61 protein-coding genes (2 of these 61 running past the window's edge) are annotated in these 53,354 nt (G+C 64.6%); 36 read left to right on the top strand and 25 right to left on the bottom strand.

Features of this window, described 5'->3' with window-relative positions; all coding sequences use genetic code 11:
* Nucleotides 1-146: the 3' portion of a cyclic pyranopterin monophosphate synthase MoaC gene (gene moaC / locus CK620_RS10935; protein WP_095550312.1), read on the top strand. Its footprint begins 394 nt before the window's first position; only the last 146 of its 540 coding nucleotides appear in the window; its start codon lies beyond the left edge, outside the window; the stop codon is at nt 144-146.
* 11 nt (nt 147-157) lie between these two features.
* Here the strand turns inward: moaC and CK620_RS10930 are convergent, their stop codons facing one another.
* The gene (locus CK620_RS10930) at nt 158-928 is read right to left on the bottom strand and encodes a HesA/MoeB/ThiF family protein (protein WP_095550311.1); all 771 of its coding nucleotides are present in this window, start codon (nt 926-928) and stop codon (nt 158-160) included.
* Between the two features lie 111 nt (nt 929-1,039).
* Between CK620_RS10930 and CK620_RS10925 the strand changes: the two genes are divergently transcribed.
* Complete coding sequence (locus tag CK620_RS10925) at nt 1,040-1,735, top strand: helix-turn-helix transcriptional regulator (RefSeq protein ID WP_095550310.1); 696 nt, start codon at nt 1,040-1,042, stop codon at nt 1,733-1,735.
* A gap of 36 nt (nt 1,736-1,771) precedes the next feature.
* Entirely contained in the window at nt 1,772-2,266 is a 495-nt protein-coding gene (locus CK620_RS10920; protein WP_095550309.1) for a methylated-DNA--[protein]-cysteine S-methyltransferase, read from the top strand.
* 81 nt (nt 2,267-2,347) lie between these two features.
* Here CK620_RS10920 and CK620_RS10915 read toward each other — a convergent pair whose 3' ends face one another.
* The 3 genes from CK620_RS10915 to CK620_RS14110 all read right to left on the bottom strand — a co-directional run bounded on the left by CK620_RS10915 (nt 2,348) and on the right by CK620_RS14110 (nt 4,224).
* On the bottom strand, nt 2,348-2,878 hold the full coding sequence (locus tag CK620_RS10915) for a hypothetical protein (protein WP_143326072.1): 531 nt from the start codon (nt 2,876-2,878) through the stop codon (nt 2,348-2,350).
* 138 nt (nt 2,879-3,016) lie between these two features.
* The gene (locus CK620_RS10910; RefSeq protein ID WP_095550307.1) at nt 3,017-3,676 is read right to left on the bottom strand and encodes a hypothetical protein; all 660 of its coding nucleotides are present in this window, start codon (nt 3,674-3,676) and stop codon (nt 3,017-3,019) included.
* Nucleotides 3,677-3,834: 158 nt separating this feature from the next.
* Nucleotides 3,835-4,224, bottom strand: a complete 390-nt coding sequence (locus CK620_RS14110) for a hypothetical protein (protein ID WP_179290638.1) — start codon at nt 4,222-4,224, stop codon at nt 3,835-3,837.
* A gap of 664 nt (nt 4,225-4,888) precedes the next feature.
* Between CK620_RS14110 and CK620_RS10900 the strand changes: the two genes are divergently transcribed.
* From CK620_RS10900 to CK620_RS10870, 6 genes are all read left to right on the top strand, one after another.
* Complete coding sequence (locus tag CK620_RS10900) at nt 4,889-5,503, top strand: glutathione S-transferase family protein (protein WP_095550306.1); 615 nt, start codon at nt 4,889-4,891, stop codon at nt 5,501-5,503.
* A 122-nt stretch (nt 5,504-5,625) separates the two neighbouring features.
* The gene (locus tag CK620_RS10895; protein WP_095550305.1) at nt 5,626-6,048 is read left to right on the top strand and encodes a GFA family protein; all 423 of its coding nucleotides are present in this window, start codon (nt 5,626-5,628) and stop codon (nt 6,046-6,048) included.
* Between the two features lie 6 nt (nt 6,049-6,054).
* Nucleotides 6,055-6,432: a TfoX/Sxy family protein gene (locus tag CK620_RS10890; protein ID WP_095550304.1), complete on the top strand. Its 378-nt coding sequence runs from the start codon at nt 6,055-6,057 to the stop codon at nt 6,430-6,432.
* Nucleotides 6,433-6,482: 50 nt separating this feature from the next.
* Complete coding sequence (locus tag CK620_RS10885) at nt 6,483-7,214, top strand: HXXEE domain-containing protein (protein ID WP_179290637.1); 732 nt, start codon at nt 6,483-6,485, stop codon at nt 7,212-7,214.
* Nucleotides 7,211-8,470, top strand: a complete 1,260-nt coding sequence (locus CK620_RS14340) for an alpha/beta fold hydrolase (protein ID WP_238946101.1) — start codon at nt 7,211-7,213, stop codon at nt 8,468-8,470. The genes CK620_RS10885 and CK620_RS14340 overlap by 4 nt, the downstream gene beginning before the upstream one ends.
* Nucleotides 8,467-8,688, top strand: coding sequence for a YdeI/OmpD-associated family protein (locus CK620_RS10870; RefSeq protein WP_095550302.1), 222 nt, complete (start codon nt 8,467-8,469; stop codon nt 8,686-8,688). The genes CK620_RS14340 and CK620_RS10870 overlap by 4 nt, the downstream gene beginning before the upstream one ends.
* 48 nt (nt 8,689-8,736) lie before the next feature.
* Here CK620_RS10870 and CK620_RS10865 read toward each other — a convergent pair whose 3' ends face one another.
* The 5 genes from CK620_RS10865 to CK620_RS10845 form a co-directional block, all read right to left on the bottom strand.
* Nucleotides 8,737-9,276, bottom strand: a complete 540-nt coding sequence (locus CK620_RS10865) for a DUF924 family protein (RefSeq protein ID WP_095550301.1) — start codon at nt 9,274-9,276, stop codon at nt 8,737-8,739.
* A 47-nt stretch (nt 9,277-9,323) separates the two neighbouring features.
* A complete protein-coding gene (locus tag CK620_RS10860; protein WP_095550300.1) occupies nt 9,324-9,935 on the bottom strand; it encodes an RICIN domain-containing protein in 612 nt (203 codons plus the stop codon).
* Between the two features lie 66 nt (nt 9,936-10,001).
* The gene (locus CK620_RS10855) at nt 10,002-10,892 is read right to left on the bottom strand and encodes a LysR family transcriptional regulator (RefSeq protein WP_179290636.1); all 891 of its coding nucleotides are present in this window, start codon (nt 10,890-10,892) and stop codon (nt 10,002-10,004) included.
* A gap of 120 nt (nt 10,893-11,012) precedes the next feature.
* A complete protein-coding gene (locus CK620_RS10850; RefSeq protein ID WP_095550299.1) occupies nt 11,013-11,621 on the bottom strand; it encodes a nitroreductase family protein in 609 nt (202 codons plus the stop codon).
* A gap of 73 nt (nt 11,622-11,694) precedes the next feature.
* Nucleotides 11,695-12,432, bottom strand: a complete 738-nt coding sequence (locus CK620_RS10845) for a pirin family protein (protein ID WP_095542339.1) — start codon at nt 12,430-12,432, stop codon at nt 11,695-11,697.
* On the opposite strand from CK620_RS10845, the gene CK620_RS13900 reads away from it, so the two are divergent.
* The 18 genes from CK620_RS13900 (at nt 12,422) to CK620_RS10770 (ending at nt 27,008) form a co-directional block, all read left to right on the top strand.
* On the top strand, nt 12,422-12,856 hold the full coding sequence (locus tag CK620_RS13900; protein WP_143326070.1) for a hypothetical protein: 435 nt from the start codon (nt 12,422-12,424) through the stop codon (nt 12,854-12,856). The genes CK620_RS10845 and CK620_RS13900 overlap by 11 nt on opposite strands.
* Before the next feature lie 86 nt (nt 12,857-12,942).
* Nucleotides 12,943-13,725, top strand: a complete 783-nt coding sequence (locus CK620_RS10840) for a GntR family transcriptional regulator (protein WP_095550298.1) — start codon at nt 12,943-12,945, stop codon at nt 13,723-13,725.
* A 206-nt stretch (nt 13,726-13,931) separates the two neighbouring features.
* Complete coding sequence (gene sdhC, locus CK620_RS10835; RefSeq protein WP_095538468.1) at nt 13,932-14,366, top strand: succinate dehydrogenase, cytochrome b556 subunit; 435 nt, start codon at nt 13,932-13,934, stop codon at nt 14,364-14,366.
* Nucleotides 14,367-14,425: 59 nt separating this feature from the next.
* Nucleotides 14,426-14,791 carry a succinate dehydrogenase, hydrophobic membrane anchor protein gene (sdhD, locus tag CK620_RS10830; RefSeq protein ID WP_095538467.1) on the top strand — a complete coding sequence of 122 codons (366 nt, stop codon included), beginning with the start codon at nt 14,426-14,428 and terminating at the stop codon, nt 14,789-14,791.
* A gap of 131 nt (nt 14,792-14,922) precedes the next feature.
* Complete coding sequence (gene sdhA / locus CK620_RS10825) at nt 14,923-16,731, top strand: succinate dehydrogenase flavoprotein subunit (RefSeq protein WP_095538466.1); 1,809 nt, start codon at nt 14,923-14,925, stop codon at nt 16,729-16,731.
* Between the two features lie 43 nt (nt 16,732-16,774).
* Nucleotides 16,775-17,482 carry a succinate dehydrogenase iron-sulfur subunit gene (locus CK620_RS10820; protein WP_095538465.1) on the top strand — a complete coding sequence of 236 codons (708 nt, stop codon included), beginning with the start codon at nt 16,775-16,777 and terminating at the stop codon, nt 17,480-17,482.
* 22 nt (nt 17,483-17,504) lie between these two features.
* Nucleotides 17,505-17,840 carry an FAD assembly factor SdhE gene (locus CK620_RS10815; protein WP_095550297.1) on the top strand — a complete coding sequence of 112 codons (336 nt, stop codon included), beginning with the start codon at nt 17,505-17,507 and terminating at the stop codon, nt 17,838-17,840.
* Nucleotides 17,841-17,997: 157 nt separating this feature from the next.
* Nucleotides 17,998-19,311 (top strand): citrate synthase, encoded by a 1,314-nt coding sequence (locus CK620_RS10810; protein ID WP_095550296.1) that lies wholly within the window; start codon nt 17,998-18,000, stop codon nt 19,309-19,311.
* Nucleotides 19,312-19,779: 468 nt separating this feature from the next.
* Nucleotides 19,780-21,300, top strand: coding sequence for a CoA-acylating methylmalonate-semialdehyde dehydrogenase (locus tag CK620_RS10805; RefSeq protein WP_095542346.1), 1,521 nt, complete (start codon nt 19,780-19,782; stop codon nt 21,298-21,300).
* A 133-nt stretch (nt 21,301-21,433) separates the two neighbouring features.
* On the top strand, nt 21,434-21,745 hold the full coding sequence (locus CK620_RS10800; protein WP_095550295.1) for a hypothetical protein: 312 nt from the start codon (nt 21,434-21,436) through the stop codon (nt 21,743-21,745).
* A gap of 13 nt (nt 21,746-21,758) precedes the next feature.
* Nucleotides 21,759-22,169, top strand: coding sequence for a lysozyme inhibitor LprI family protein (locus CK620_RS10795; RefSeq protein WP_095550294.1), 411 nt, complete (start codon nt 21,759-21,761; stop codon nt 22,167-22,169).
* 40 nt (nt 22,170-22,209) lie between these two features.
* Entirely contained in the window at nt 22,210-22,662 is a 453-nt protein-coding gene (locus CK620_RS10790) for a DUF441 domain-containing protein (RefSeq protein WP_095538459.1), read from the top strand.
* Between the two features lie 86 nt (nt 22,663-22,748).
* Nucleotides 22,749-23,909 (top strand): acyl-CoA dehydrogenase family protein, encoded by a 1,161-nt coding sequence (locus CK620_RS10785; RefSeq protein ID WP_095550293.1) that lies wholly within the window; start codon nt 22,749-22,751, stop codon nt 23,907-23,909.
* Between the two features lie 14 nt (nt 23,910-23,923).
* Nucleotides 23,924-24,100, top strand: a complete 177-nt coding sequence (locus CK620_RS14105) for a hypothetical protein (protein WP_179290635.1) — start codon at nt 23,924-23,926, stop codon at nt 24,098-24,100.
* A gap of 13 nt (nt 24,101-24,113) precedes the next feature.
* Complete coding sequence (gene crcB, locus CK620_RS10780; protein WP_095550292.1) at nt 24,114-24,515, top strand: fluoride efflux transporter CrcB; 402 nt, start codon at nt 24,114-24,116, stop codon at nt 24,513-24,515.
* 56 nt (nt 24,516-24,571) lie between these two features.
* A complete protein-coding gene (gene mmsB, locus CK620_RS10775) occupies nt 24,572-25,468 on the top strand; it encodes a 3-hydroxyisobutyrate dehydrogenase (protein ID WP_095538455.1) in 897 nt (298 codons plus the stop codon).
* 191 nt (nt 25,469-25,659) lie between these two features.
* Nucleotides 25,660-26,364, top strand: coding sequence for a hypothetical protein (locus CK620_RS13895; RefSeq protein ID WP_143326068.1), 705 nt, complete (start codon nt 25,660-25,662; stop codon nt 26,362-26,364).
* Between the two features lie 302 nt (nt 26,365-26,666).
* On the top strand, nt 26,667-27,008 hold the full coding sequence (locus CK620_RS10770) for a hypothetical protein (RefSeq protein ID WP_095550291.1): 342 nt from the start codon (nt 26,667-26,669) through the stop codon (nt 27,006-27,008).
* 45 nt (nt 27,009-27,053) lie between these two features.
* Here CK620_RS10770 and CK620_RS10765 read toward each other — a convergent pair whose 3' ends face one another.
* The gene (locus tag CK620_RS10765) at nt 27,054-27,662 is read right to left on the bottom strand and encodes an isochorismatase family protein (RefSeq protein ID WP_095550290.1); all 609 of its coding nucleotides are present in this window, start codon (nt 27,660-27,662) and stop codon (nt 27,054-27,056) included.
* Nucleotides 27,663-28,029: 367 nt separating this feature from the next.
* On the opposite strand from CK620_RS10765, the gene CK620_RS14335 reads away from it, so the two are divergent.
* Nucleotides 28,030-28,728, top strand: a complete 699-nt coding sequence (locus tag CK620_RS14335; RefSeq protein WP_238946100.1) for a C40 family peptidase — start codon at nt 28,030-28,032, stop codon at nt 28,726-28,728.
* Between the two features lie 72 nt (nt 28,729-28,800).
* On the opposite strand, the gene phaR is transcribed toward CK620_RS14335, so the two are convergent.
* The 3 genes from phaR to coaBC all read right to left on the bottom strand — a co-directional run bounded on the left by phaR (nt 28,801) and on the right by coaBC (nt 32,161).
* A complete protein-coding gene (gene phaR, locus CK620_RS10755) occupies nt 28,801-29,367 on the bottom strand; it encodes a polyhydroxyalkanoate synthesis repressor PhaR (RefSeq protein ID WP_095550289.1) in 567 nt (188 codons plus the stop codon).
* Nucleotides 29,368-29,424: 57 nt separating this feature from the next.
* Nucleotides 29,425-30,726 (bottom strand): MFS transporter, encoded by a 1,302-nt coding sequence (locus tag CK620_RS10750; protein WP_179290634.1) that lies wholly within the window; start codon nt 30,724-30,726, stop codon nt 29,425-29,427.
* Nucleotides 30,727-30,886: 160 nt separating this feature from the next.
* Nucleotides 30,887-32,161 carry a bifunctional phosphopantothenoylcysteine decarboxylase/phosphopantothenate--cysteine ligase CoaBC gene (gene coaBC / locus CK620_RS10745; RefSeq protein ID WP_095550287.1) on the bottom strand — a complete coding sequence of 425 codons (1,275 nt, stop codon included), beginning with the start codon at nt 32,159-32,161 and terminating at the stop codon, nt 30,887-30,889.
* Between the two features lie 97 nt (nt 32,162-32,258).
* Between coaBC and dnaQ the strand changes: the two genes are divergently transcribed.
* Nucleotides 32,259-32,981 carry a DNA polymerase III subunit epsilon gene (dnaQ, locus tag CK620_RS10740; RefSeq protein WP_095550350.1) on the top strand — a complete coding sequence of 241 codons (723 nt, stop codon included), beginning with the start codon at nt 32,259-32,261 and terminating at the stop codon, nt 32,979-32,981.
* Nucleotides 32,982-33,017: 36 nt separating this feature from the next.
* Here the strand turns inward: dnaQ and ppsR are convergent, their stop codons facing one another.
* Nucleotides 33,018-33,842 carry a posphoenolpyruvate synthetase regulatory kinase/phosphorylase PpsR gene (ppsR, locus tag CK620_RS10735; RefSeq protein ID WP_095538448.1) on the bottom strand — a complete coding sequence of 275 codons (825 nt, stop codon included), beginning with the start codon at nt 33,840-33,842 and terminating at the stop codon, nt 33,018-33,020.
* A gap of 373 nt (nt 33,843-34,215) precedes the next feature.
* Nucleotides 34,216-35,892, bottom strand: coding sequence for a long-chain-fatty-acid--CoA ligase (locus CK620_RS10730; RefSeq protein ID WP_095550286.1), 1,677 nt, complete (start codon nt 35,890-35,892; stop codon nt 34,216-34,218).
* A 174-nt stretch (nt 35,893-36,066) separates the two neighbouring features.
* Here CK620_RS10730 and CK620_RS10725 point away from each other — a divergent pair, with 174 nt between their 5' ends.
* Together CK620_RS10725 and CK620_RS10720 are read left to right on the top strand one after the other, a co-directional pair.
* The gene (locus tag CK620_RS10725; RefSeq protein WP_179290633.1) at nt 36,067-36,588 is read left to right on the top strand and encodes a phosphatidylglycerophosphatase A family protein; all 522 of its coding nucleotides are present in this window, start codon (nt 36,067-36,069) and stop codon (nt 36,586-36,588) included.
* A 49-nt stretch (nt 36,589-36,637) separates the two neighbouring features.
* Nucleotides 36,638-37,123, top strand: a complete 486-nt coding sequence (locus CK620_RS10720) for a CinA family protein (protein WP_095550284.1) — start codon at nt 36,638-36,640, stop codon at nt 37,121-37,123.
* Between the two features lie 116 nt (nt 37,124-37,239).
* Here the strand turns inward: CK620_RS10720 and CK620_RS10715 are convergent, their stop codons facing one another.
* The 10 genes from CK620_RS10715 to hisB all read right to left on the bottom strand — a co-directional run bounded on the left by CK620_RS10715 (nt 37,240) and on the right by hisB (nt 45,103).
* Nucleotides 37,240-38,337, bottom strand: a complete 1,098-nt coding sequence (locus tag CK620_RS10715) for an NAD(P)-dependent alcohol dehydrogenase (protein WP_095542361.1) — start codon at nt 38,335-38,337, stop codon at nt 37,240-37,242.
* Between the two features lie 162 nt (nt 38,338-38,499).
* Nucleotides 38,500-39,042 (bottom strand): NAD(P)H-dependent oxidoreductase, encoded by a 543-nt coding sequence (locus CK620_RS10710; protein ID WP_095550283.1) that lies wholly within the window; start codon nt 39,040-39,042, stop codon nt 38,500-38,502.
* A 47-nt stretch (nt 39,043-39,089) separates the two neighbouring features.
* Nucleotides 39,090-39,470: a phosphoribosyl-ATP diphosphatase gene (locus CK620_RS10705; protein ID WP_420894226.1), complete on the bottom strand. Its 381-nt coding sequence runs from the start codon at nt 39,468-39,470 to the stop codon at nt 39,090-39,092.
* The gene (gene hisI / locus CK620_RS10700; protein ID WP_095550281.1) at nt 39,467-39,922 is read right to left on the bottom strand and encodes a phosphoribosyl-AMP cyclohydrolase; all 456 of its coding nucleotides are present in this window, start codon (nt 39,920-39,922) and stop codon (nt 39,467-39,469) included. Before hisI ends, CK620_RS10705 begins: the two co-directional genes overlap by 4 nt.
* Entirely contained in the window at nt 39,919-40,269 is a 351-nt protein-coding gene (locus tag CK620_RS10695; RefSeq protein WP_095550280.1) for an avidin-fold protein, read from the bottom strand. The genes hisI and CK620_RS10695 overlap by 4 nt, the downstream gene beginning before the upstream one ends.
* 100 nt (nt 40,270-40,369) lie before the next feature.
* The gene (gene hisF / locus CK620_RS10690) at nt 40,370-41,170 is read right to left on the bottom strand and encodes an imidazole glycerol phosphate synthase subunit HisF (RefSeq protein WP_095550279.1); all 801 of its coding nucleotides are present in this window, start codon (nt 41,168-41,170) and stop codon (nt 40,370-40,372) included.
* A 43-nt stretch (nt 41,171-41,213) separates the two neighbouring features.
* Nucleotides 41,214-41,975: a 1-(5-phosphoribosyl)-5-[(5-phosphoribosylamino)methylideneamino]imidazole-4-carboxamide isomerase gene (hisA, locus tag CK620_RS10685; protein WP_095550278.1), complete on the bottom strand. Its 762-nt coding sequence runs from the start codon at nt 41,973-41,975 to the stop codon at nt 41,214-41,216.
* A gap of 77 nt (nt 41,976-42,052) precedes the next feature.
* Nucleotides 42,053-42,718 carry an imidazole glycerol phosphate synthase subunit HisH gene (gene hisH, locus CK620_RS10680; RefSeq protein ID WP_095550277.1) on the bottom strand — a complete coding sequence of 222 codons (666 nt, stop codon included), beginning with the start codon at nt 42,716-42,718 and terminating at the stop codon, nt 42,053-42,055.
* Between the two features lie 72 nt (nt 42,719-42,790).
* On the bottom strand, nt 42,791-44,407 hold the full coding sequence (locus CK620_RS10675; RefSeq protein ID WP_095550276.1) for a hypothetical protein: 1,617 nt from the start codon (nt 44,405-44,407) through the stop codon (nt 42,791-42,793).
* 63 nt (nt 44,408-44,470) lie between these two features.
* Nucleotides 44,471-45,103 (bottom strand): imidazoleglycerol-phosphate dehydratase HisB, encoded by a 633-nt coding sequence (hisB, locus tag CK620_RS10670; protein WP_095550275.1) that lies wholly within the window; start codon nt 45,101-45,103, stop codon nt 44,471-44,473.
* A 486-nt stretch (nt 45,104-45,589) separates the two neighbouring features.
* Between hisB and CK620_RS10665 the strand changes: the two genes are divergently transcribed.
* The 5 genes from CK620_RS10665 to CK620_RS10645 all read left to right on the top strand — a co-directional run.
* Nucleotides 45,590-47,368: a hypothetical protein gene (locus CK620_RS10665; protein WP_095550274.1), complete on the top strand. Its 1,779-nt coding sequence runs from the start codon at nt 45,590-45,592 to the stop codon at nt 47,366-47,368.
* A gap of 70 nt (nt 47,369-47,438) precedes the next feature.
* A complete protein-coding gene (locus tag CK620_RS10660; RefSeq protein ID WP_095550273.1) occupies nt 47,439-49,238 on the top strand; it encodes a hypothetical protein in 1,800 nt (599 codons plus the stop codon).
* A 76-nt stretch (nt 49,239-49,314) separates the two neighbouring features.
* Nucleotides 49,315-50,598: a phospholipase A gene (locus CK620_RS10655; RefSeq protein ID WP_095550272.1), complete on the top strand. Its 1,284-nt coding sequence runs from the start codon at nt 49,315-49,317 to the stop codon at nt 50,596-50,598.
* Between the two features lie 219 nt (nt 50,599-50,817).
* Entirely contained in the window at nt 50,818-52,689 is a 1,872-nt protein-coding gene (locus tag CK620_RS10650; protein ID WP_095550271.1) for a hypothetical protein, read from the top strand.
* A gap of 223 nt (nt 52,690-52,912) precedes the next feature.
* Nucleotides 52,913-53,354, top strand: partial view of a hypothetical protein gene (locus CK620_RS10645; protein WP_095550270.1) — the 5' portion only. The gene runs 62 nt beyond the window's last position; only the first 442 of its 504 coding nucleotides appear in the window; the start codon lies at nt 52,913-52,915; its stop codon lies off the right edge, out of view.

Genomic DNA, 53,354 nt, shown 5'->3' with positions numbered 1-53,354 from the left:
AAGCCCTGACGGGCGCGGCCATCGGCCTGCTGACCATCTACGACATGCTCAAGGCCCTGGACAAGGGCATGGAAATCGAGCACATCGGCCTGCTCAGCAAGGAAGGCGGCAAAAGCGGGCCCTGGCAGCGCCCGAAGAAAGACTGACAGCTTGCCATTCAGGGCCTGTCATTGCCCTGTGCCTGTGCCGCGCCACACACGGCGCAATGCGGGTCGCGCGCCAAGGCCCAGGCCTGCGGCGCAGGTGACAGCGCATTGAACAGCAGCAGCTGCCCGCACGGCGCTTCGCCCAGACCCAGCAACAGCTTCAGCGCCTCGCTGGCCTGCGCCGTGCCCACCATGCCCACCAGCGGCGCGAACACGCCAAACACCGCACAGGCCCCGTCGCCCGCCTGCCCTGGCGGGAACAGGCAGGCATAACACGGCGAATCTGCGCGGCGCGGGTCGAACACACTGAGCTGCCCTTCAAAACGCGTGGCCGCCCCCAGCACCAGCGGCGTGCGCGTGGCCACGCTGGCCTGGTTGATGGCATGGCGCGTGGCAAAGTTGTCGCTGCAATCGAGCACCACATCGCAATCGCCCAGCAACTGCTGCAACTGCGGCCCATCGAGCCGCCGCACCAGCGCGCGCACGGCAATGTCCGGGTTCTGCATCGCCAGGCGCTGCGCCAGCACCTGCGCCTTGGGCTGGCCCAGATCGCCCGGCGTGAAAAACACCTGGCGCTGCAAGTTCGAGGCCTCCACCACATCGTCATCGGCCAACCACAGCCGCCCAACCCCCGCCGCCGCCAGATACGCCGCCGCCGCATGGCCCAAGCCGCCGCAGCCCACCACCAGTACCGTGGCCTGCAGCAGGCGCTGCTGGCCCGCGATGTCGATCTCATCGAGCAGAATGTGCCGCGCATAGCGCAGCAACTGGTCGTCATTCATTCAAAGCCACCCGCATCCAGACCGCGCCAGCAACACATACCGCGCCAACGCCAAAATCGGCCATTGTGCCGCAGCAGCGCAGGCCCACCATCCTGAGACGAGATACGGACCATGACCACCCGCGCCCACCGCCTGCTGCAATTGCTGGAACTGCTGCGCGCCCGCCGCAGGCCAATGCCCGGCCAGCAGCTGGCCGAGGCACTCGGCATCAGCCTGCGCACGCTGTACCGCGACATCGCCAGCCTGCGCGGCGAAGGCGCGGCGATCGAGGGCGAGCCCGGCATCGGCTACCTGCTTCGCCCCGGCTTCACCCTGCCGCCGCTGATGTTCAGCGCCGACGAGCTGGAAGCCCTGGTGCTGGGCGTGCGCTGGGTGGCCAGCCAGTCCGCCGACCCGGCATTGGCCGCGGCCGCCGACCAGGCGCTGCGGCGCATCACCGGCGTGCTGCCCAGCGATTTGCGGCTGCAAGTGGAAACCAGCGGCCTGTTCGTCCCCGGACGCTGCGACGCACCATTGACTGAACCGTGGCTGCCGACGCTGCGCCAGGCGATTCGCCACGAGCACATCCTGCAACTGGATTACCGCGATGCTGAAGACAGCCCCAGCCAGCGCCGCATCTGGCCGTTCGCCATGGCCTTTTTCAATGAAACCCGGCTGATTGCCGCCTGGTGCGAGCTGCGACAGGACTTTCGCCACTTCCGCGCCGACCGCGTGCAGCATCTTGCCGATACCGGCCAGCGCTACCCCGAACGCCGCCCCAACCTGCTGCGCCGCTGGAGCACTGAGCAGGGCATTGTGTTAGATTGATTGCCCTTTCTTGCAGCGCCCGACCCGGCAGCCGCCATGACCATCTTTCACCAAACCATCGACAGCCCGGTTGGCCGCCTGCTGATCGCCGCCAGTGACGAGGGCCTGCACGCCATCGAGTTTCCGCAGGGCCGCCACCCGGTCAAACGCGATGCCAATTGGCAGGAAAGCCGGCAGGAAAGCCCGCATCCGCTGCTGAGTGAAGCCGCCCGGCAGCTCGGCGAATACTTCGCCGGCCAGCGCCGTGTGTTCGATTTGCCGCTGGCGCCGCAGGGCACGGATTTCCAGCAGCGCGTCTGGCAGGCGCTGCGCACCATCCCCTATGGGCAAACCCGCAGCTACGCGCAACTGGCCGCCGCCATCGGCCAACCCAAGGCGATGCGCGCCGTCGGCGCGGCCAATGGCCGCAACCCGCTGTCGATTGTCGTGCCCTGCCACCGCGTGATCGGCGCTGACGGCACGCTGGTCGGCTTTGGCGGCGGCCTGCCGGTGAAGACCTTCTTGCTGCGGCTGGAAGGCGCGCTGGCGTGAGGCTGGGCCGACTGAAAAGGCATCGCCCCCAAGGCATCTTCAGCCACCGCAAGCAGGGCAGCCGCCCAGGTGCGCTGCGGCTCAAAGCCGCACCCGGCGGGCCTCGCGGCCTGCACGCTTGTCTTCCAAGTCGGCATAGATCACCAAATCGTTGCCCACGATTTTTGCCCTGGGTTTCTCCCAAGCTTGCGCATCATCTGGGACGATGCACTGCGCTGTGCGGGTTTGCGTGTCATAAACCCAGTGGCCACGGATATTGCCCAGGCCAAGGGCATCAATGCAGATGCGGGCATGCGGGTGCTGGTGAAAGCCCCCCAGCCACGCCGCAAAATAGCGTTCGCTGAGCCACCAGCCCCAGTCATCCAGGCGGCTACTGCCATCCACCGCGCGCGGCACGGGCACCGATTCGCCATCCACCCACACCACTGCGCCACCTTCCCACGCATCGGGGCCCGCAAACAGCAGCGCGCAATGGGCCTGCTCAGGCGAGAAGAACGCCCAGGCGCTCCAGTGGTCCTGTTCCCGGGCGCGAATCTCTCCGGCAGTGTCGAAAATCTTCCACTCTGCCGCGCGGAAGTCATGCACGCGTGCGCTGGCCGCCAGCGGGGGCATGGCTTGGGTGAACACGCCCTGGTCGGGCCGCACGCCGTTGCGCGCGGCCTCAATCAGAGTGGCGTGCCAGGCCCGCAGGGCTTGCGAGGCGGGCGTGGGCGCGGGATCTTCTTCAAGCGGCATGGTGACAACCCCTGATCAAAGCCGCACCCAACGGGCCACGCAACCTGCGCCCTGATCCTCAGGGCTTGCATAGACCGCCAAATCGTTGCCCACCACTTCTGCTCTGGGTGTTTCCCAGGCATCTTCATTTCCCGGCGCAATGCACTGCGCGGTGCGGGTCTGTGCATCCAAGACCCAGAGTCCGAGGATGTTGCCCAGGCCGTGGTCCGTGATGCAAATCCGGGTGTGGGGGTGATTGTAGAAGCCTCCCAGCCGCACCGCAAAGTAGCGCTCGCTGAGCCACAGTCCCCTGCTGTTCAGACGACTGCCGCCGTCAAGCGCCCTGGGCACCGCCACCGGCTCACCATCCACCCACACCACGGCGCCACCGGGCCATTCCACGGTGTCGCCCGCAAAAAGCAGCACGCAGTGCTTTTGCCCTTGCGGTGAAAAGCTGGCCCAGCCGCACCAGCTGTTTTGCTCTTGTGCCTCCAGCTGTCCCAACTCGTCATCCACCGCCCACTGTGCCGCCAGAAAATCCGGCGCGCGTGCGCTGGCCGCCAGCGGCGGCATGGCTTGGATAAACACGCCCTGGTCGGACCGCACGCCGTTGCGCGCGGCCTCAATCAGCGTGGCGTGCCAGGCCCGCAGGGCTTGCGAGGCGGGCGTGGGCGGGCAATCTTCGTCAAACAGCATGGCGGTTGTTGGCAGGTGAAAGGGCGCGTGAAAGCACGCATCACCCAGCGCATTTTCACGACACGCAGACCTTTCACCCAAGATGACCCTGTTTTCGGCTCAGTCACGCCCCCGCCTATGCGCGGCCCTGCCGGGGACCACCCGCCGCCGTCAGCACCTTATGGCTTGTCGCCTCTTTCGCTTAGCCAAGTCTTCCAAGTATCACCCGGCTCCAGTTGCTGGACGGAGGGATCCGGAAGCGGCGGCGCATCGGGCCGGCGCGGCAGAAAAACCTTGACCTGCACTTCGCCCGTGAGGGCGTTGACCTTGGCTTGCGTCAGGACGATGGCATTCTCAGGCGGATCGGCTGATATATACAGCATGAATGTTTGATGATCTCGGTCATCAGGAGATCCAAAAACGCCTAATGTCAGATTTTTTTCGTCTTCCGGCGTCAGCGGCCACACGTAATCTTTAAGCGCCTCCCGCGTAGCCGGTCGCGCAATCGCTTCCATTTCCCTGGAGTGAAGGCGTTTCTTTTTATCAACTGAACGTTGTTTGTTTGCCATGGCTTCCATCCGGTTAAACATCCAGCCCAGCCGGCCATTGACCACTTTCTGCCCCAGGCTGTTGGCCAGGGGGTTGCGCCTTCCACGGCCATGCCCAGACGGCTTTGGAAAAACCCCTGCGCAGGCGTGTAGAGGTTTTCCACCGGCGGCAAAGTGGCGTGTGTCTGTGTCAAGCCGGTTGACACTTTGACGGCAACGGCTGGATCCAGAGGCAGTTGCCTCAGATCCATCGGAGGATGCGCGGCAGGCGCGGCACTGGCGGAGGATACGGCCACGCCCGCCTGCGGGGAAGATACTGCGGAACCCGGCGGGCTTTGGGCTGCATCAGGCTTGCAGTACGCGTCTTGCGCAAATCGCGGGCCGGCAGCAACGGAAACAGGGCCAGTCATGGGAACTCCTTCAGGCGACGGAACAAACGCCTTGGATTAGGCGCCGCCAAACCGTTGCTGTACAGCCGGTAGCGTTACCAGCCAGGACTTTTACTAGCTGGGATTCTTGCTAGCTGGTGCTCTTTCTTGTCAGGCGTTGGCGGCTCGTACCGTCTGCCTGCCACCCATCACACTGCTGACAGAAACTGACAGCCTGCCGCTCTACAGTGGCGCTGGTCGGGCAAGCCGCCTGAGACTTGCCCAGCTCCGTCCCGTCCACTTTCTGGAGATCGCCCATGTCCGCCAAGCTCACCCTCTACACCGCCTTTCCTTCCCGCGGCAACAACGTGCTGTGGATGCTGGAAGAATGCGAGGCCCGCTATGAGGTGATGCCGCTCGCCCTCGGCCCGGCGCTGAAAACGCCCGAGTTCCTCGCCATCAACCCGATGGGCAAGGTGCCGGCGCTCAAGCACGGTGAGGCGGTGATCACCGAAACCGTCGCCATCCTCAGCTATCTGGCCGAGCTGCATCCGCACAAGCAGCTGATTCCCGCCGCCGGCACGCCCGAGCGCGGCGCCTATTACCGCTGGCTGTGCCTGGCCCTGCATCTGGAATACGCCGCCTTCGACCGCTGGCGCGGCGTGCACAACACGCCCGAGCAGCGCATCGCCATCGGCTATGGCGATTTCGACACCTTGTTCGCCACGCTGAAAAACCATCTGCAAGACCGCGACTACATCGTCGGCACACGCTTCAGCGCGCTGGACGTGTATTACAGCGGCCTCTTGGCCTTCTTGATCCACCGCGCCCAGGCCATCCCCGCCGACCCGGCGCTGCTGGCCTACATGCAGCGCCACCTGGCCCGCCCCGCCTTCGCCCGCGCCGAGGCCCTGGCCGCGCCGAATAGCTGATCTGCGCAGAAAAACCCGAAGCGCCCTGATCGTCAATGCCGAGCCCGCTCCGCAAGCGCAAGCCCCGGCCAGCCATCCTCTGGCGCGGCGGCCGGATTCCCTGAGCCACCGAAGACACACCCATGACCCGCCACCGCCTGCAACTGCAATGCCCCTGCGGCGCCGTGCATCTCGTCATCGATGCCGAGCCCATGTGGCAGGGCTATTGCCATTGCGACGACTGCCGCACCGCCAACGCCGCCGCCTACATTGCCGCTGCCTCCTACCCCGCCGAAGCCGTGCGCCTCACACAAGGCGAGCTGAAAGCCCGCAACCTGAATGGCACGCCCCGCATGGCCTGCGCCGCCTGTGGCACGCACCTCTTTACCGACGCCCCCGGCATGGGCATACGCGGCGTCAACGCCTTTTTGTTGCCAGAAGGCGTATTCCAGCCGCAAATGCACATCCAGTGCCAGCATGCCATCCTGCCCGTGCGCGACGACCTGCCGCACTACAAGGACTGGCCGGCCGCCTTTGGAGGCAGCGATGAAACCGTGAATTGGTAAGACAACATGGCCTTCGACCCCGACCTCACCACCCGCGTCCGCCGCCTGCTGATCAAGCACCTGCCCGATGGCGTGGCCGTGGACGACATCACCGAAAAGAAGATGTTCGGCGGCCTGGCCTTCATGGTGCGCGGCAAGCTGTGCGTGGGCGTCAGCGGGCGCGGTGATGTGGAGGTGATGCTGCGCATCGGCAAAGCCAACCACGATGCCGCCTTGGCGCACGAAGGCGTGCGCACCACGGTGATGAAAGGCCGCGAATACCGTGGCTATGTGGACGTGGATGAAACCGGCTTTCCCGTGCTGGAAGAGCTGGTGGCGCAGGCGCTGCGCCACAACCAGGAACTGAGCGCCGCACCGCCGCGCCGCAGCAAACAAAAGCCATGAAACAAGCAGGAGCCGTTCATGTCCATCCAGTATTTCATCAGGGCGCACCCATGAACAGCTGGGATGCCGTCTGGCCGTGGATTGGGATGCTGGCAGCGCTCTGTCTGCTGGCGGGACTGCTGCTCACAGATAGGTTCCGCAGCCAGGTCGCGCTTTCCCGTTGGCATGATCTGCAATGGCTGGCATGGCTGGCCGCGCCGGTCTACATGCTGCACCAATTTGATGAATATGCAGTTTTCTATGACTACGCCGCTGGCAAGTCTGCGTTTGCCGATGCCATGTGCCAGCGCCTGGGGTATCTGCCCTATCCCGACTGTCCGCTGCCTGCCGCGCATTTCTGGCTGATCAATATCGCGCTTGCCTGGCTGTTGATTCCGCTGGCAGCCGCCTGCTGCAAGCGCAGCCCGGCTGTCGCCCTGGCGCCGTGGGGCGTTATTTTCATCAATGGATGCGGCCATCTTGCAGCTTGGCTCATCAACGGCCTGCCCATGCTGGCAGGACACAACGCGGGGGTATTGACGGCCTGCCTGTTGTTTTTGCCGCTGTCGGCATGGGTGGCGCATGCCGGGCTGAAGTCTGGCGCGATCCCGCCGCGCCTGTTGGGGCTGATCGTGGCGACCGGCGTGCTGGCGCACTTGCTGCTGCTTACCGCCTTTGCGTCCTTCCGCCTTGGCGGCGCAGCGCTGATGTTTACTGTCGATATTGCCGCACTCGCGCTGCTGCTGCCTGCGGCATGGCTGGCAGATCGCCTGCTATCCGCCCAACCTCTGGAGGAAAAATGACCGACACCCTCCACACTATTTCCTATCTTGACGCGGCCCTGCATGTGACCGTGAGTAGGCGCAGCGATGCGCCAGCGGTTTTGCTGCTGCATGGCGGGCTGGGGTCGCGGGATGATTTCGCGCCCTTGCTGCCGCGCTTGCAGCAGGCGTTTCGCGTCATCGCCCTCGACAGCCGCGGCCATGGCCGCTCCACCCTGGGCGATGCGCCGCTGAGCTATGCGCAGCTGGCCGAGGATGCCCGCCATGTGCTGCAAACCCTGGGCGTGGCGCGTTGCACCGTGATCGGCTTCAGTGATGGCGGCATCGCCGCCTATCGGCTGGCCGCCTGCCATCCGGGCATGGTCGAGCGCCTGGTCACCATCGGCGCGCACTGGCACAGCCGCCAACTGGCCGAGATTCGGCCGCTGTACGAAGCGCTGGACGAGGCCTTTGCGCGCGAGCATATGCCGACACAAGTGGCCGCCTATCTGGCGCACAACCCCGCCCCCGATTTGCCGCGCCTGCTGGCCGAGCTCAAACGTATGTGGCTGGATAAGAGCGCCAGCGGCTACCCGGATGCCCTGATTGCACAGATTCGCGCGCCACTGCTCAGCCTGCGCGGTGAGGACGATTTCTTGCTGTCGCTGCCCGATTGGGCGGCGCTCAAAACCGTGCTGCCCGGGGCGCATCTGATGCAAGTGCCCTTTGCCGCGCATGAGGCCATTGCCGAACAGCCAGTCATGGTTTGGGCCGCGCTGCAAGCCTTCATCGCAGCCTGCTGCGCACGCGGTAGCCCCGCCGCGCCATCTGCTACATTCACAGACAACATCCTGCAACTGCAACAAGGTGTTTTCATGAGCCGACCCAACCCCAATATCAGCCTGCTTTCCCACGTCTCGCTCGGCACCAACCGCTTTGCCGAGGCGGTGGCGTTTTACGACGCCGTGCTGGCCACGCTCGGCATTGGCCGGGTGATGGATGTCAGCGAGGTATTCCCCGCCATCGCCTATGGCCGTATCTACCCGGAGTTCTGGATTCAGCAGCCACACGACGGCCAGCGCGCACAAACCGCCAACGGCGTGCATATTGCCTTCATGGCCGCCAACCCGGAGGAGGTGCATGCGTTTTACGACGCGGCTCTGGCCGCTGGCGGCACGGGCGATGGCGAACCCGGCCCGCGCCCGCACTATGGCGAGCAGTATTACGGCTGCTTCGTGCGCGACCTGGACGGCCACAAGATTGAGGCCATGGCCTGGCTGGAGCAAACACCTGCATGAGCACACTTCCCGCCGGACTCCCCGCCGAGCTGGCCGAGGCGCTGGCGGCCGCCCCACAAGCGCACGCTTTGTTTCTGGCGCTGCCAGCTTCGCACCAGCGCGAGTACGGCCACTGGATCAGCGAAGCCAAGCGCCCACAAACCCGGCAACAGCGCGCGGGAAAAGCCTTGGCGATGCTGTTGGCTAAATCACAGGCATCAAAACCACGAAAGACATGAAGGCCAAGCCCGCCCCTGCTTCACCTTGGCGCTGTCAGCCACCCGCCATCAAAACGATGAGCCCGGCTGCTTGAGAAATTCAACCTCCTCGGCCGTGCTTTCGCGCCCCAGCACGGCATTGCGGTGCGGGTAACGGCCAAAGCGGTCGATGATGCGCTTGTGCCTGATCTCGAAATCCAGCGCAGACGGCGTGGTGTAGCGCTCGAACAGGGGCACCGCCTGTTCATGGATGCGGCGGCTCTCGCTGTGCATCAGCGGCATCAGCATGAAATGCCGCTCGGTGGGCTGCATGTCGGCAAAGCCCGGCTGGCGCACGGCCTCCTGCGCCAGCGCCACGGCCATGTTGTCCTGGGCAAAGGCGATGGGGCTGGCGCGAAACAGATTGCGTGAGAACTGGTCGAGCACGATGATTTCCGCCAGCCGCCCTTGCAAGGTTTCACGCCAGCCATCGAGCTCCGAATACGCGGCCTGCTGCCACAGCGCGGCAAAGCGCTCGCGGATTTGTGCGTCGAAATCCTCGCTCTTTTTGAACCAGAGTGGCTGATGGTCTTCGTTGAACCAGAAATCGAGTACGGCTTGGGGGGACATGCGGGCTTTTTTGAGGTGGCTGGTGGATGGTGGGTTCTTGCTTCCGCTCAGGGCTTGGGCGCGCTCAACTGCCAGCTCGAGCGTGCCAGTGGCACGTCCTCACAGCGCTGCATGGACAGGGTGCGCCAGCGGTGGTCCGGGTCGAAGGTGCGCGCCGACTCGGCCCCCGCCGACAGGCACAGGCCCGAGCCGGCCAGCTCCACCCGGCCATCGGGCCGGTGAATGAAGCGTTGCAGATGCTGCGCTTCCAGAAACGGGCTGCGCTCATCGCACTGGCGCGGCATGACGGCGGCGCCGGGCAACACGGTTTGCTGGATGCCCGCCACGGTGGCGCAGACGTTGTAGGCGGGAAAGCGGATCTTGCCGTCGGCATCCCAGACCACGGCCTCGTCGGCATACAGCCCCGGCTTGCAGTTGTGCGCGGTCATCGGCATGTCAAAGCGGATGTACGGCCCGGAGCCGAGAATATCCAGGCAATAGCCATCCTGCGGGCGGTCCAGGGCATCGACAAGCCGCAAGTGCGCGGCCTGGGTCGGGCGCTGATTTTCGGGACTGCCTTGCGCCTCGGCCTGGGCACAGGCGGCGAAGGGCAGGCTGCTCAAGAGCAGGGCCCAAACAGGGCTGCGCCAGGATGGGATGGGGTTGCGGTATAGGGGCATGGGGCTGGATCAATCAGATGAAAGGATGAACACAAGTGCGGCCGGCTGTTTTCGCGATGGCGATGGCTATTCATCACACGGCAACTTGTCGCTGATGAAGTCGATGAAGCTGCGCACTTTGGCGCTCAGGTATTGGCGGTCGGGATAGACCGCATACAGCGGGTGGGCAGGCATCTGGTAGTGCGGCAGCAGGCGAACCAGGCGGCCTTGGGCCAAATCCTCGCGGGTAATGAAGTCGGGCAGATAGCCGATACCGCGCCCTGCCAGAATCATCTGATAGACCATCATGCTGTTGTTGCTACTGAAGGCGGTCTGCAAGTGCAGCGAATGGCGCTGGCCGTCCGCCGCTTGCAGCATGCGGCTGCGCATGTCGGCATAGTTGGGCAGCACCGCCGGAAGGGTTTGCAGCGCGGCGATGTCGGCAGGCAAGCCGTGCTCGGCGATGAAGCCGGCAGAGGCGCACAACAGCATGGTGACGGTGCCCAGCTTGCGTGCAATCAGCGATTCGGAGAGGGTATCAGAGGCGCGCAGCGCCAGATCGAAGCCTTCGGCGACCAGATCGGTGTGGCGATTGTCCAGCGTCACATCCAGCGCCACCTCGGGGTATTGCGCGCTGTATTCGGTCAGCCACTGCGCAAACAGCGGTGAGGCAAACCAGACCGGCGCAGTCAGCCGCAACTGCCCTTGCGCACGCGCTACGCCAGAGGCGGCTTTTTCTGCGGCCTGCTGCAAGGTGTCCAGCGCATAGGCGCATTGGCGGTAATACTCGCTGCCGGCTTCGGTCAGGCTGAGGCTGCGGGTATTGCGCAGCAGCAGCTTGGCGCCAATGCTCGCTTCCAGATGGCGCACATGTTTGCTGACCATGGCGGTGGAAAGGTTCATGTGTGTGGCGGCCTTGGTGAAGCTGCCATGTTCCACCACCTGGCGGAAGATTTTCATGCTGAGCAAAGTGTCCATACCGCCTCCATCAAACAACAAGCCACAAGCAAAAAACCATCCGCCCACGTGAGCAGGCGGATGGCAGGCAATGATGGCCGGCAGGCAGAGGCGTTGGCCGCTTGCCTGCCGAGCGTGCCATCAAAGGCCGTGTACTTTGACGCGCTCTTGCAGCGGAGCGAAAGCCTTTTCACCGGCCGGAGCGCTGATGCCGCCGAACACCAGCTGTGCGCGCAGCTTCCAGTGGCTGGGGATGTTCCAGGCGCTGGCTACCTGCGCGTCAATCACCGGGTTGTAGTGTTGCAGGTTGCCGCCGATACCGGCCGCGGCCAGCGTTGACCAGACCACGTACTGGTGCATGGCGCTGGTGTGCTCGCTCCAGATGGGGAAGTTGTCGGCATACAGGGCGAACTTTTCCTGCAAACCCTTGACCACGTCCTGGTCTTCAAAGAACAGCACGCTGCCCGCTGCGGCCTTGAACATGTTGAGCTTGTCCTCGGTGGCCTGGAAGTTCTCGGCCGGCACAATCTTGCGCAGTTCGCTGATGGCGATGTCCCACAGCTTTTCATGTTCGCTGCCAAACAGCACCACCACGCGGGCGGATTGCGAGTTGAAGGCGGACGGGGTGTGTTTGACCGCATGCTCAACGATTTGCACTACCTGCTCGCCGCTGACCGGCAGGTTCTTGTTGAGGGCATACACCGAGCGGCGGGTTTCTGCGGCTTGTTGCAGGGTCTGAAGATTCGACATGGGATTTCCTTGCATGAAAAGTGGAAAGATGGGGCGGCTGCCCGTGGGCAGCCAGCCTTGACAGAATATCCGCTCAATGCGGCTGATTGATATTGGCCTCGATATCCATGGGCACGTCCATCAGCAGGATTTCGGCATCGCCCAGCGCCTCGACCTCGAAGCCATCGGTTTCCCAAAGACCCAGGCCATCACGCTCGCCCAGCTCGATGCCGCCGACCTTGGCCTTGCCCTTGATGACGAACACATAGACACCGTTGCCTTCGCGCTTGACCTGATAGCGCTTTTGCGTGCCGTCAGCAAAGCGCGCCAGCGAGAACCAGGCATTTTGGTGGATCCATACCCCGTCATCATCGGCATGCGGTGAGAGGATTTGCTGGAAATCGTTGGGCTGGGCCTGATCGGCGATGGTGATTTGCTGATAGCGCGGCTCGACACCATTCTTGCGCGGCAGCACCCAGATTTGCAGGAACTTCACCGCCTGGTCGCGGTTTGCATTCATTTCGCTATGGGTGACCCCGGTGCCGGCCGACATCACCTGCACATCGCCATTTTTGATGATGCTGCCATTGCCCATGCTGTCGCGGTGCGCCAAGTCGCCGGACAGCGGCACGGAGATGATTTCCATGTCACGGTGTGGATGGGTGCCAAAGCCCTGGCCGCCTTCAACGAAATCGTCATTGATCACGCGCAGCACGCCAAAGCCCATGCGCTCGGGGTTGTAGTAATTGGCAAAGCTGAAGGTGTGGGCGCTTTTGAGCCAGCCGTGGTTGGCGAAACCGCGCGAGTTGGCAGCGTGGTGGATGGTTTTCATCACAGAACTCCTGATATTCAAGCAAGCGCCACAAAAGCGCGATGGCAGGCATGTTAGCCACGCTGCTGATGCAGAAAAAGCCTCAAACAGGAAAAGCACTTTTTCCAAACAGGAAACTATTTTCAGGCCAGATATAAATCGGTTTCTATTTTATAGGCCAATCGGCCGCGGTCCGCATGCTTTCATGCCGTCACGCCAAGCTGCAGATCTGGAATGGCTGCGGGCTGCAGCAATGGCCACAACCATCCCACCCATATGGCAAAGCTTTGGGGACGCCGCAGCCAAAGCCCATCCAAAGACAGGCGCCGCGCGCTGGAAGCTCCTTCAGACCTGGCTGCTGGCGCAATGCACATGGCTTTTGCGCCAGCCAACCCCCATCGCACAATCCTATGTCTTATATAAGATGCGAGTGTTCGCGCGCTGATCGGCAGTAAAATTGGCGCCACGCCAACCCGATGGCATCTTTTGATTCTTCTTGCAGCGCTGCCACAGCTGCGCAGCCCCCACACCATGACCGAGCTTCCAGGGCTGAACAAGGCCAACGGCGTAGCCAGCGCCCTGTCGCCCCCCTCCTTCAGCCCGCTTTATCGTCAGATCAAAGACCTGCTGCTGCAAAAGCTGCAGGCTGGGCAGTGGCAGCCTGGGCAGGCCATCCCCAGTGAAATGGAGCTGTCGCAGCAATTGCGCGTCAGCCAAGGCACGGTACGCAAAGCCATTGATGAGCTGGCCGCGGAGAACCTGTTGGTACGCCGCCAGGGCAAAGGCACCTTCGTGGCCACACACTCCGAGCAGCATGTGCAATACCGCTTTCTGCGCTTGCGGCCCGATGCCGGCGACCTGGACGAGGAAGGCGCCGCACAGCGCCATATCCTGCATTGCAAACGTGGCCGCGCCAGCGCCGACCTGGCTGCGCAGCTGGGCCTGCGCAGCAGTGATGCCGTGGTGCACATCCGCCGCACGCTGTCGATGCAGGGCGTGCCCTCGGTGCTGGAGGACATCTGGCTGCCTGGCAACACCTTCAAGGGCATCAGCACCGAACAGATCGCCAGCTACCCTGGCCCGACCTATGCGCTGCTGGAAAAGGAGTTCGGCGTGCGCATGGTGCGCGCGGTCGAGAAGCTCAAGGCCATTGCCACGCCCGATGCCCAGACCGCCGCGCTGCTGCAGGTGCCGCCGGGCTCGCCGCTGCTGGCCGTCGAGCGCCTGGCCTACACCTACAACGACGTGCCGATGGAGGTGCGCCACGGTCTGTACCGCACCGATACCCACCACTATTTGAATGAGCTGAACTGAACACGGCGCCCCGCTCCGGCGCGCCCATGCGTTTTACATTGTTGTCACAAATGGCCGCAGTTGTCGGCCAGCCGGAATGGTTGGGTCTAAAATCCTGCCGTTTTGCCTGAAACAGGCCCATCGCTGCCTGCTGCGCTGCAGCCTGCTTGAGTCGACCGCTGTTTCAACGCATCGCCCCGCCCCCCTGCACAGAAAGACATATGCCCATGAATGAAGTCGCAAAGAAAAGGCCTGAATTTCGCAACATCAACCTGTTTCACGATGTGCGCACCTACCGCCTGCCGCCAGCAGGGGTGCTGTCGATCCTGCACCGGGTCAGCGGCGCGATCATGTTCCTGCTGCTGCCCGTGCTGCTGTGGCTGCTGGACATGTCGCTGCGCTCGCCAGAAACCTTCGCAAAGGCCACCAGCATCTTCCGCACGGGCCTGTGGATCTTCCCCGGCTTTCTGGTGCGCCTGGGCGTGCTGGTGCTGGTCTGGGCCTTCCTGCACCACCTCTGCGCCGGCATCCGCCACCTGTGGATGGACGTGGACCACCACAGCGTCACCAAGGAGTTCGGCCGCAAGTCGGCGCTGGCCTCGTTTGCCATCAGCCTGGGCCTGACCGTGGTGTTTGGCGCCAAGGTCTTCGGCCTGTACTGAGCCCCCAAGCCCACGACGGCACCGCGCCCGCCAGCATCCCATCCTAGGAGTTCTTTCCCATGTCCATCAACTACGGTTCCAAGCGCCTTGTGGTCGGCGCCCACTACGGCCTGCGCGACTGGCTCAGCCAGCGCATCACCGCCATCCTGATCGCCCTGTTTGCCCTGGTGCTCATGGCCCAGGTGTGCTTTACCAAGGGCCCGATCGACTACGCCGCCTGGCGCGCCATCTTCGATGCGCAGTGGATGCGCCTGTTCGCCTTCGTCACCGCCGTGGCCGTGCTCTGGCACGCCTGGGTCGGCGTGCGCGACATCTGGATGGACTATGTCCCCGCAGCGGGCCTGCGCCTGTTCATGGATGTGCTGACCATCGTCTGGCTGGTGGGCTGCGCCGGCTGGGTCTTCCAGATCCTGTGGCGCCTCTGACCACCCTGGCCGCCCTGGCCGCAGCCGCGCTTGCCGGGCCAGGCGCCTGAAGTCGCAACAAGCGGCCAGCGCCGGCCCCGCAAAGACAACGATCCCCGCCCCGCTTTGAGACACCACGATTTCCCAACACCATGAGCTACTCCAAAGAAAACATCATCACCCGCAAGTTCGACGCCGTCATCGTCGGCGCGGGCGGCTCCGGTCTGCGCGCCGCGCTGGAGCTCTCGCGCGCGGGCCTGTCCGTGGCCTCGCTGTCCAAGGTCTTCCCGACCCGCTCGCACACCGTGGCGGCCCAGGGTGGCGTGTCCGCCTCGCTGGGCAACATGAGCGAGGACAACTGGCACTACCACTTCTACGACACCATCAAGGGCAGCGACTGGCTGGGCGACCAGGACGCCATCGAGTTCATGTGCCGTGAGGCGCCCAACGTCGTCATCGAGCTGGAACACTTCGGCATGCCGTTTGACCGCAACCCCGACGGCACCATCTACCAGCGCCCCTTTGGCGGCCACACCGCCAACTACGGCGAAAAGCCCGTGCAGCGCGCCTGCGCCGCCGCCGACCGCACCGGCCACGCCATGCTGCACACGCTCTACCAGCAAAACGTCAAGGAAAAGACCAACTTCTTCGTCGAGTGGATGGCGCTGGATTTGATCCGCGATCAGGACGGCGACGTGGTCGGCGTGACCGCGCTGGAGCTGGAGACCGGCGATCTCTACATCCTGCAGTCCAAGGTCGTGCTGCTGGCCACCGGCGGCGCAGGCCGCATCTTTGCCGCCTCGACCAACGCCTTCATCAACACCGGCGATGGCCTGGGCATGGCCGCACGCGCGGGCATCCCGCTGCAGGACATGGAGTTCTGGCAGTTCCACCCCACCGGCGTGGCCGGCGCGGGCGTGCTGCTGACCGAAGGCTGCCGCGGTGAGGGCGCCATCCTGCGAAACAGCGAGGGCGAGCGCTTCATGGAGCGCTACGCCCCCACGCTCAAGGACTTGGCGCCGCGCGACTTCGTCTCGCGCTCCATGGACCAGGAGATCAAGGAAGGCCGCGGCTGTGGCCCGAACAAGGACTACATCCTGATGGACATGACCCACCTGGGCGCGGAGACCATCCGCAAGCGCCTGCCCTCGGTGGAGGAGATCGGCCACAACTTCGCCAACGTGGACATCACCAAGGTGCCCATTCCCGTGGTGCCCACCATCCACTACCAGATGGGCGGCATCCCCACCAACATCAATGGCCAGGTGGTCATCAAGACGCAGACCAACAATGCCGAAGTCGTCGGCGGCCTGTATGCCGTGGGCGAGTGCTCCTGCGTCTCGGTGCATGGCGCCAACCGCCTGGGCACGAACTCCCTGCTGGACCTGCTGGTGTTCGGCAAGTCCGCCGGCCGGCACATCGTGCAAACCGTCAAGGCCCAGGCCGCGCACAAGCCGCTGCCAGCCGATGCGGCCGATCGCACGCTGGCGCGCCTGAACCGCCTGCAGGCTTCGAGCTCGGGCATCTACTCGCAGGACATCGCCAACGAAATCCGCCAGACCATGCAACAGCACGCCGGCGTGTTCCGCACCCAAAAGGGCATGGACGAGGGCGTGGTCAAAATCAACGCCATCCGCGACAAGGTCGGCAGCGTCACGCTGCAGGACAAGTCCAAGGTCTGGAACACCGCCCGCATGGAAGCGCTGGAGGTGGACAACCTGATCGAAGTCGCCCAGGCCACCATGACCTCGGCCGCAGCGCGCAAGGAATGCCGCGGCGCGCACACCGTCTACGATTACGAGCGCCCTGCCGATGACCCGGAGGCGCCGCTGGGCCGCAACGACAAGGAATGGATGAAGCACACGCTGTGGTACAGCGATGGCAACCGCCTGGACTACAAGCCCGTGAACCTCAAGCCGCTGACGGTCGAGAGCGTTCCGCCCAAAGTGCGCACCTTCTAATCATCCACCGGCCACCGCAGAGCCTCACGAGAGCCTAGACACCATGACAATCCGCAAATTCCAGATCTACCGCTACGACCCCGACAAGGACGCCAAGCCCTACATGCAGGAAGTCGAGGTCGAGCTCGACGGGCATGAGCGCATGCTGCTCGACGCGCTGGTCAAGCTCAAGGCCAAGGACCCGTCCATCGCCTTTCGCCGCTCCTGCCGCGAGGGCGTGTGCGGCTCGGACGCCATGAACATCAACGGCAAGAACGGCCTGGCCTGCCTGACCAACATGAACACGCTGCAGGGCACCATCGTGCTCAAGCCGCTGCCGGGCCTGCCGGTGATCCGCGACCTGATCGTGGACATGACGCAGTTCTTCAAGCAGTACCACAGCATCAAGCCCTATCTGCAAAGCGACATCTACGCCTCGGCCGAGAAGGAGCGCCTGCAATCGCCCGAGGAGCGCGAAGAGCTCAACGGCCTGTACGAGTGCATTCTGTGCGCCAGCTGCTCCACCAGCTGCCCCAGCTTCTGGTGGAACCCGGACAAGTTCGTCGGCCCTGCCGGCCTGCTGCAGGCCTACCGCTTCATCGCCGACAGCCGCGACACCGCCACCGGCGCGCGCCTGGACAACCTGGAAGACCCCTACCGTTTGTTCCGCTGCCACACCATCATGAACTGCGTGGACGTCTGCCCCAAGGGCCTGAACCCCACGCGCGCCATCGGCAAGATCAAGGAATTGATGGTGCGCCGCGCCATCTGAGCCCCTGGCCCCGCCAGCGTCTATGACCGAGCCCACCGCCCCCTGCACCACTTGCACAGCCGCTGCCGGGCAGCCCGCCCAGCGGCTGCTCAGCGAGTTGGAGCTGCGCCAGCTGCACTGGCGCAGCCGCCGCGGCCTGCTGGAAAACGATCTGCTGATCGAGCGTTTCTTCAAGGTCCACGGCAGCGCCCTCACCGTCGAGCAGGGCCTGGCCGTCACGGCGCTGATGAACCTGGCCGACAACGACCTGCTCGATCTGCTGCTGCGCCGCAAGGAGCCTCAAGGAGATACCGATACCCCCGCGATCCGAGCCGTGCTGGAGCTGATGCGCCCCGCCAAGCCCCCTTCGATGGCCTGAGGCCCCCGCGCCCCAGGCCCGGTCGCAGCCAACGCGCAGCCGCCCGGCACACCCTCCCCTCCAACCGCCTTTTCGAAACCCTCCCGCCAGGCATGGCCCCATGCGCTGCACCGCGCAAGCCGCACTGCCGCCCTGGCCCCACCAAAGGAAGAGAACCATGAAGTTGTCCGACAACAAAGCCACCCTTTCGTTCAGCAATGGCAAGGCATCGGTCGAGCTGCCCGTTTACGAGGGCAGCATGGGCCCGGACGTGATCGACATCCGCAAGCTCTACGGCCAGACCGGCATGTTCACCTACGACCCCGGTTTTCTGTCCACCGCCGCCTGCCAATCGGCCATCACCTACATCGACGGCGACAAGGGTGAGCTGCTCTACCGCGGCTACCCCATCGAGCAGCTGGCCACGCAATGCGACTTCCTCGAAACCTGCTACCTGCTGCTCTACGGCGAGCTGCCCAATGCACAGCAAAAGGCCGAGTTCGACCAGCGCGTCACGCGCCACACCATGGTCAACGAGCAAATGCAGTTCTTCCTGCGGGGCTTCCGCCGTGATGCGCACCCCATGGCCATCCTCACCGGCCTGGTCGGCGGGCTCTCGGCCTTCTATCACGACAGCACGGACATCAATAATGCCGAGCACCGCGAGATCGCCGCAATCCGCCTGATCGCCAAGATGCCCACGCTGGTGGCCATGGCCTACAAATACGGCATCGGCGCACCCTACATGTACCCGCAGAACGAGCTGAGCTACGCCGGCAACTTCCTGCGCATGATGTTCGGCAACCCCTGCGAGGAATACCGCGTCAACCCGGTGCTGGAGCGCGCCATGGATCGCATCTTCATCCTGCACGCCGACCACGAGCAAAACGCCTCCACCTCCACCGTGCGCCTGTGCGGCTCCTCGGGCACCAACCCGTTCGCCGCCATCGCCGCTGGCGTGGCCTGCCTGTGGGGCCCGGCCCACGGCGGCGCCAACGAGGCCTGCCTGAACATGCTGGAAGACATCCAGCGCATGGGCGGCGTGGCCAAGGTGGGCGAGTTCATGGAAAAGGTCAAGGACAAGAACTCCGGCGTGCGCCTGATGGGCTTTGGCCACCGCGTCTACAAGAACTACGACCCGCGCGCCAAGCTGATGCAGGAGACCTGCAACGAGGTGCTGGCCGAGCTGGGCCTGGAAAACGACCCGCTGTTCGCCCTGGCCAAGAAGCTGGAGCAAATCGCGCTGGAAGACGACTACTTCGTACAGCGCAAGCTCTACCCGAACGTGGACTTCTACTCCGGCATCGTGCAGCGCGCCATCGGCATCCCGGTCAACCTGTTCACCGGCATCTTCGCGCTGGCGCGCACCGTGGGCTGGATCGCCCAGCTGAACGAGATGATTGCCGACCCCGAGTACAAGATCGGTCGCCCGCGCCAGCTGTTCGTCGGCCACACGCCGCGCAACGTCAAGCCACTCAAGGAGCGCGGCTGACAGGCGCTAAGAGCCTGTTCAAAATCTTTGCACGGCGGTCAAGAGAGCGGATTTGGGCGCTCTGCTGCGTTGCAAAGCCTCGCCATAGCCCCAGCTATGGCTGCGTTTTGCGCCTTGCAGCCCACCCCAAACCGTTTCTTGCCCACTCGCGCCGAGATTTTGAACAGGCTCTAAGGCCGGGGGGCGCACATGAGACATGCCCCAAGCGGCTTGCAGAACCTGTTTAAAGCACGAAGCGCGATGCCCGCATGGGCATCGCGCTTTTTCTTTGTCCACAGCAAGGCATCAATTTGCAAATTTGCAGAGATAAACTGCAGCCTCTGCTATTGATATGACAAATTTGCACAGTAAGATGCGCGCTGCACGGCATGTGCCATGCCATCCTTGCCAATCCCCTATCCATAGGCCACGGCCGATGGCGGTATACGCCCCGCTCTCACCCCTTTTTTTCAATCCAGGAGACAACGCATGAACGCTATCAGCGAACAGGGCCTGAAAGCCCCCACCGTCAAACTGCTCATCAACGGCCAGTTTGTCGAATCCAAGACCACCGAATGGCGCGAAGTCATCAACCCCGCCACGCAAGAGGTGCTGGCCCGCGTGCCGTTCGCCACGCAGGATGAAATCAACCAGGCCGTGGCCGCCGCCAAGGAAGCCTTCAAGACCTGGCGCAAAACCCCCATCGGCGCACGCGCGCGCATCTTCCTGAAATACCAGGAGCTGATTCGCGCCAACATGAAAGAACTGGCCGCGCTGCTGACGGCCGAGCAAGGCAAGACCCTGCCCGACGCCGAGGGCGATGTGTTCCGCGGCCTGGAAGTGGTGGAGCACGCCGCATCCGTGGGCAACCTGCAACTGGGCGAGCTGGCCAACAACGTGGCCAACGGTGTGGACACCTACACCCTGCTGCAACCGCTGGGCGTGTGCGCAGGCATCACGCCGTTCAACTTCCCGGCCATGATCCCGCTGTGGATGTTCCCCATGGCCATTGCCACGGGCAACACCTTCGTGCTCAAGCCCTCCGAGCAAGACCCGATGGTGACCATGCGCCTGTGCGAGCTGGCGCTGGAAGCGGGCATCCCCGCCGGCGTGCTCAACGTCATCCACGGCGGTGAGATGGCCGTCAACGCCATCTGCGATCACCCCGATATCAAGGCCGTGTCTTTCGTCGGCTCCACCAAGGTCGGCACGCACGTTTACAACCGCGCCAGCCTGGCGGGCAAGCGCGTGCAGTGCATGATGGGCGCGAAGAACCACGCCATCGTGCTGCCCGATGCGAACAAGGAACAAACCCTCAACGCCATCGCCGGGGCATCGTTTGGCGCCGCAGGCCAACGCTGCATGGCCCTGCCGGTGGTAGTGCTGGTGGGCGAGGCGCAAAAATGGCTGCCCGAGCTGGTGGAAAAGGCCAAGACGCTCAAGGTCAGCGCCGGCACCGAGCAAGGCGCCGATCTGGGCCCGGTGATCTCCTGCGCTGCGCTCTCGCGCATCGAAGGGCTGATCGAGCGCGGCGTGGCCGATGGCGCCAAGCTGGAGCTCGACGGCCGCAAGCCCAATGTTCCCGGCTTTGAGAAGGGCAACTTCGTTGGCCCCACCATCTTCAGCGGCGTCAAGCCCGGCATGGCCATTTACGATCAGGAAATCTTCGGCCCCGTGCTGTGCGTGGTCGAGGCCGCTACGCTGGAAGAGGCCATCGAGTTCATCAACGCCAACCCCAACGGCAACGGCACGGCCATCTTCACGCAATCGGGCGCGGCGGCGCACAAGTTCCAGGAGGACATCGACGTCGGCCAGGTTGGCATCAACGTGCCCATCCCCGTGCCCGTACCCCTGTTCTCGTTCAGCGGTTCGCGCGCGTCCAAGCTGGGCGATCTGGGCCCATACGGCAAGCAGGTCATCCTGTTCTACACACAGACCAAGACGGTGACGGCGCGCTGGTTTGACGACAAGTCCACCGGCGGCCTGAACACCACCATCAGCCTGAAGTAAGCACGGGCTGCAGCGGCCGGCAACCCCAAAGTTGCTGGCCGTTTGCGGTGGGTGCGCGGCACGCCTGTGTGCCCGCATCCACCGCATTTGCCATCATGCATGCCCCGCATTGCCATGCCCGCAGGATTTGCCGATGTTCGTCACCGTCACCACTTTTGCCCTGCCCCAGCCCGTCACGCGGCAGGAGGCCCAGCGCATTTTTGAGAGCACCGCGCCCAAGTACCAAAGCGTGGCCGGGCTGCTGCACAAGCGCTACATCCTCAGTGAGGACGGGCGCACCGCTGGCGGCATCTACACCTGGCAGAGCAAGGCCCATGCCCAAGCGCTGTACACGGAGGAATGGAAAGACTTCGTGCGCGACAAATACCACTGCGAGCCGCAGATTGCCTGGTTCGACAGCCCCGTGGTAGTGGACAACGAGCGCGGCGAGATCCGCACCGACTGACCGCTTCACCGCCATGCGCCTGCGCCCACCCCTGTTTTTTGTTGCCATCGCCGCCCTGGCCTTGAGCGCCGCAGCGCCACAAGCCCAGGCGCAAGCGCTGGCCCCGGCCTCGCCCGCTTGCACCGCCGCCACCTACACCGCCACAACCTGCACGCTGCAAGACTTCGAGGCCGTGCGCGATGCCACGGAAACCCTGTATGGCGACGTGCTGCTGGTGCTTTCGGCCCATGAGCGCCCCGCCCTGCGCGGCAACCAGAGCGAATGGCGGCGCACCGCGCGCCAGCATTGCCAGCAAGCAGCCCCCGCCGGGCCAGACCTGCACGCGCCCGCAGCCAGCGCACACCACGCCTGCATGATCGAGCAGCACGCCCTGCGCCGCCAGGCCCTGCGCCACTGGCTGATGCACGGCTACAGCGTGGAATGAGCGCACGCGATGCCCGTTGCGATGAAGATTTTTTGCGCCCATGCCCGCCTTCGACCCCGTTTTGCTGTTGTTGCTGGCCATCGCCGCCCTGGGCATCGTCAGCCAGAACCACAGCATCACCTACGCCATGCTGGCCCTGCTGCTGGTGCGCATGACGCCCTTGCAGCAGTACTTTCCCTGGATCCAAAAGCACGGCCTGAATCTGGGCATCACCATATTGTTCATCGGCGTCATGGCGCCCATTGCCAGCGGCAAAATCGCCCTGGCCGATGTGCTGCGCAGCTTCACACACTGGCAATCGCTGCTGGCCGTGGCAGTGGGCGTGCTGGTGGCCTGGCTGGGCGGGCGCGGCCTGCCGTTGATGATGGAGCATCCCGGCCTGGTGCCTGGCTTGATGGTGGGCACCGTCATCGGTGTGGCCTTCTTCAAGGGCGTGCCCGTCGGCCCGCTGATTGCGGCGGGCATGCTGGCCGTTGTCATAGGCAAATGGTAAGCCGGTAGGCCGCAGAGAGCGGGCCAGCCGCAGCGACTGAAAAACCAACGCATCCCTCAAACCACAACAACCCAAGGAGACACTCCATGCACTTTGAACCCACCGAAGACCAACTGGCCTTTGCCGAAACCGCGCGCGCCTTCGCCCAGGCCGAGCTGGCCCCCTACGCCGCGCAATGGGATGAGGAAGGCCACTTCCCCAAGGAAACCATTGCCAAGTCCGGCGAGCTGGGCTTTTGCGGCCTGTACGCGCCCGAATCCATCGGCGGCCTGGCTCTGCCGCGGCTGGATGCCACCTTTGTGTTTGAAGAAATGGCCGCGGTCGATCCCTCCACCACCGCCTTCATCACCATCCACAACATGGCCACCTGGATGCTGGGCACCTGGGGCGGCGACGAAGTGCGCAAGGAATGGGGCGAGCAGCTCACCAGCGGGCAAAAGCTCGCCAGCTACTGCCTGACCGAGCCGGGCGCAGGCTCTGACGCCGCCTCGCTCAAGACCCGCGCCGAGCGGGTGGGCAACGAATACGTCATCAACGGCAGCAAGGCCTTCATCTCCGGCGCGGGCAGCACCGACGTGCTGGTGCTCATGGCGCGCAGCGGCGGCCCCGGCGCATCGGGCGTTTCGGCCTTTGCCGTGCCTGCCAACGCCGAGGGCATCAGCTACGGCAAGAAAGAGCAAAAAATGGGCTGGAACAGCCAGCCCACACGCACCATCAGCTTCGACAACGTGCGCATCCCCGCGCACAACCTGCTGGGCAACGAGGGCGAAGGCTTCAAGATCGCCATGAAGGGGCTGGACGGCGGGCGCATCAACATCGCCACCTGCTCCGTCGGCGGCGCGCAGGGCGCGCTGGCCCAGGCGCAGCGCTACATCCAGGAGCGCCAGCAGTTCGGCAAGGCCATCTCCACCTTCCAGGCGCTGCAATTCAAGCTGGCCGACATGGCCACCGAACTGGTGGCCGCACGCCAAATGGTGCGCCTGGCCGCCAGCAAGCTCGACCGCCAGGACCCCAACGCCACCACCTACTGCGCCATGGCCAAGCGCTTTGCCACGGACTTTGGCTTCAAAGTCATCAACGAGGCGCTGCAACTGCACGGCGGCTACGGCTACATCCGCGAATACCCGCTCGAGCGCCTGCTGCGCGACGCGCGCGTGCACCAGATTCTGGAAGGCACCAACGAAATCATGCGCGTCATCATCGCCCGCCGCATGCTCGACGGCGACGCGCCGGATGTGATTCGCTGAGCGCGCCCTGCCCCATGCCGACGCACGACGACAAGGCGCGTTCCTCGCGCGCATTGCCGCAGAGCCAATACGACGAATGGGTGCGTGCCAAAGTGGCTGCAGCCCAAGCAGATATGCGGCCGGGCATGCGCACCAAACAGGTACAGCAGTTGCTCCGGATGCGTTACAAGGCTTTGCTCCATGCCCAATGAGGCCCGCTGCTGCATGAACCTGCTGCTTGTCGGCCTGGGCGGCCTGCTGGGCGCTATCGCCCGCTATGTCCTCAGCCTGCACCTGAGCGCCGCTACCGCGCCCTCGGCGGGGCTGGCGCCGCTGCCCTGGGGCACGCTGGCAGTCAATCTGCTGGGCTGTTTGGCCATCGGCCTGCTGGCGGGCCTGGCAATGCGCGGCGATTGGCTGGACCCCGCACTGCGGCTGTTTCTGTTCACCGGCGTGCTGGGCGGCTTCACCACCTTTTCCGCTTTCGGGCTGGAGGCGCTGACGCTGCTGCTCCAGCGCCAATGGGCGCTGGCCTTGGGCTATGTGCTGGCCAGCGTGGGCCTGGGCCTGCTGGCCGTGGCCGCCGGGCTATGGGCTGGCGGCGGCGCGGCCGCATTGCGGCCTTGACGCTCTTTCACCCCTTTTCCCCTCAACTCTCAACAACCCTTTCCAAGGAGACTCTCATGAAAATCGCATTCATCGGCCTGGGCAACATGGGCAGCGGCATGGCTTTGAACCTGCACAAGGCAGGCCACGAAGTCAGCGGCTTTGACCTGTCCGAAGCGGCCAAGAAATTCCACGCCGAGCAAGGCATCCGCGTCGCAGGCAGCGCGAAAGAAGCCGCCGCAGGCGCCGAGGTCGTCATCACCATGCTGCCGGCCAGCCAGCACGTCGAAGGCATGTTCATCGGCACCGCCGAGCAGCCCGGCCTGCTGGCCGACATGCCTGCAGGCACGCTCATCATCGACAGCAGCACCATCGCCGCCGACACCGCCCGCAAAGTGGGCAAGGCCGCCGCTGCCAAGGGCGTGGACTTCATCGATGCGCCCGTCTCCGGCGGCACCGCAGGCGCGGCCGCGGGCACGCTGACCTTCATGGTCGGCGGCAGCGATGCCGCGCTGGAGCGCGCCCGCCCGCTGCTGGAAAAAATGGGCAAAAACATCTTCCACGCCGGCGACGTGGGCGCAGGCCAGACCGCCAAGATCTGCAACAACATGCTGCTGGGCATCTTGATGATCGGCACCAGCGAGGCGCTGGCGCTGGGCATGGCCAACGGGCTGGATCCGAAAGTGCTCTCTGAAATCATGCGCCGCAGCTCCGGCGGCAACTGGACGCTGGAGGTCTACAACCCCGTGCCCGGCGTGCAAGAGGCATCGGCCGCCACACGCGGCTACACCGGCGGCTTCGGCACCGACTTGATGCTCAAGGACCTGGGCCTGGCGCTGGAGAACGCCGTCACCGCCAAGGCCAGCACCCCGCTGGGCGCCATGGCCCGCAGCATCTACGCCGCCCACAGCATCGGCGGCCACGGCGGCGAGGATTTCTCCAGCATCATCAAGATGCTGCAAAAGCAGGCTTGATCGCCAACTTTCTGACTATTAAAGGAGATCACACTGGGGCCAGGTGGAGCCAAAAACAATACGGCCATCACAGCAAGGCTTGTGGGCCCTATGGAAGATGGCCAATGCCGTGAGCCCTTCTTTGGCCCCAAAAATTTCTGGAAAGAAGAACATCCTTCACTCGGTGATGCACATCTTGGGCATATCAGCATATGCCCAAGATGGACGTCTCGATAGAAGCAATTGCTCAGGTCTTTGTGATTGCGTCTAAGAAAAATTCAAACTATGGATTTAACATGAAAACAAAAGTATTTTCATTTTTACTGCTTTCGGTTTCATCTATGGGCTTGTGTGCAAAGCCTTCCGACACAGAAATCAACAAGGCGAAGGAGATATGTTCATCTTTCTATGGAGAAATGAAAGACTTCATCAGATCCGCATCTTTTGAAGATCAAGCAGGAGACATTTTGAAGATTTCTTGGAAAAGCGTTGACACTGGAAATAAGATTATTTGTACCACAAATTTAAAAACAGAAAGAATAGTTGAATTTCGACATGGAGGCGCTATACTAGCAGGCGGAATGCTTAATGATATAGTAGCACATCGAGAAATCACCAATCAATCAAAGTCAGAGAATTACGATAAGTTCATAGAATTAGCAAAAGCCAACATTACATCCAAATTCAAGGAGGCCTACTCCACTCAATTCAGAGGGCTTTTCATATCCAAATACACGCCCGAGAATTCTTTTATCCTCTGCGGGGAAGTCAATGGCAAAGACCCCCATGGAAAATACACTGGATTCAGAAAATTTTTCTCGTCGAACGCCAAATTTTTGAGGGGCATTGATGGCGATCAGAATTTCTACGAAAAATACAAAGAATTATGCACTGAAAATATCAAAAAAATTGACTAATCAAATCACTCTGCATCTTTATTAGCAATATTTTTCTATTGCTCAACTACCTATGAATCAGCATAAGCAAACGCAGACCCAACGCCTTACAAAGCCAATCTCAGAGGTCTTATACCACTCCAGATCACCCTGCAATCCGACGTCAAAGACTTCTCGCCTTAAGGCAGTACGGCAAAAACATAAAAGTCTATTTACCCTGTTTCAGCTCACCCAATTATCGAGGTGCAAGATGCAGTCACTTCGAAGTACATTTTCTCAAACCAAAAGAGATCCCCAAAAAGCCGCGAACAGGCACTGACACCATGGAACAGCCCAGCAGCAGCCCCACTGTGCGTCTGGACGAAGCCGCCCTGCGCGCCATTGCCAGCGCCTACCCCGGGCTGGCGGCCGATTACCTGGCCTATCTGCGCGATACCGGCTGGGGCGAAAGCGCCAGCGGCTGCATGATCTACAGCGCCCCGGTACCGGCGCACGAGATCTACGGCCCTGATGCCGCCCTTGGCGGCAAGCTGCTGCTGGGCGACGACTTCCAAGGCCACTGCCTGGGCTACGACCTGCAGGCGCGCTGCTACGGCGAAGTCAGCCCCGAGGGCCTATGGCAGCCCTGGCCTGCAGACCAGGGGCTGGCCAGCTACGTGGCCTGAGGGTATTGCCGCCGCTGCAACAAGTACCCAGAGTGACCATGACCATCACTTGACCAAGGCCAGCATTTCCTTGAACTTGGGATGCTCGGCCGAGCCGCACCATTCGAAGGCCACCATCTCGGTGCTCACCAGCTCAGCGCCGGCAGCGGCCAGGCGGTCGAAGGCCGCATCGCGGTTGCGTTCCGTGCGCGAGCTGCAGGCATCGGTGACGACCCAGACTTCAAAGTCCTGCTCCAGCAGGCCCAGCGCCGTTTGCAGCAGACAGACGTGGGCTTCGCAGCCGGCAATGACGATTTGCTCACGCGGATTCGGCGCGCTGGGACGCGCTTTTTGCAGGTGCTTGGGCAGGCTGCGCGCATTGCCCGCAGGCGCTGGCGCTGGCGGGCGCAGCAGTTGCAACAGATCAGGCTCGGCACAGGCGCCGAAGTGCATTTTCGAGATGGTTTTCTGGCACAGGCTCTGGATGGCCGCGTCGTTGGGGCCCAGACGCCGGGGGTTTTGCTCCGTGCCCCAGCAAGGCACTTCGAACAAGGCCGCCAGTCGCCCCAGCAGAATGGCCCGTTGCAGCACCTGCTCGGCCTCAAAAATGACGGGCATCAGTTTGGTCTGGTAGTCCACCAGCACCAGCTGCGCTTGTTGTGCATCCATCAGCATGTGGTTTTCCTATGTCTTGCAGTCGGTGGGTTGCGGTCGTCGAATTGGGTCGCTCGGCCCTGCCGGCCAGGTCATTCAGCGGCGCAGGCCCCGGCTTGGCGCCTGGGCAGCGATTGTGCGCGCCTGCACGGTTTTGCTCAATCGGGCCAGCAGCGCCTGGGCAAACAATGCTCCGCAAGCACGTCAAAGATGCCAAAGCTGCTTGCTGGGGCAAAGCCAGGGCATTATTTGAAAATGGAACAATTTGTGTTCAAATGCAAGCCCTGTTTCTGATACGCCAATGTCAAATATTGCAATCTTGCATGAAATCATGAAGTTACAAGAATTTTCTCATGATTTTCTGTGAATTGATGCTAGGCTTACAACCATGACTTTCCGCCACCGCCCACTGCCTGCCGCCTTGCTGCTGGCCGCCTTGTTCAGCCCCTGGGCCGCCCATGCCGACGTGGCCCCCAGACAAGATGTTCTGGGCCAGTTCCTGCTGGGCCAGCAGGCCCACAAGCCATTGGCGCGCGGTTTTGGCGAGCGCGTGGCCGCTGCGCGCCACAAGGCTGCCACCAGAAGCCAGGCCCAGCTGGCCCGCAGCCCCAGCCCTGCCGCCCAGTGGCCCGGTCAGCCTGCGCCACAGGCCAGCGCCGCGCCACGCATCGACACGCACACGCTGATGATGTCGGACGTGGTCGTTACCGCCATGGGCTACCTGGGCAAGCCTTATTCGTATGGCAAGAGTTCGATGCAAGGCGGTTTTGACTGCAGTGGCTTTGTGTTGTCCTTGTTCCAGCGCACACTGGGCCATACCCTGCCGCGCACCGCCGCCGAACAGGCGCGCGCCACCAAGGCCATAGCCAAGAAGGAGTTGCGCCCGGGGGATCTGGTGTTCTTCAACACCATGCGGCGCCAGTTCAGCCACGTGGGCATTTACATTGGCGAGGGGCGCTTTATTCACTCACCGCGCGCCGGCTCACGCATCCGGGTGGAGAGCATGGAAAAGGCCTATTGGCAGTCGCGCTTCAATGGCGCACGGCGCATTGCCTTGACCAGCACCCAAGTAGCCAGCGCGCGCTGACACAGCGCCCACCGCAGCCTCGCACCTGAAACCAACAAAGAGCGCCCGCACCGGGCGCTTTGTTTTGGGCGCTCAGCCGCTCTTGAGGCCAAAGAGCTGCCAGAACTGCGCCGTCTGCTGGCGCACGTTTTCCTGCATTTGCTCCTGCGCCCGCACAAAGGCCTGACGCGATTGCTCGGTGTAGTTTTCCACCACGCCGGGCATGACGGGCTGCCCCCAGGACTGCCACTGCCGCCAAAGCTCTGGCGGGATCTGGCGGCTTTGCTCCATCCACTGGGCCTGCATCTCGGCCATGCTCAGAATGGTTTTCTCGATGTAGGCACCCATGAAGCCCTGCATGGCATGGCCATAGAAGCGGATCAGCTCCGCCAGCACGGTCTCGCTGAAGATCGGGCTGCCGCCGATTTCTTCCTCAAGGATGATCTGCAGCAGGATGCTGCGCGTGAGGTTCTCGCCCGTCTTGGCGTCCACCACGACCAGCGGCTCACGCTGCATCACCATCTGCTTGACGTCCGCCAGCGTGATGTAGGTGGAGGTCGCCAAGTCGTACAGGCGGCGGTTGGGGTATTTCTTGACGATCCGCCCTTGCACGTCGCCATGCCCTGCGGTTTCGGTGGATGATTTCTTGCGGGTCGCCATGCGCGCTGGGCTCCATTGATTGTGCAATGCACGCGATTCTAGAGCGTGCAGCACGCCTCAATGCCCTGTGGGCGACTCCAACCGCGCCACGCTGCGCTGCGACAGCGCCGGTGTGAAAAACAGCAGCACCAGCACGCCCAGGCTGGCTGCCAGCGCAAACGCCTGCAGCACGCGCTCGGGCCCATGGCCAGCGGCCAGGATGTGGCCGCCCAGCGATGGCGCGATCACCGCCCCCAGGCGGCCCAGGCCCAGCGTCATGCCGATGGCGGCGGCCCGGTAGGCCACAGGAAATGCATCGCTGACCAGGGCATTGACCAGATTCTGGGCGCTGATGGCACTCATGCCCAGCAGCGCGACAAGGGCCAGCAGCGCCATGCCGGAGAACTGCCGCGAGGCAATGGCCAACAGGCACAGCGCCGCCAGGGCGCCTGCCGCCATGGCCACCGGGCGCGTGCCCAGGCGCATGGCCAGGCTGGCTGTGCCCAGCGAGCCCAGGATGGCGCCGATGTTGAGCGTGAACATCATCTGCAGCGCGCCATTGAATGGCATATCGAACTCACGCATCAGCTGCGTCAGCCAGACGGTGATGCCGTACCAGGTGAGCAAATCGGCCAACGTGGCCAAAGTTCCCAACGCCAGCACTGCCAGGCTGGCCCCGCCCAGAATGCGGCGCCATGGTTGGGCTTGGGCTGGCTGCTGTGTCGGCTGCTGCGCGCCCCCGGCCTGCGGTGTGGGCTGCAGGCGCTCGGCCCGCGCCAGCAAAGGCACGAGCGCCAACAGCACCAGCAAGCCCAGTGCGCCGCCGGCCAGGAACAGCGGACGCCAGCCCCAGTGGGCGACGATGGGCATGGCCGCCAGCGAGGCGGCCATGCCGCCCAGCGCAATGCCCGACATGACGATGCTGATCGTCAAGGCGCTGTGCTTCGGCAGACTGTGCGCGCGCGCCAGCGCCAGACCGGCAGGCAGCACCACGCCCAGGCCCAGGCCGGCCAGCAAGCGCAGCGCCCCCAGTTGCCAAGCATTGCCGGCCCAGGCCGCCAGGGCCGTGGTCAGCGTAAAGCCGATGAAGCCCAGTGTGATGATGCGCCTCTGGCCCAGCGCCTGGTTCAGGCGGCCGGCGCACACGCCGCCCAGCAGCATGCCCACGAACACCATGCTGCCAACTTGCCCGGCCAGGGCCTTGTCCATGCCCATGGACGCATCGGCCAGCAGCGCGGGGATGGCATTGCTGTAGATCAGCAGATCAAAGCCCTCCACCATCATGATGGCGCAGCACAGCGCCACGATCCACCAGCGGGTCGTCGGGCTACCGGGCTCCAGGCCTGGCACAACTTGCGCCCGCGTCGTCAAAATCTCCATGTCAAAAACCATTCATCACAAAAAAGGCGCAAGGCTTTGCCAGCGAAAAGCCTGTGCGTCCGGGAAAGTCCGCGTGCTTCAAAAAACAGCTGTCTTTGCAAGCCGGGACGTTGCATTCATCGTGGTGTGCTGGCCGTGGCCGAGCGCCTGCCCATGCCATTCAATTCACTGGATGGCCCGGCAGGCGGCGAGCAATTTCCTGCACCAACTGCCGCGCCAGCACGCGCTTGCTGGCTGTCGGCAGGCGCTGGTGGCCGTGTTCGTCAAACAGGGTGATGGTGTTGTCGTCCTGACCAAAAGTATTGGGGCCAATGTTGCCCACCAGCAGGGGCACGCCCTTGCGCTGGCGCTTGGCGCTGGCGTGGGCCAGCAGGTCTTCGCTCTCGGCGGCAAAGCCCACGCAGTACAACAGGCCCTGGCGCGCGCGGTCGCTGCGTGCGATGCTGGCGAGGATGTCCGGGTTCTCGGTGAACTGCAGCGCCGGCATGGCGCCATCGGCGCGCTTCTTGATCTTCTGCTCGGCCACCTCGGCAGGCCGCCAATCGGCCACAGCCGCCGTGGCGATGAACACATCGGCCGTTTGCGCCTGGGCAGTGGCGGCATCGAGCATTTGCCGCGCCGATTGCACGTCGATGCGCGAGACGCCATGGGGCGTCTGAAGCGCCACCGGGCCGCTGACCAGCGTCACCTGCGCGCCAGCCTCCCAAGCGGCCTGGGCGATGGCGTAGCCCATCTTGCCGCTGGAGCGGTTGGTCAGGCCGCGCACCGGGTCGATGGCCTCAAAAGTTGGCCCAGCCGTGACCAGCACGCGCCGGCCAGCCAGCGCCTTGGGGGTGAAGTGGGCCGCAAGCTCCTGCAGCAGCTGCCAAGGCTCCAGCATCCGGCCGTCGCCGTACTCACCGCAGGCCTGCTCGCCATGGCCCACGCCCAGCAGCAGTGCGCCATCCTGGGCGATCTGCGCCAAGTTGCGCTGGGTGCTGGGGTGCAACCACATCTCTCGGTTCATCGCCGGCGCCACCAGCAGCGGCACCCGCTCGATCGGGCGCGCCAGGCACATCAGGCTGAGCAACTCATCGGCGCGGCCCTGCGCCAGGCGGGCGATGAAATCGGCGCTGCACGGCGCCAGCAGCATGGCATCGGCTTCGCGGCTGAGGTTGATGTGCGCCATGTTGTTGGGCTGGCGCGCATCCCACTGCGAGCAATACACCGCCCGGCCCGAGAGCGCCTGCATGGTCACGGGGGTGATGAACTCACAGGCGGCCTCGGTCATGACCACCTGCACGCTGGCCCCGGCTTTGATGAGCAAGCGGCACAACTCGGCGGCCTTGTAGCAAGCCACCCCGCCCGTCAGGCCCAGGAGCAGGTGTTTGCCGTGCAGCGGCGATTCGTGCGTCGGCGCGGCAGGGTCGGGCAAGGCTGGGGCAGCTGTGGTCATGGCAAGGCAGATGAGAGAAATGGCACAAGCGCCGCATTTTGCCGCCGATGGGACGGCAGATGGTGCTACGCTGGCGGTTTTTGCCGCGATTGTGCCTATGCGTCAAATCATCATGGACACCGAAACCACCGGCCTGTCGGTGGCCGAGGGCGACCGGGTCATCGAACTGGCCTGCGTGGAACTGCAAAACCGCCAGCTCACCGGGCGGCATCTGCACTATTACTTCAAGGTCGATCGCGACAGCCACCCCGATGCGCTGCGCGTGCACGGCATCACGCGCGAATTCCTCAGCGACAAGCCGCGCTTTGACGAATGCGTCGAGCAGTTCCTGGACTTCGTGCGCGATGCGGAAATCATCATCCACAACGCTGCGTTCGACGTGGGCTTTCTGGACAACGAGCTCAAACTGCTGGGCAAGCCCGCGCTGAGCACTTACGTCAGCGCCATCACCGACAGCCTGCTGCTGGCGCGCGAAGCCTTCCCCGGCAAGCGCAATTCGCTCGATGCGCTGTGCGACCGCTTCGAGATCGACAAATCCAACCGCACGCTGCACGGCGCGCTGCTGGATTCGGAGCTGCTGGCCCAGGTTTACCTGCACCTCACGCGCGGGCAGAACGCGCTGCTGACCGAAGATGCCGTGCAAGAGCAGGACAGCCCGGAGCAAGACAGCCAGGTGCGCGTGGATTTCAGCCAGTTGCAGCTGCTGGTGCTCAACGCCAGCGAGCGCGAGCTGGCCGAGCACGAGGCCGTGCTGCAAGGCATCGACAAGGACAGCGACGGCAAGACTGTGTGGCGCCAAACCCAAGCGCCCGCGCATTGAGGCTTTCTTGCCAGCGCCAGCGCAGCGCCGTGGGCATCAGCGCCCGGCCAGGCGCTCGGGCATCAGCTCCTGCAGGATGGTCGTGGAGATTTCCTCGATGGATTTGGTCGTGGTCGAAAGCCAGGCCACGCCGGCGCGGCGCATCATGCTCTCGGCCTCGCTGACTTCCATGCGGCAATTGGCCAGGCTTGCATAGCGCGAGCCTGGGCGGCGCTCGTTGCGGATCTCGCTCAGGCGCTCGGGCTGGATGGTCAGGCCAAACAGCTTCTTCTTCAGCGGCACCAGCGCCGGCGGCAGTTGCTGGCGCTCGAAGTCCTCCGGGATCAGCGGGTAGTTGGCCACCTTCAGCCCGTACTGCATGGCCAGGTACAGGCTGGTGGGCGTTTTGCCGCTGCGGCTGACGCCCACCAGGATCACGTCAGCGCTTTGCAAGTCCATGTTGGACTGGCCATCGTCGTGCGCCAGCGTGTAGTTGATGGCCTCCATGCGGTCGGAGTATTCCTTGCTCTTGCTGATGTCGGTAAAGCGACCTACGCGGTGGTGCGACTTGGCGCCCAGCTCATCTTCGAGCGGCTGCACGAAGCTGCCGAACATGTCCATCACCATGCCCTTGCAGTGCTGCGCGAACACCGCCTGCACGTCGGGGTTGACCAGCGTCGTGAAGACGATGGGCTTTTTGTTCTCCAACTCCAGGCTGTGGTTGATCTGCCGGATGGCCTGGTGGGCCTTGTCCACCGTATCGACGAACGGCAGGCGCTGCTTGCGCACATTCAGGTCGAACTGCGCCAGGATGGCATTGCCAAAGGCCTCGGCAGTAATGCCTGTGCCATCGGAGACGAAATAAGCAGTGCGGTTGGGCATGGTCACGCGTGCAAGTCACAAAGACACAAAGAAAGCGCGATCATAGAGCGTGTTATGCACTTTCCGCCCCCCTCCGCGAGAGCGCCCCGGCGTGTGCAGTGCAAGGCGCCGTTGCCGCCGCAGCCCGGTGGGCTGCAAGGAAACGGCAACGCCGTAATGCGCATGCCGGGGCGCTCTCCCTTCGGGCTGGCCCAAAAACCATGCACTCGCCGCGTTGGCACGCTTGCCAAGGCAGCCAGCCTTGGCGGCGCGCGCCGCCTTGCGATTACACGGTTTTGAGGCCAGCGCGGGGGAGCGCAAAGTGCATAACACGCTCTAGCCGCGCTGCACACCACGCCCGGCGGCTGCGCCATCAGCACGCCGGGCGCTGCTTTCAATCGCGCAGCTCGCGGCGCAGGATCTTGCCCACTGGGGTCTTGGGCAAGGCATCTCGGAACTCCACGTGCTTGGGGCGCTTGTAGTTGGTGAGGTTGTGCTTGGCGTAGTCGCGCACAGCCTCCTCGCTCAGGCCGGGCTCGCGCTTGACGATGACCAGCTTGATGGCCTCGCCAGTTTTCTCGTCGGGCACGCCAACCACGGCGCACTCGAGCACGCCGGGCATCATGGCAATCACGTCCTCGACCTCGTTGGGGAAGACGTTAAAGCCGCTGACCAGCACCATGTCCTTCTTGCGATCGACGATGCGCACATAGCCCTGCTCGTTCATGACGCCGATGTCGCCAGAGCGAAAGAACCCATCGGCAGTCATGACCTTGGCGGTCTCGTCCGGGCGCTGCCAATAGCCTTGCATGACCTGCGGGCCCTTGATGGCGATCTCGCCGGGCGTGCCCAGCGGCACTTCGTTGCCCTCGTCGTCCAGGCACTTGATCTCGGTGCTGGGCAGCGGCAGGCCGATGGTGCCGTTGAACTCGCGGTTCGTCACCGGGTTGCAGGTGGCGCAGGGGCTGGTCTCCGAGAGGCCATAGCCCTCGCAGATCGGGCTGCCGGTCTTCTCCAGCCAGAGCTTGGCCACCGCGCCCTGCACAGCCATGCCGCCGCCCAGCGACATCTTCAGATTGCTCCAGTCCACGGTGTTGAAGTTCGGGTGGTGCAGCAGGCCATTGAACAAGGTGTTGACGGCCGGGAAGGAATGGAAAGTGTGCTTGGCCAGCTCCTTGAGCACGCTGTCCAGATCGCGCGGGTTGGGCAGCAGGATGTTCTTCGAGCCGTTGCGCAGGCCCAGCATCATGTTCACCGTGAAGGCGAAGATGTGGTAGAGCGGCAGCGCGCACACCAGGGTGGGTTGCTGCTCCTTGGGAATCAGCCCCATGACCGGCTCGTTCCAAACGGCCGATTGCAGGATGTTGGCAATGATGTTGCGGTGCGTGAGCACGGCGCCCTTGCTCACGCCAGTGGTGCCGCCGGTGTACTGCAGCACGGCGATGTCACTGGACTGCACGGCCACCGGCGCCAGCGTGCGGCCCTGACCAATTCTCAACGCCTCGTTGAAGCGCACCGCACCGGGCAAATCGAAAGCCGGCACCAGCTTTTTGACATTGCGCACCACGTAATTGACCAGCGCCCCCTTGAGCAGGCCCAGGCTGTCGCCCATGCTGGTGAGCACGATGTGCTTGACGGGCGTCTTGGCCAGACACTGCTGCAAAGTCTGCGCGAAGTTTTCGATGATGACGATGGCCGTCGCGCCCGAGTCATTGAGCTGATGCTCCAGCTCGCGCGCCGTGTACAGCGGGTTGACGTTGACCAGCACCAGCCCGGCGCGCAGCACGCCGATCACTGCCACCGGGTACTGCACCACGTTGGGCATCATCACCGCCACGCGGTCGCCCTTTTTCAGCCCCAGTCCCTGCAAGTAGGCGGCAAAGGCCGCGCTCTGGGCGTCGATCTCGCCAAAGTTGAACTCCTTGCCCATGTAGCTGTAGCAGGCCTTGTCGCGAAAGGCCTGCATGCTCTCGTCGATGAGTTGGTTCAACGACTGATACTGATCCGGGTCGATTTCGGCGGGTACACCAGGGGGGTAGGCATCCAACCAAGGGCGCTGCTGCTGGTTCATTGCTGTGACTCCTTTCATCATTGTTGTGGCTGCGCTCCCTGCGCCCTGCGCCGCAAGGCGGGGAAACACGGCAAATCATAGCCAGAGGGCCATGCCTGCATGGAGCACCAACAGTCCGGGCAGCATTTGCCGCTACCATCGGTGGCCCATGCGTTTGCGATCCAAAGTATTGTCATGTCTTCCACGTCCCGCACCACCTCCGTGTTTCCCCTTGGCGACAAGCTGAGCGCACGCCTGGCGCGCGCCATTGCGCTGGGCCTGGGCTGCGGGCGCATCCCCGTCTCGCCGGGCACCATGGGCACGCTGGCAGCCTGGTTGAGTTATGCGCTGCTGCTCGCGCGCGCGCCCGATGCCCTGCTGGCCTGGTTCTTCGTGGCGGCCCTGCTGATCGGCTGGTGGGCCTGCGAGCGCACCGCCCGCATGCTCGGCAGCGAGGACCCGGGCTGCATCGTCTGGGACGAAATCCTGGCCTTCTGGCTGGTGCTCTGGGTGCTGGGCCCCAGCAGCTTCTGGCTGCAGCTGCTGGCCTTCGGGCTGTTTCGCTTCTTCGACATCGTCAAGCCCCAGCCCGTGCGCTGGGCCGATCGCGCATTCAAGGGCCACGGCTGGCGCGGCGCCTGGGGCATCCTGTGGGACGACCTGGTCGCTGCCTTCTGCACCCTGCTGGTGCTGGCGCTGGGCGTGCACTGGTTTTGAAGCTGGTTTTGCCCCCTGATGTTTTGACTTCTGAGCCGAGCCCGACGCCATGAACGCCACCGACCCCATCTTGCACGCACAACTGCAGGCCCTGGCCGAGCACCTGCTGCGCAGCGGCCGCATGCTGGTCACGGCCGAGAGCTGCACCGGCGGCCTGCTGGCCGCGGCCTGTACCGAGCTGCCAGGCTCCAGCCGCTGGTTCGAGCGCGGCCTGGTGACCTACTCCAACGTCGCCAAGCAGCAACTGCTGGGCGTGCCCGCAGCCTTGATCGAGCGCGAAGGCGCAGTCAGCCAGGCCGTCGCCCTGGCCATGGCGCACGGCGCGCTGGCCCATACCCCGGCGCAGCTGAGCGTGGCCATCACCGGCATTGCCGGCCCCGATGGCGGCAGCCCCGCCAAGCCCGTGGGCACAGTCTGGTTCGCCTGGGGCAACGGCCAGACCTTGCAGGCCCAGCGCTGCCAGTTCGAAGGTGACCGCACCGCCATCCGTCAGGCCGCCATGCGCCACGCCCTGGCCCGGCTGCTGGAGTTCTGAGAGCCTGTTCAAAAGCACAGGTTCACGCCACGCCTGCCATGCAAAAAGGGCCCGAATCGGGCCCTTTGCTGGTTGTGCGCCGCGCGCCGCAAAGCGCGCGTCCAAACTTGCTGACGTCAGGGTTTGATGGCGATCTTCAGCACGCCGTCGCGCTGGTGCATGAACAGATCGTAAGCCTCGGCGATGTCTTCGAGCTTGCGCGTGTGCGTCACCAGCGGGCTGAGATCCACGCGGCCCGATTCGATCACCGCCATCAGGCGGCGCATGCGTTCCTTGCCGCCAGGGCACAGTGCGGTGTTGATCTTGTGGTCTCCCAAGCCGGCGCCGAATGGCCCCAATGGAATGCGCAGGTCTTCGGAGTACACGCCCAGGCTGGAGAGCGTGCCGCCGGGCTTGAGCATGCGCAGCGCCTGCTCGAAGGTGGTTTGCAGGCCCAGCGCCTCGATGGCCGAATCCACGCCGCGCCCGCCGGTGAGCTTGAGCACCTCGTCCACCACGTCGAGCTTGCGGAAGTTCAGCGTCACGTCCGCGCCCATGCGCTTGGCCACGGCCAGGCGTTCGTCGTTGCCGTCGATGGCAATGATGGTCGTGGCGCCCTTCAGGCGCGCGCCAGCGGTGGCGCACAGGCCAATGGGGCCCTGGGCGATCACGGCCACGGTATCGCCAATGCGGATGTTGGCGTTTTCGGCGCCAACGAAGCCGGTGGACATGATGTCCGGGCACATCAGCACCTGCTCGTCGCTCAGGCCGTCGGGCACGGGCGCGAGGTTGCCCTCGGCATCGGGCACCAGCACGTATTCGGCCTGGGTGCCGTCGATCAAATTGCCAAAGCGCCAGCCGGCGGTGAGCTTGTAGCCGTGGCAGCCGCAGCGGCCGCTGGCTGCAAGATAGCTGCCATCCTGCGAGGGCACGCCATCCTGCGCGGCGTAGGAGTTGAAGTTCGGGCAGATGGCGCCGGCGATGACGCGCTGGCCTTCGCGGTAGCCCTTGACGGCGCTGCCGAGCTTTTCGATCACGCCCACCGGCTCATGGCCAACCGTCAGGCCCTTCTCGACCGGGTATTCGCCCTTGAGGATGTGCACATCCGTGCCACAGATGGTGGTGGTCGTGATGCGGATCAGGGCATCGTTGGGGCCCACGTCCGGGATGGGTTTGTCGACCACTTCGATGCGCCCGGGCTCGACGAACACGGCGGCTTTCATCATGGCTGGCATGGCATGACCTTTCTGTCAAAAAAACAAGGCAACACGGGCCGCGCCACGGCAGCGCGGCCCGCCAGGGGAAAGGTCCATTATGGGCAGCCGCAGGCTGCGCCAGGGTAGATGCCGAGTGCCAGGCCAGGCCCTTCTTGACAGGCGCTCAGCAAACCTGTGCGCTCATGCCAGCCATTGCTGCACGGCCTGCTGCAGCTCCTCGCGCGTGGCCTCATTGGGCTGGCCCTCGGGGAAGCGCTCGTAGAAACCGCCCAGACTGCAGGTGACGACCCGGGATGCGCCTTGCCAGGGCAGCAACTTGGCCAGATGGGCCAGATTGCTGGCGCCGCCGTTGGCGCCGCCTGAGGTGCTCAGCAGCAGCACCTGTTTGCCTTCGAGCATTTTCTGCGGCTGGTGGCGGGCGTAGCGCGAAGTCCAGTCCAGCAGATTCTTGAACGCCGCCGGCACGGAGCCATTGTGCTCGGGGCAGGCAATGGCCAGCGCGTCGTGCGCGGCCAGCAGCGCATAGAAGGCCTGGGCCGGCTCGGGGTAGCCTTGTTCGCGCTCGCGGTCCAGGCTCAGCAGGGGCAGCTCGTACTCGCGCATGCTTTGGCGCTCGATGGGCTGTTGGCCCTGGGCCTGCAGCAGTTGCTGCACGGCATCGAGCACCTTGTCGTGAATGGATTGGGAACTGTTGCTGGCGTTGAAGAGCAGGATGGATGGCATGTGGGTTGGTTCCTTGGGAAAAAATGAATGGGGCGCAGGCGCGCTGCTCAGCCCTGTGCGCGGGCGGCCTTCTCGGCCAGTCCGCTGAGGCCTTCGCGCCGCGCCAGCTCGCGCAGCACGTCGCTGGCGTCCAGATCGAAGTGCGCCAGCGCCACCAGGGTGTGAAACCACAGGTCGGCCACTTCATAGACCAGCGCCTGCTTCGGCTTGGCGCCGCTGGCCAGGTCCTTGGCGGCCATGACGACTTCGGCGGCCTCCTCGCCGATTTTTTTCAAAAAGGCGTCGGGCGCCTTGCCTTCGGCCAGCAGGCGCGCGACGTAGCTGCGCTCAGGGTCGCCGCCGCGCTGGGGCTTGCGCGATTGGAAAACTTCGGCCAGATGGGCAAACAAAGCGTCCGCGGATGGGGTGTCGGTCATGGTGTGGCTCAGGGGTTGTAGATGCGCAGCGGGTCTTTCAGCACAGGCTCGACGGCCTGCCATTGCGGGCTGGGCGAGGCGGGGTTTTCCAGCCGTTGGTAAAAGCAGCTGTGGCGCCCGGTGTGGCAGGCGATGGAGGGCTGGTGGCCGTGCTGGGTGATGGTCAACAAGATGACGTCGTTGTCGCAGTCGGTGCGGATGGCGTGCACGGTCTGAAAGTGGCCCGACTCCTCGCCCTTGTGCCAGAGCTTGCCGCGCGAGCGGCTGTAGTAGACGGCCTGGCCTTTTTGCGCCGTCTGGCGCAGGGCCTCGCGGTTCATCCAGGCGACCATGAGGATGTCGCCCGTGTCTTTTTCCTGGGCGATGGCGGGGATCAGGCCATTGGCGTCCCAGGCGATGGCGTCCAGCCAGGCGTCGTCGCTGGCGGGGGCTTCTGGGGCGTCCGCAGGGGGGACTTCGCTCATTGGCTGACCTCTTCAATCATGGATTGGCCGCTGCTGCCGTCGCCGCTGAGCCATTGCCATTGCTCGTGAAAGCGCAAGCGGCCATCGGGCAGGCGCTCGGGGGTGGACAGGCATTGACCGAGCATGAACTGGCCTGCGCTGTTGAGGTGGTGGTAGCGCATGTCCAGGCGGCCATCGGGCAGCATGCGCGCCATGAGCTGGCCGCAGCGCACCTGCCCGCCCTCGTAGTGGGCGGTGACGATGTCGCCCTGCTGGCGGTAGTGAAAGCGGGCTTGCCCGTCCACTTCGCCATTGGGCGTGTTGCTGACGGAGCGAAAGGTTTTGCCATCAAGGCTGTAGGGAGGCATGGGGATCTCGCGGTATGTTGGATTTTGGGGATTTAGAGCCTGTGATGCACTTTGCTATCCCTTGGGGCCAGCGCGGGGGGCGAAAAGTGCATCACACGCTCTAAAGCCGCACGGGGATGCCGCGCGCGGCCATGTGGCGTTTGGCCTGCTCGATGGTGTAGGTGCCGAAGTGGAAGATGCTGGCGGCCAGCACGGCATCGGCGCCGCCGGCGGTGATGCCGTCGGCCAGGTGTTCGAGCGTGCCCACGCCGCCGCTGGCGATGACGGGCACGGGCACGGCATCGGCCACGGCGCGGGTGAGTTCGAGGTCGAAGCCGCTTTGCGTGCCGTCGCGGTCCATGCTGGTGAGCAGGATTTCGCCCGCGCCGCGCCGGGCCATCTCGCGCGCCCAGGCCAGTGCGTCCAGGCCAGTGTCCTTGCGGCCGCCGTGGCTGTAGACGTTCCAGCCCGGCCCCAGCGGCTGGCCGTCTGCGCCCAGGGCCTGCTCAGCCTCGGCGTTGCGGCGCTTGGCGTCGATGGCCACGACGATGCATTGCGCGCCGTATTTGTCCGAGGCCTGGTCGATGACTTCGGGCGTGGCGATGGCCGCGGAGTTGAAGCTGACCTTGTCGGCCCCGGCATTGAGCAGGCGGCGCACGTCGGCCACGCTGCGCACGCCGCCGCCCACGGTCAGCGGGATGAAGACCTGCGAGGCCACGGCCTCGATGATGGGCAGGATCAGGTCGCGCCCATCGCTGGTGGCGGTGATGTCCAGAAAGGTCAGTTCGTCGGCGCCTTGCTCGTTGTAGCGCGCGGCGATCTCCACGGGATCGCCCGCGTCGCGCAACTCGACGAAGTTCACGCCCTTGACGACGCGCCCGCCGGTCACGTCCAGGCAGGGGATGATGCGTTTGGCCAGCATGGCTGGGCTCCTGTCAGTTCAATGTGCTCGGCCTGAACCGATCTTACTCGGCCGGATCGCCCTCGCCGTCCTCGAATTCGTCCACGCGCGCCTGGGCGCTGGCGAAGTCCAGATCCCCGGTGTAGATGGCGCGGCCGCAAATCACGCCTTCGATGCCTTCGTCCTGCACCTGCAGCAGCCGCTCGATGTCGTCCATGCCCTTGAGACCGCCGCTGGCGATGATGGGGATGTCCACGGCCTGGGCCAGGCGCACGGTGGCGTCGATGTTGATGCCGCTGAGCATGCCGTCGCGGCCAATATCGGTGTAGATGATGGACTCCACGCCGTAGTCCTCGAACTTGCGCGCCAGCTCGATCACGTCCACGCCGGTGACCTTGCTCCAGCCATCGGTGGCGACTTTGCCATCCTTGGCGTCCAGCCCGACGATGATGTGGCCGCCGAAGGCGCTGCAGGCATCGCGCAAAAAGCCGGGGTTCTTCACCGCCGCCGTGCCGATGATGACGTACTGGATGCCACTGTCGATGTACTGCTCGATGGTGTCCAGATCGCGGATGCCGCCGCCCAGCTGCACCGGCACCTGGCCGTCCACTTCCTTGAGGATGGCCTTGATGGCCGCCAGGTTCTTGGGCTTGCCGGCAAAGGCGCCGTTGAGGTCCACCAGGTGCAGGCGGCGCGCGCCCGCGTCCAGCCAGCGCTGGGCCACGAGCTGCGGCTGCTCGCCAAAGGTGGTCGATTGGTCCATGTCGCCCTGCACAAGGCGCACGCAATGCCCGTCTTTGAGGTCAATGGCTGGAATCAACAGCATGGCAGATCAGAAAAAAAGCGATGTGTGCGCCTGGCGCACGGGGTTGAAGGAAGGGGAAGGGAAGGGAAAAGGGCTGCTCACGGCTGCCAGTGCAGAAAGTTGCGGTACAGGGCAATGCCTTGGTCCGCGCTTTTCTCCGGGTGGAACTGGGTGGCAAACAGGTTCTCGCGCGCGATGGCCGCGGTGAACCAACCGCCGTAATCGGCCTGACCGGCACAGTGCTCGGGCTGCTGCAGCTGGGCATGGTAGCTGTGCACAAAGTAGTACCAGCTGCCATCGGCAATGCCAGCCCACATCGGGTGCTCGGCATGGTCTTTCGGGCGGTACACGCGGTTCCAGCCCATTTGCGGGATCTTGAAGCGGCTGCCATCGGGCTGGCGTTGCCCATCCAGGGCAAAGCGCCGCACGCGCCCGGGCAGCAGGCCCAGCGCCGGCGTGCCGCCGCCCTCATCGCTGTGCTCCAGCAGCATTTGCATGCCCACGCAGACGCCAAACAGCGGCTTGCTGCGCGCGGCCTGCAACACGGCTTCATACAGGCCCGACTCGTGCAGCTGGCGCATGCAGTCGGCCATGGCGCCCTGCCCTGGCAGGACGATGCGCGCAGCCTGCGCGACCACGGCTGGATCGCGCGTGAGCACGACGCGCCAATCGGTGTCGGCCGCGGCATGGCAGGCCGCCTGCCAGACCGAGCGCAGGTTGCCGCTGCCGTAATCGACGACGGCCAGGGTGTGACTGGGTTTCATGGTGCTCGAAACGGTGTTGTGACGCCTGGCAGGCGCCGGGCCATGGCCGACGCAAGCAGACGCTGAGAGAAATTACTGACTGTAGGTCGTGCCATTGATGGTGATGTGCTGCTCGCCCTCGCCCCAGAAGAAGAACAGGCTGCGCGTGCTCTGGCCGTCGGGGTAGCGACGCTCCAGGGTGTAGCCGTCCAGGCGGTACTGCACCGGGCGCTCGTCGCTGCGGTCGGAGGCGACGTTGGCGCTGAAGGTGCCGCTGTTCATCGCCGTGGTACCGCCGCGCATGCTGGAGCTGCTGCCCAGCGTGCCGTCGCGCTTGAAGTACAGCGTGTCCTTGAAGGCGTAGCCGCTGGTGTAGATGTTGCCGTGGTAGCTGGAGGCGGTGTAGGCACCGTGCAGGCGCTGATCGGCGCGGGCCGGGCGCGCCGGTGTGCCCGGCGCATCCTCCCAAGTATCGACCTTCTCCAACTGGTACTGCCCGCGCTGCTTGCGCCAGCGCCGCCACTTCCCCGGCTCATTGGCTCGCGAGGCGCGCACGTCCAGATCGGCCGGCGGCACGCGCAGCCCGGCGTAGGCCCAGCCGTCCTTGAGCAGCAGCAAGTGCTCCTCCTCCAAGCGCATGCCCAGGCTGTCGTTGACGAACTCGGCGCTGTGCAGGATGGCCTCGATCTGGCCAGGCTGCACGCCCTGCCCGGGCGGGGTAACCCATTTGAAGCGCCGCTCCTCGGCCTGGGCGGCGGCCTCCTCGCTGGGCGAGGGCGAGGCGCTGGGGCCGACGTGGCGGCAGGTCGTGCCCTCGCCCTCGTCCAGATCCTCGCCCCGGATGTAGGCCCGGCCCTGGCGATCCTTGAAGTACACCGACACCATCTGCACCTGGCCGCGGTATTCGAAATTCAGCAGATGGATTTTCTCGTCAATGTTCACCGTGCCCTTGTCCGGGTGGTAGCTGAAGCGGCCCGTCTTCAGGCGGCTCATGCTGCTGCGCAGCTCTTTGTTCGGGTACAGCTCCAGCGTCACCTCGTAGGGGTGGCGGCCGTTTTCGACCTGGCAGCGGTATTGGCCAAAGGTGAACGCGCCGCCGATGGTGGCGCCGTCGGCGGCCAGGCCGGCGTAGCTGCGCTCCCGTGTGTGCTCTGGTGTGCGCTCGGGCTTGGTGGGGCTGGCGGGTTCGACAGGGGATGCAGGCGGCGCGGCCAGGCTGGCTGCCCCACCCTGGCTGCTGGGCTGGCCCTCGGCCAATGCGGCGGCCAGCACCTGCGCGCCTTGCTGGCCGTGCTGGGCCAACAAGGTCTCGGACTGCTCGCTGACCAGAAAGACCAGCCTGGCCCGCCCATCGTCCAGCGGCAGGGCCGTGTACGTGGCCACCAGCGCCCGGCCCTGGGCGTCGATGCGGTGCGTGGTGCTCCACAGCGGCGCCTTGTGCTGCAGCGCCTCGCGCGCGGCGATCTTGCCGTAGCCTTGAGAGAGCTGCTCGGCCATGGCCTGCGTCCACTGCTGGGGCGTCTGCCCCTGCATGGGCAGCGGATCGAGCGCCACGACCATGAAAATGCGCTCGCCCAACCCGGCCGGGCTGTAGCTGACGACGCCCTGCTGCTGAGCCTGGCGGCTCCAGCCCGCGGGCAAATCCCATGCCGCCAGGCCAGGCCAGGCGCAGCCGGCCAGCCAGGCAAGAAGAAGCAGGCGTTTGTTCATGGCTGGAGCCACAGACTGCGCGGCTGCGCCTTCACGCCAGCTTGACCGGGCCGCAGGCGGCCATCACAGCACCCCCTTGGTCGAGGGCATGATGCCGGCCATGCGCGCATCGCGCTCGACAGCCTGGCGCAGCGCCCGGCCGAAGGCCTTGAAGGCCGTCTCGGCCTGGTGGTGGGCGTTGATGCCCTTGAGGTTGTCCACGTGCAGCGTGGCCTGCGCGTGGTTGGCAAAGCCCTGGAAGAATTCACAGGCCAGCTGGGTGTCGAACTGGCCGATCATCGCGCTGGTGAAGGGGATGTGGAAGAACAGCCCCGGGCGGCCGGAGAGATCGATCACCACGCGGCTGAGCGCCTCGTCCAGCGGCACGTAGGCGTGGCCATAGCGGCGCAGGCCTTTTTTGTCGCCCACGGCCAGCGCCAGCGCCTGGCCCAGCGCAATGCCCACGTCCTCGACCGTGTGGTGGCCGTCGATGTGCAAATCGCCCTCGCAATGCACGTCCAGATCCATCATGCCGTGGCGGGCCACCTGATCGAGCATGTGATCGAAAAAGCCAATGCCGGTACGCAGATTGGATACGCCCCGGCCATCGAGGTTGATGCGCACGTGGATGCGGGTCTCCGCCGTGTTGCGATTGACTTCGGCAATGCGATCGCCAGGATCGCCAGTTTGCGTGGGGACGAGAGCGGAGGAAGTCATGCCTAGGGCCTGTTCACACTGTGTAAGGAGATCGCGTTGGGGCCGGGCATTGTAAGAGCATCGCGTCAGCCTGCCAGCGAGTCCAGGCCCACTGCGGGCAAACCCCAGTCATGCAAGATTTGTGCAAGCATTGACAACTCTTGTTACGCATGATTGCGTCAGCTTGCATTCCTTTTCGCCATGCGCTCAACCTCAGCCCCAGCGCCGCAATGGCGCTCCGCTATCATTGCGCCCCGACAACAACCTGCAACAACCACCAAGCCAAGCAAAAGACCATTGCCAAAGGCTTTGGGGCCGCGCCACTTGCGTTCCTGGCCCAGCCATGCCCCGAGCGCTGCACCCCATCTCCAATGCCCCTAGAGCGTGTTATGCAGCACGCCCGCCATCACATGTCAATCATTGCCCGGTAGCCACGCACCTGGGTCACGGCCGCAGCCCCATCAGCCAACACATAACACATACATGCCACTTTCCACTGGAGGAATCATGAAAAAAACCACCCTGGCCATCGCCTTGGCCGTTGCCCTGGGCGCCTGCTCCAAGAATGAGGACAGCCCAGAGGTCGGCAAGCAGCAGGCCCAGCCCGCCGCCCCTGCCAAGGCCGACATCCCGCTGGCCTTCGCCCCCAGCACCACCGCCTTCGTGGCCGGCACCATGGAGCCCGCGCCGCAGGCCTACCTCGACACCATCGGCGCCATGGCGCCGCAATTCAAAGCCGGCGTGCTGCAAAGCCTGGAGCGCGCCCGCCAGGCGCTGGCCCAGGAGGAGCAAAACGAGCAGACCGCGCGCGTCAATGCCGTGATGGACTTGCTCAAGGAGCGCCTGCAGCAGCCCGACACCCTGGCCAGCCTGGGCATGAGCATGAAGAGCCTAGGGGCCATCTATGAAATCGGCGGCGCGCCGGTGCTGCGCATGGAGCTGCAGGATGCGGACAAGTTCAGGGCCTTCATCGCCGATGTGGAAACCCGCCTCGGCCAGAAGATGGAGACCGGCGAGCTCAACGGCCAGGCCTACTGGTTCATGCCGCTGGGCGAGCAAGCAGCCCAGGCCGCCCAGCCCGCCCAAGCCGCTGACGCCCAGGTGGCCAACGCCCAGCCGCTGGAGCGCACGCGCCTGGTGGCGGCCATCGTCGGCAAGCACCTGGTGCTGGCCCTCGATCCGCAGCACAGCGCCGCGCCGCTGGCCCAGCTGCTGGGCCTGGAGCGCCCGGCCCAGTCCGTGCTGCAGGCCGGCACCTTGACCGAGCTGCAGAAAGCCTATGGCTACAAGCCCTATGGCGGCAACGTCCTGGTGGACACGCGCCGCGTGCTGGCGCTGCTCACCGAGGGCCAATCCATTTATCCGCCGCCAGCGAACTGGAGCGAGGCCTGCCGCAGCGAATTTGGCGCCCTGGCGGCCAAGGCGCCGCGCCTGGTGGCCGGCGCCACCGAGGTCGATGGCAAGAAAGTGGGCGTGGCCGGCACGCTGGAGCTGGACAAGCCCCTGGCCGGCGAGCTGCAAAAAATCAGCGCCCCCGTGCCGGGCCTGGGCAGCGCCAAGAAGGGCGTGGAATTCGGCTTTGGCGTGAAGATCGACCAGCTGGCCGGCTTCCTGCAGGCCCAGGCCAATGCCGTGCAGACCGCCCCCTACCAGTGCGAGCACCTGCAGCAGCTCAACGAAGGCATGGCCAGCCTCAACCAGAGCATGGCAGGGCTGTATGCCACCTCGGGCTGGCTGACCGGCGCGCGCTTGGTGCTCAACGACATCAACATCGAACAGCAGCTCGTGCGCGGCATGCTGGTCGTGGCCTCGCCCAACCCCATGTCGCTGCTGGGCATGGCCCAGGGCATGATGCCTGAGCTGGCCCAGCTGGGCCTGGAGCCCAACGGCGCAGCCAAGCAGCTGCAATCGCCAATGACGGCCATGGTCAATGGCGGCCAGGATCCGGTCTGGCTGGCCATGACCGACAAGACCCTGGGCCTGGGCATCGGCGCCGATGTCAAGGGCGATCTGGAAGGCGCCCTCAAGGCCAGCGCGCTCTCGCCCGAGCCGCTGTTGTACTACCGCGTCGATGGCGAAACCTATGCCAAGAGCCTGGGCAAGTTCAACGAGCAAATGCTCAACAGCCTGGAGGCCAACTCCAGCGGGGCACAGCAGGCCAACGACATCATGGCGCCGATGATGCAAAGTGTTGCGCAGATCTATCAGTCCATCGACTACGCCTCGGTGCGCTACCACTTCTCCGAGCGCGGCCTGGAGCTGGACCAGATCATCACCTTCAAATAAACACGCGGCCACGGCCCTGCGGCTGCCCCCTGGCCGCAGGGCCCATTTCCTTTTTTTTGGAGACTCCCCCATGAAACGACTCGCCCTCAGCGCCGCCCTGGCCCTGGCGCTGGCCGGTTGCGCCAGCATCGGCGGCCCCGGCAGCAAGAACATCCCACTGGCTTATGCGCCGGCCGACACTGCCTTTGCATTTGGCTCGCTCGAGCGCGCGCCCAAGGGCTACGAGCAGCTCAACCACCGCTGGTTCGAAGTGCTGCGCGCGCACATCACCCCCAGCCTGGAGCGCGCCCTGCAGGTGCTGGCCGAGTCGGACGCCGACCCGGCCAAACTGAAGACCGCCAAGACGCTGCTGGGCCTGATGCAGGAAAAGCTCCACGCCCCCGGCGGCTTTGAAAACCTGGGCATCGACGTCAATGCGCTGCTGGCGCTGTACGAAGTGCAGGCCATGCCCGTGCTGCGCATCGAGCTGGCCGATGCCGACAAATTCAAGGCCTTCATCGCCGAGGCCGAGGCCCGCGCGGGCGAAAAGCTCTCCAGCGCCGAGGTGGACGGCCAGCCCTACTGGTATCTGCAGCCCGAGACCGAAGCCGACGCCTACCTCAAGCCCCGCCTGGTGGCTGCGGTGCAAGGCAAGCACTTGGTGCTGACCATCGACCTGCAGCGCCCCGAGGCGCCGCTGGCGCAGCTGCTGGGCGTGCACAAGCCGGCGCAATCGCTCATCGGCGCGGGCACCATGCAGGCCATCAACAAGCAGTACGAATACCTGCCAGGCGGCATCACCGGCTTTGTCGATGCGCAGCGCCTGGTGGAGTTGCTGAGCGGAGCCAAGGCTGCTGGTGCCGGAACGGCCAGCGCCGCAGCGCAGCCCACCTGGCTGAGCGACAGCCTGCTGAACTACTTTGGCGTGCGCCTGGATGCCAGCTGCCAGAGCGAGCTGCAGGCCGCCGTCAGCAAGACCCCGCGTCTGGTCGGCGGCGCCAAGGTGCTCAGCGACAAGCAGGCGCACTACCACATGCTGCTGGAGATGGACGCAGAGCTGGCCAAGGACTTCAGCGCCCTGCCCGCTCCAGTGCCCGGCCTGGGCACGGTGCGCGGCAATTACACGCTCGGCATCAGCGCCAACCCCAGCGCCGTGGCCAACCTGCTGCAAAAACAGGCCCAGTCCATCCAGGCCTCGCCCTACCGGTGCCAATACCTGGCGCCATTGAATGAGCTGGCGGCAGACGCCAGCGCCCTCATCGCCATGCTGCACGCGGGCTCCAGCTGGGGCCATGGCTTCCGGGTCGATTTCAGCGACCTGAGCCTGCTGATGCAAAGTGCCGACATGCTGCAGGAGACGACGGACATGGGCAAGCTGGGCGGCACCTTGCTGCTGGCCAGCGCCAACCCCAGCGCCATGCTGGGCATGCTGCAAGGCTTCATGCCCGAGCTGGGTCGGGTCGGCCTGCAGCCCGGCGGCCCGGCCAAGCAGTTGCCCGACGAGCTCATCGAAGACCTGGGCATGGGCAACTCCCTGTGGGCCATGGTAGGCCAGCGCGCCATCGGCCTGGCCCTGGGCGATGAGAACAAGGCCACGCTCGAAACCCTGATGCAGGCTCCCACGCCCGCCGTGCCGCCCTTCATGGTCATCGGCGCATCGGGCACGTTCTACAGCCAGCTGCTGCAAGCCTTCTCCGAGGAGGACTTGCAGGACTTGGCCGCCTGGGACTGGGAGGCGGCCTACTATCACATCACCTGGCCGCTGATGGGCGCGCTGCGCAGCATCTATGCGGAAGTGGACTACCTCGAATCGCAATGGCTGATGACCGAGCGCGGCATGGAGTTCACCTACCAGCTCGATTTGCTCGGCGGTCAGGACGTGAAAAGGTAAGCTCCCCACCGACCTGCATCCGACCCACGCTTGCCCAGGCCCTGCCTGGGCAAGTGCGTTTTCATCTGCCAATCCCATGCTCCTGCATCGCCCACCCCGCCCCCTGCCCTGGGCCTTGGCCGCCGGCCTGGGCCTGTCGCTCAGCGCCCCGGCCACGGCACAACAGCCGGCGCAGGCCGCGCCGCCCGCGGCCACCCTCACCGTGCACCACTGGCAGCAGTGCGACCAGCTTCGCCACAGCGATGCCGCGCGCCTGGCCTGCTACGACCAATGGGCTGCGCAGCAGCGCCAGCCCGGCCTGGCCACAGCGCCTGCCGCGCCCGAAAAATCCGCCCCCAGCGCCGCCACGGCAACAGCAACGGCAGTAACGGCCCACGGCGACAGCACCCATGCCACCGCCCAGCCTCAGGCCAGCGGCAGCGGCCTGCGCGCGCCAGCCAGCGCCGATGCGGTGGCGCTGCAGCCGCCGGCCACCGTCGTCGTCAGCGCCAACGATGGCTGCCGCAACCCCGCCTTTGGGCGCACAGCGCGCATGTGGGAGCTGGACGCCGACACCGATTGCGGCAACTTTCGCTTCCGTGGCTATCGGCCGCTGACCATTGGCATCGCCATCGGCGACGCCGTCAATCGCCAGCCGCATTCGCCCGCCCATGCCGACACGCCGCCAGCGCACCAGCCCTACCAGCACCATGAGGCGCAGCTGCAACTGTCGGTGCGCACCAAGCTCGCCAGCCACTTGCTCACGCGCGGGCACCCCACCAAGCGCGATTCACTGTGGTTCGGCTACACGCTCAATGCCCAGTGGCAGGCCTTCAACGGCCAGATCTCGCGCCCGTTTCGCAACACCGACCACGAGCCCGAGTTGATTTACATCTACCCGCTGCTGTGGCAACTGCCCGGCGGCGCGCAGCTCAGCTACGCCGGCCTGGGGCTGAACCACCAATCCAACGGCCAGAGCGACCCGCTCTCGCGCAGCTGGAACCGCTACTACGCCATGTTCGGCATGGAGCTGGGCCCTCGCTGGACGCTGCAGGCCCGGCTCTGGCAGCGCCTGGAGGAAAAGCCCGGCCAGGATGACAACCCCGGCATCAGCCGCCGCATCGGCCGCGCCGAGCTGCTCTCGACCTGGGAGCTCAGCCAGCGCAACACCCTGGCGCTGACGCTGCGCCACCCGCTGCGCGGACAAAACGGCGGCTCGGCGCGGCTGGAGTGGTACCGCACGCTGGGCGAAGGCTTCATGGGCGGCAAAAGCAACCTGCGCCTGCGCACCAGCCTGTTTCACGGCTATGGCGACAGCCTGATCGACTACAACCTCAAGCGCACCACGCTCTCGATCGGCCTGAGCCTGTTGGATTTCTGAACGCCTGCTGAAAGTCTCGTCGGTGCAAGCGGGCCAGAAGCGATTTGAAATGGCTGCAAGGCGCCGCTTTGCACGCATTGCATAGCCACCACAGCCCAGCTCTCTAGGGCGATGCTTTGCAACGCCGCAGGCCGCCCAGATGGGCTCCATTGCCCGCTGTGCGGGGATTTTGAACAGGCCCGAAAAGCTTTTCCATCACCACCCCTCGGAGGACTTCCCATGCCAGCTTGCCACCTTCGCCCCAGTCTGCGCCGCCCGCGCCTGCTGGCCAGCGCCCTGGCCGCCAGCGCGCTGGCGCTGCTGAGCGCCTGCAGCAGCGTGCGCACCGAACACCCGCTGCAATACGCGCCGCAGCACAGCCTGTACGCCGTGGCCAACCTCGAGCCCCCGCCCGAGGCCGCGCAAGCCTTCGATGCGCAGCTGCTGCGCCCGCTGCAGCCCATGTGGGACAGCCTGCTGCAGCTGCTGGCCAAAGATCCGGAAACCACCGAATCGCCCCGCGCCCAGCGCCTGCTGCAATGGCTGCGCGAGGTGGACCGCACCGCCAAGGAGCAAGGCCTCAAAGGCTTTGGCCTGGCCCCCGATGCCTTGTTCGCCCTGTACGAAGTGCAGCTGCGCCCAGTGCTGCGCCTCAGCTTGCATGACGTACCGCGCGCCCGCGCGCAGATTGAACAGCTACTGGCCGCGCTGGAGCTCACCCCGCAAGAACATCAACTCGGTCAGCACGCCAGCTACTGGGCCATCCCGCTGTCCGGCCAGCCGCAGTCCGAGCGGCCGCTGCCGCCCCTGCCGCTGCCCGCCGGGCAGGAGCAAGCCCAGGCTGTGCAGCAGGCCCTGCAAGAACTGCAGCCCCAGCTGCTGCTGGGGCTGATCGGCCAGCACCTGGTGCTGGCCATCGAGCCCGGCAACGGCCCAGCCCTGCCTGCGGCCCGGCTGCTCGGGCTGGAAAAGCCTGCGCAAAACCTCTACCAGGCCAAGACCCTGCACGAAGTCAACCAGCGCCACGGCTTCCTGCCCTACGGCATCACCGCCTGGATGGCCAGCGAGCGGCTGCTGCCGCTGTTCGGCCTGGGCAGCGATGCCCAACTGGCGCAGCAGCGCCGCATCACCACGCTGCCGCCCAGCTGCGCCGCCGACGCCGCCGCGCTGGCCGCCAAACTGCCCGAGCTGGCCAGCGGCATCACCCACTGGGACGCCAAACGCAAGGAGCGGCGCAGCACCGTAGTGCTGGAGCAGGCCCTGCGCCAGGGCCTGGCCGCCCTGCCCGGCCAACTGCCCCAACCCCAAACCGGGCAGAGCGCCGTCAAGCCCCTGCTCGAAATCGGCCTGAGCTTGCGGCTGGACAAGCTCGCCAGCTGGCTGCAGCTGCAGTCCAGCGCCCTGGCCGCCTACCGCAGCGACTGCCTGGCGCTGCAGCCGCTGCAACAACTGGCGCGCCAACCCGATCTGCCCCGCGCCCTGGCCCCGCTGTACGCCATCGGCCCCAATATCCATGGCTTTTACGCCATGCTCACAGGCATGGACTTTGAAAGCATGCTGCGCCAGGGCCCATCACAACAGCCCCAGCCAGAGATCGAAGTGGCCATGCTGTTTCTCAGCGACAACCCGCAGGCCCTGCACTCCTACGCCAGCCTGATCGACAAAGAGCTGGCCCGCCAGCCCCTGCAAGCGGGCGCCGAGCCGCGCCCACTGCCGCCGGGCACGTTCAGCGCTGCGCCCCATCTGCCCGCCTGGCTGGGCCTGGGCCAGGGCGGCGTCGGCCTGGCCGTGGGCCCAAGCGCGTTGCCTGCGCTCAAGCAACTGATGCAGCAGCCGGCCCAGTCACAGGGCACGCTGCTCCAGCTGCGCTACTACGGCAGCCTGCTGGGCGATGGCCTGCTGCGCATCTCGCAGCAGGGATACGAGGAATATCTGCACAAAGCCCAGGAGCAACTGCCCGAGCGCGCAACCGACATCGACGCAAACCAGCAATGGGTAGCGCCCATCTTCAACAGCATGGCCGAGTTCCTGCGCAACCTGCACACCATCGAAAGCCGCCTGGGCATCGGCCCGCTGGGCCTGGACCATTACAGCAGCCTGCAACTGCAATAAGCCGCCAGCCCCCCATCAGCGCCTGTTCAACACCTCGGCGCCAATCAGCAACGCCGGGCCCCAGTTGGCCCGGCGTTGTCTTTGGGCGTGCTCAAAGTCCCCGCACGGCGGCAAGCCCAAGCGTTTTCTTGACAGCGCGTTACACCGCTTGCATCATGCACCCCAAAATTTTCTTTATGCCAATCATTGCAGTCTCGCAAGATTCTTGATTTTTTATCTACCCATGCCCCACCAGCCCAATCAATTCCTGAGCGGCAACAATCTACCCTGGCATGTTTTCCAACAGAATTACCGCAATTACATCTTCTTCGATCACGTCATGTTTTCCGAGGAGCCCATCCTCTCGGCCATCATCCAATGGGCCGAATCACTCGGCGAAAATTTCATCCACTACTACAGATTTGACGAAGACGAGGCCAGCATCAAGGAAGTTGCCACCAGCAAGCTCCTGTCCTTGATTGAAAAAGACGAAAAAAGAAGGGTGTCCGAACTCATTTTTTCAGGCGGCGCGCTTTTTTCAGCAGATGGTGCATGGGCCGCGTTTCAGAACATCCCCGTCGGCTTGGGCGTCATAGGGCTGAACCAGTCGATTGACAGAAAAATCTTCACGCGCGACCTGTTCTTCAGCATCGAAAGCATTCAAAAAAGAGGTTACATCTACAACA

Source organism: Vandammella animalimorsus, assembly GCF_002285285.1.
Classification (GTDB): Bacteria; Pseudomonadota; Gammaproteobacteria; order Burkholderiales; family Burkholderiaceae_C; genus Lampropedia; species Lampropedia animalimorsus.
The sequence above is the reverse complement of the archived record's forward strand: the minus strand, read 5'-3'. Positions and strand labels throughout refer to the sequence as shown.

What these genes read in the sequence shown, in the direction of transcription:
- hisH (WP_095550277.1), bottom strand. Translation starts at nt 42,718, where the DNA reads ATGAAACCCAGTCACACCCTGGCCGTCGTCGATTACGGCAGCGGCAAC.
- CK620_RS13900 (WP_143326070.1), top strand. Translation starts at nt 12,422, where the DNA reads ATGGTTTTCATCACAGAACTCCTGATATTCAAGCAAGCGCCACAAAAG.
- CK620_RS10870 (WP_095550302.1), top strand. Translation starts at nt 8,467, where the DNA reads ATGAGCACACTTCCCGCCGGACTCCCCGCCGAGCTGGCCGAGGCGCTG.
- CK620_RS10675 (WP_095550276.1), bottom strand. Translation starts at nt 44,407, where the DNA reads ATGAACAAACGCCTGCTTCTTCTTGCCTGGCTGGCCGGCTGCGCCTGG.
- CK620_RS10850 (WP_095550299.1), bottom strand. Translation starts at nt 11,621, where the DNA reads ATGTCGAATCTTCAGACCCTGCAACAAGCCGCAGAAACCCGCCGCTCG.
- CK620_RS10655 (WP_095550272.1), top strand. Translation starts at nt 49,315, where the DNA reads ATGCTCCTGCATCGCCCACCCCGCCCCCTGCCCTGGGCCTTGGCCGCC.
- CK620_RS10845 (WP_095542339.1), bottom strand. Translation starts at nt 12,432, where the DNA reads ATGAAAACCATCCACCACGCTGCCAACTCGCGCGGTTTCGCCAACCAC.
- CK620_RS10710 (WP_095550283.1), bottom strand. Translation starts at nt 39,042, where the DNA reads ATGCCATCCATCCTGCTCTTCAACGCCAGCAACAGTTCCCAATCCATT.
- CK620_RS10715 (WP_095542361.1), bottom strand. Translation starts at nt 38,337, where the DNA reads ATGCCAGCCATGATGAAAGCCGCCGTGTTCGTCGAGCCCGGGCGCATC.
- CK620_RS10890 (WP_095550304.1), top strand. Translation starts at nt 6,055, where the DNA reads ATGGCCTTCGACCCCGACCTCACCACCCGCGTCCGCCGCCTGCTGATC.
- coaBC (WP_095550287.1), bottom strand. Translation starts at nt 32,161, where the DNA reads ATGACCACAGCTGCCCCAGCCTTGCCCGACCCTGCCGCGCCGACGCAC.
- CK620_RS10720 (WP_095550284.1), top strand. Translation starts at nt 36,638, where the DNA reads ATGAACGCCACCGACCCCATCTTGCACGCACAACTGCAGGCCCTGGCC.
- CK620_RS10665 (WP_095550274.1), top strand. Translation starts at nt 45,590, where the DNA reads ATGAAAAAAACCACCCTGGCCATCGCCTTGGCCGTTGCCCTGGGCGCC.
- CK620_RS10650 (WP_095550271.1), top strand. Translation starts at nt 50,818, where the DNA reads ATGCCAGCTTGCCACCTTCGCCCCAGTCTGCGCCGCCCGCGCCTGCTG.
- sdhD (WP_095538467.1), top strand. Translation starts at nt 14,426, where the DNA reads ATGTCCATCAACTACGGTTCCAAGCGCCTTGTGGTCGGCGCCCACTAC.
- CK620_RS10865 (WP_095550301.1), bottom strand. Translation starts at nt 9,276, where the DNA reads ATGTCCCCCCAAGCCGTACTCGATTTCTGGTTCAACGAAGACCATCAG.
- CK620_RS10925 (WP_095550310.1), top strand. Translation starts at nt 1,040, where the DNA reads ATGACCACCCGCGCCCACCGCCTGCTGCAATTGCTGGAACTGCTGCGC.
- crcB (WP_095550292.1), top strand. Translation starts at nt 24,114, where the DNA reads ATGAACCTGCTGCTTGTCGGCCTGGGCGGCCTGCTGGGCGCTATCGCC.
- sdhA (WP_095538466.1), top strand. Translation starts at nt 14,923, where the DNA reads ATGAGCTACTCCAAAGAAAACATCATCACCCGCAAGTTCGACGCCGTC.
- CK620_RS10915 (WP_143326072.1), bottom strand. Translation starts at nt 2,878, where the DNA reads ATGCCCCCGCTGGCGGCCAGCGCACGCGTGCATGACTTCCGCGCGGCA.
- CK620_RS13895 (WP_143326068.1), top strand. Translation starts at nt 25,660, where the DNA reads ATGCCCAAGATGGACGTCTCGATAGAAGCAATTGCTCAGGTCTTTGTG.
- CK620_RS10855 (WP_179290636.1), bottom strand. Translation starts at nt 10,892, where the DNA reads ATGGACACTTTGCTCAGCATGAAAATCTTCCGCCAGGTGGTGGAACAT.
- hisB (WP_095550275.1), bottom strand. Translation starts at nt 45,103, where the DNA reads ATGACTTCCTCCGCTCTCGTCCCCACGCAAACTGGCGATCCTGGCGAT.
- CK620_RS10785 (WP_095550293.1), top strand. Translation starts at nt 22,749, where the DNA reads ATGCACTTTGAACCCACCGAAGACCAACTGGCCTTTGCCGAAACCGCG.
- phaR (WP_095550289.1), bottom strand. Translation starts at nt 29,367, where the DNA reads ATGGCGACCCGCAAGAAATCATCCACCGAAACCGCAGGGCATGGCGAC.
- CK620_RS14340 (WP_238946101.1), top strand. Translation starts at nt 7,211, where the DNA reads ATGACCGACACCCTCCACACTATTTCCTATCTTGACGCGGCCCTGCAT.
- CK620_RS10695 (WP_095550280.1), bottom strand. Translation starts at nt 40,269, where the DNA reads ATGCCTCCCTACAGCCTTGATGGCAAAACCTTTCGCTCCGTCAGCAAC.
- CK620_RS10860 (WP_095550300.1), bottom strand. Translation starts at nt 9,935, where the DNA reads ATGCCCCTATACCGCAACCCCATCCCATCCTGGCGCAGCCCTGTTTGG.
- CK620_RS10810 (WP_095550296.1), top strand. Translation starts at nt 17,998, where the DNA reads ATGAAGTTGTCCGACAACAAAGCCACCCTTTCGTTCAGCAATGGCAAG.
- CK620_RS10765 (WP_095550290.1), bottom strand. Translation starts at nt 27,662, where the DNA reads ATGCTGATGGATGCACAACAAGCGCAGCTGGTGCTGGTGGACTACCAG.
- hisF (WP_095550279.1), bottom strand. Translation starts at nt 41,170, where the DNA reads ATGCTGGCCAAACGCATCATCCCCTGCCTGGACGTGACCGGCGGGCGC.
- mmsB (WP_095538455.1), top strand. Translation starts at nt 24,572, where the DNA reads ATGAAAATCGCATTCATCGGCCTGGGCAACATGGGCAGCGGCATGGCT.
- CK620_RS10840 (WP_095550298.1), top strand. Translation starts at nt 12,943, where the DNA reads ATGACCGAGCTTCCAGGGCTGAACAAGGCCAACGGCGTAGCCAGCGCC.
- CK620_RS10815 (WP_095550297.1), top strand. Translation starts at nt 17,505, where the DNA reads ATGACCGAGCCCACCGCCCCCTGCACCACTTGCACAGCCGCTGCCGGG.
- CK620_RS10750 (WP_179290634.1), bottom strand. Translation starts at nt 30,726, where the DNA reads ATGGAGATTTTGACGACGCGGGCGCAAGTTGTGCCAGGCCTGGAGCCC.
- CK620_RS10820 (WP_095538465.1), top strand. Translation starts at nt 16,775, where the DNA reads ATGACAATCCGCAAATTCCAGATCTACCGCTACGACCCCGACAAGGAC.
- CK620_RS10900 (WP_095550306.1), top strand. Translation starts at nt 4,889, where the DNA reads ATGTCCGCCAAGCTCACCCTCTACACCGCCTTTCCTTCCCGCGGCAAC.
- CK620_RS14335 (WP_238946100.1), top strand. Translation starts at nt 28,030, where the DNA reads ATGACTTTCCGCCACCGCCCACTGCCTGCCGCCTTGCTGCTGGCCGCC.
- CK620_RS10725 (WP_179290633.1), top strand. Translation starts at nt 36,067, where the DNA reads ATGTCTTCCACGTCCCGCACCACCTCCGTGTTTCCCCTTGGCGACAAG.
- CK620_RS10795 (WP_095550294.1), top strand. Translation starts at nt 21,759, where the DNA reads ATGCGCCTGCGCCCACCCCTGTTTTTTGTTGCCATCGCCGCCCTGGCC.
- CK620_RS10885 (WP_179290637.1), top strand. Translation starts at nt 6,483, where the DNA reads ATGAACAGCTGGGATGCCGTCTGGCCGTGGATTGGGATGCTGGCAGCG.
- CK620_RS10895 (WP_095550305.1), top strand. Translation starts at nt 5,626, where the DNA reads ATGACCCGCCACCGCCTGCAACTGCAATGCCCCTGCGGCGCCGTGCAT.
- CK620_RS10660 (WP_095550273.1), top strand. Translation starts at nt 47,439, where the DNA reads ATGAAACGACTCGCCCTCAGCGCCGCCCTGGCCCTGGCGCTGGCCGGT.
- ppsR (WP_095538448.1), bottom strand. Translation starts at nt 33,842, where the DNA reads ATGCCCAACCGCACTGCTTATTTCGTCTCCGATGGCACAGGCATTACT.
- CK620_RS10920 (WP_095550309.1), top strand. Translation starts at nt 1,772, where the DNA reads ATGACCATCTTTCACCAAACCATCGACAGCCCGGTTGGCCGCCTGCTG.
- CK620_RS10730 (WP_095550286.1), bottom strand. Translation starts at nt 35,892, where the DNA reads ATGAACCAGCAGCAGCGCCCTTGGTTGGATGCCTACCCCCCTGGTGTA.
- hisI (WP_095550281.1), bottom strand. Translation starts at nt 39,922, where the DNA reads ATGAGCGAAGTCCCCCCTGCGGACGCCCCAGAAGCCCCCGCCAGCGAC.
- hisA (WP_095550278.1), bottom strand. Translation starts at nt 41,975, where the DNA reads ATGCTGTTGATTCCAGCCATTGACCTCAAAGACGGGCATTGCGTGCGC.
- CK620_RS10790 (WP_095538459.1), top strand. Translation starts at nt 22,210, where the DNA reads ATGCCCGCCTTCGACCCCGTTTTGCTGTTGTTGCTGGCCATCGCCGCC.
- CK620_RS10800 (WP_095550295.1), top strand. Translation starts at nt 21,434, where the DNA reads ATGTTCGTCACCGTCACCACTTTTGCCCTGCCCCAGCCCGTCACGCGG.
- sdhC (WP_095538468.1), top strand. Translation starts at nt 13,932, where the DNA reads ATGAATGAAGTCGCAAAGAAAAGGCCTGAATTTCGCAACATCAACCTG.
- CK620_RS10770 (WP_095550291.1), top strand. Translation starts at nt 26,667, where the DNA reads ATGGAACAGCCCAGCAGCAGCCCCACTGTGCGTCTGGACGAAGCCGCC.
- CK620_RS14110 (WP_179290638.1), bottom strand. Translation starts at nt 4,224, where the DNA reads ATGGCAAACAAACAACGTTCAGTTGATAAAAAGAAACGCCTTCACTCC.
- CK620_RS10930 (WP_095550311.1), bottom strand. Translation starts at nt 928, where the DNA reads ATGAATGACGACCAGTTGCTGCGCTATGCGCGGCACATTCTGCTCGAT.
- CK620_RS10910 (WP_095550307.1), bottom strand. Translation starts at nt 3,676, where the DNA reads ATGCTGTTTGACGAAGATTGCCCGCCCACGCCCGCCTCGCAAGCCCTG.
- dnaQ (WP_095550350.1), top strand. Translation starts at nt 32,259, where the DNA reads ATGCGTCAAATCATCATGGACACCGAAACCACCGGCCTGTCGGTGGCC.
- CK620_RS14105 (WP_179290635.1), top strand. Translation starts at nt 23,924, where the DNA reads ATGCCGACGCACGACGACAAGGCGCGTTCCTCGCGCGCATTGCCGCAG.
- CK620_RS10805 (WP_095542346.1), top strand. Translation starts at nt 19,780, where the DNA reads ATGAACGCTATCAGCGAACAGGGCCTGAAAGCCCCCACCGTCAAACTG.